This is a genomic window from Streptomyces sp. NPDC096176, from assembly GCF_044763255.1.
GTDB lineage: Bacteria > Actinomycetota > Actinomycetes > Streptomycetales > Streptomycetaceae > Streptomyces.
This window is the reverse complement of the sequence record NZ_JBIWFV010000017.1, coordinates 55,394-104,562: the sequence shown is the minus strand read 5'-3', so window position 1 is coordinate 104,562 and position 49,169 is coordinate 55,394. Positions and strand designations below refer to the sequence as shown.

Here is a 49,169-nt window from a genome sequence, read left to right as displayed (position 1 = left end):
GACGTCAGACATCTCGATCAACAGCCCGGGGGCCTCGCTCGTTGCGCTTCACGGCCATCACCCGATCGGTGGCCAACTCGAAGAAGCTCAGTGGCAGAGCTTCGCCTCGTGCGCTGCGTGGCCGACGGGCTCCAACTGGAACGTGCAGTGTTCCACGTCGAAGTGCGTACCGAGGCAGCCCTGGAGGGCGTGCAGCATCTTCTCGTGACCCACGGAGTCCAGCGCGTCCTGGCTCACCACCACATGCGCGGAGAGCACGGGCATTCCGGAGGTGATCGTCCACGCGTGCAGGTCGTGGACGTCCTCCACGCCGGGCAGGGCCAGTATGTGCGCGCGCACCTCGCCCATGTCGACCCCCTTCGGAGCGGCCTCCAGCAGCACGTTCAGCGTCTCCCGGAGCAGCCGCACCGTGCGCGGAACGATCATCAGGCCGATCACCAGCGACGCGATCGGGTCGGCGTACTGCCAGCCCGTCGCGAGGATGATCCCCGCGGACACGAGCACGGTCATGGAGCCGAGCGCGTCCGCCAGTACCTCCAGATACGCGCCCCGGACGTTGAGACTCTCCTTCTGGCCGCGCATCAACAGCGTCAGCGAGACCATGTTGGCCGCCAGGCCGATCAGCGCGAAAACGACGGTCAGACCGCCCCGGGTCTCCGTGGGCTCGACGAAACGCTCCACCGCCTCGAAAAGCAGGAAACCTCCGACACCCAGCAGAAGCAGACAGTTGGCGAGCGCCGCGAGGATCTCGGCACGGGCGAACCCGAACGTGCGGTTCTGCCCGGCCGGCCGGTTGGCGAAATGGATCGCCAGCAGAGCCAGCCCGAGTCCCACCGCGTCCGTCGCCATGTGGGCGGCATCGGCGATGAGGGCGAGCGAACCGGACAGCACGCCGCCGACGATTTCCAGCACCATCACGCCGAGCGTGATGGAGAGCGCTATGCGCAGCCGTCCCCTGTAGGCCGCGGCCGCAGTACCCGTCGGCGGTGGCCCGCCGTGCGTATGCCCGTGGTCGTGCCCAGCCCCCATGTCGGTGCCCTTCCGTCTGCTGCGCATGGTCGGTCGAGCCCCAGTCAACTACGGGCGGGGGGTATCGGGCAACACGACGCTGAACACCGTTGTCATATGCTCTGACCTGCGGAAATGCTCGCAGGTCAGAGCGTCGTGACGATCAGCGGGCGGCGGCTTCCGGGTGCAGGGCGAGCCAGCCCTCCCAGGCGGAGGCGACCATCTCCTCCACCCCGTGCGACGCCGACCAGCCCAGTTCCTTGGCGATCAGTTCGACCGAGGCGACCGCCTTCGCGGCGTCACCGGGCCGACGCGGCCCGACCACCGGCGTGAGCCGCCGCCCGCTGACCTCGCCCACCAGATCGGCGAGCTCGCGCACCGAGACACCGACGCCGCGGCCGATGTTGACGGTGAGGTCGCCGGCCTCCTCGGCCTCGGCCAGCCGGCGCGCCACCGCGAGATGGGCGTCCGCGAGATCGGCGACATGGATGTAGTCGCGGATACAGGTCCCGTCCGGGGTCGGGTAGTCCGCCCCGAAGATCCGCGGGGCCTCGCCGTGCGTGATCCGGTCGAAGAACATCGGGATGATGTTGAACACCCCGGTGTCCGCCAGCTCGGGGGCGCCCGCACCGGCGACATTGAAGTAGCGAAGGCACGCAGTCGACAGTCCGTGCGCCCGCCCGGCCGCCCGGACCAGCCGCTCGCCCGTGAGCTTTGTCTCCCCGTACGGGTTGATCGGCTCGCAGACCACCGACTCGGAGATGAGATCGGTCTCCGGCACCCCGTACACGGCGGCCGACGAGGAGAAGAGGAACCGCCGCACACCGGCCGCGACCACCGCCTCCAGCAGCACCGTCAGCCCGTGCACGTTCTCCCGGTAGTACAGCAGCGGCTGCTCGACCGACTCGCCGACCTGCTTCTTCGCCGCGAGGTGGACGACACCGGTGACGGCATGGTCGGCGAGTGTGCGTTCCACCACGTCGCGGTCGAGCACCGATCCGCGCACCAGCGGAACGTCGGCGGGCAGCCGCTCGGGAATCCCCGACGACAGGTCGTCGAGCACGACGACCCGTTCGCCGGCCGCAGCCATGGCGTGCGCCACATGCGCCCCGATGTATCCAGCTCCACCTGTGATCAGCCAAGTCATGACGGCCACCCTATGGGGTGCTCATCGGCGTTCCGTCCGGTCCCGGGCGGTCCGGCCGGTGCTCCGCGGGGGCCCGTCGTACCGGCGGTTTGGAGGGCGGGGTGCTGATCGACGATGATGATCTCGGCGGGCCGCCAGGGCGTAAACGGCCGGTGAACTCCCGCTTCCGTTCATCCGATAGCCTCTGCCGACGTGCCGCCGCCCGTGCACCGGGCCGAGCCGCCGTGCACCAGCACCGTCAGCTCCAAGGAGTGAATTCGTCTGTCGACCGCCATCCTCACCGGTCCGCCGGTACCCGGATCGTCGCTCGAGGGCGATCTGCGGTCGCTGGGCTTCGACGTGCGGGTCGCGAACGGCCCCGAGCACACCGCCGCTCTGATCGCGGCGGCGCCCGGTGCCGATCGGGTCGCCCTGATCGACCCCCGGTTCGTGGGGCACGTCCACGCTCTGCGACTGGCACTGACCGATCCGCGTTTCCAGACCACCGCCGTCATCGGGGCGCTCAGTGCGCAGCCGGCCGGCCGTGCGGCGCTGACCGGCGCCGTGCGTGAAGTCTCCGCCACGGTCCCCGCCGGAGCGGGCGCCGTCGCCGGTGACGGAGTCGTCGACAGCGTCGCCGCGGAGCTCGAGGCCCAGGGCGTGCCCGTGCACCGCCCCGAGCTCGGCTCGCTGGTCGCCGCCGTGCCCTCGGAGGCGCAGGAGCGCCACCGGGCACGCGCCGCCGTGGAGGCGGTCGACGACGAGGCCGTTCGGCTGCGCTCCGCGGTCAAGGCCCACGACGGGTTCTTCACGACGTTCTGCATCAGCCCGTACTCCCGCTATCTCGCTCGCTGGTGCGCCCGGCGCGGACTGACCCCGAACCAGGTCACCACCGCGTCCCTGCTCACCGCGCTGATCGCGGCAGGCTGCGCGGCCACCGGTACCCGCGTCGGATTCGTCGCCGCGGGTCTGCTGCTGCTCTTCTCCTTCGTCCTGGACTGCACGGACGGGCAGCTCGCCCGTTACTCGCTGCAGTACTCGACGATGGGCGCCTGGCTCGACGCCACGTTCGACCGCGCCAAGGAGTACGCCTACTACGCGGGCCTGGCCCTCGGGGCGGCACGCGGCGGGGACGACGTATGGGCGCTCGCGCTCGGTGCGATGGTGCTGCAGATCTGCCGGCACGTCGTCGACTTCTCGTTCAACGAGGCGAACCACGACGCGACCGCCAACACCAGTCCTACGGCCGCCCTGTCCAGCAAGCTCGACAGCGTCGGCTGGACGGTCTGGCTGCGCCGGATGATAGTGCTGCCGATCGGCGAGCGCTGGGCGATGATCGCCGTGCTCACCGCCGTGACCACACCGCGCATCGTCTTCTACGCGCTGCTGATCGGCTGCTCGCTCGCTGCCTGCTACACCACCGCCGGCCGTGTGCTGCGCTCGCTGACCCGCAAGGCGCACCGCACCGACCGTGCCGCCCTGGCGCTGGCCGACCTCGCCGACTCCGGACCGCTCGCGGAGACCGCCTCGCGCGTCGCCGCCAAGGGCGTGCGCACGCTGCCCGGTCCGATCCCGCTCGTGGCGGCGGCCCTGGGCGGTGCCGCTGTGGTGGCGACCGCGGCCCTCACCGCCTTCGGAAGTGTCTGGACCGTCGTCGCGGCCGCGGTGTACGCACTCACCTCGGGCGTCGCCGTCGCCCGCCCCCTCAAGGGCGCCCTGGACTGGCTCGTTCCCCCCGTTTTCCGTGCCGCCGAGTACGGCACGATCCTGGTCCTCGCCGCTCACGCGGAGGTGAACGGTGCGCTACCGGCAGCTTTCTGTCTGGTGTCCGCCGTCGCCTACCATCACTACGACACGGTCTACCGCATCCGCGGTGGCACGGGCGCGCCCCCGCACTGGCTGGTGCGGACGATCGGCGGGCACGAGGGGCGGGTCCTGGCAGTCGCACTGCTCGCCTTCCTGCTGCCCAGCACGGACTTCACCATCGCGTCGGCGGCCCTCGCTGCGGCCGTGGCGCTCGTGGTGCTCGTCGAGAGCATCCGCTTCTGGGTGTCCTCGCAGGCACCCGCCGTACATGACGAAGGAGAACCAGCATGATCGGCCTCGTATTGGCAGCCGGTGCCGGACGGCGTCTGCGCCCCTACACCGACACGCTTCCCAAGGCCCTCGTGCCCGTCGACGGCGACATCACGGTTCTCGACCTGACGCTGGGCAACTTCGCTGAGATCGGGCTCACCGAGGCCGCGATCGTCGTCGGCTACCGCAAGGAGGCCGTCTACGAGCGCAAGGCCGCGCTCGAGGCGAAGTACGGCCTGAAGCTCACCCTCGTCGACAACGACAAGGCTGAGGAGTGGAACAACGCCTACTCCCTGTGGTGCGCCCGTGACGTCATCGCCGAGGGCGTGATCCTCGCCAACGGCGACACCGTGCACCCGGTCTCCGTCGAGAAGACCCTGCTCGCCGCCCGCGGCAACGGCCAGAAGATCATCCTCGCCCTCGACACGGTGAAGAACCTCGCCGACGAGGAGATGAAGGTGATCACCGAGGGCGTCAAGGGTGTCCAGCGGATCACCAAGCTGATGGACCCCGCTTCCGCCACCGGCGAGTACATCGGCGTGACCCTGATCGAGCCGGAGGCGGCCGCCGACCTCGCCGACGCCCTGAAGGCCACCTTCGAGCGCGACACCGACCTCTACTACGAGGACGGCTACCAGGAGCTCGTGAACCGCGGCTTCAAGGTCGACGTCGCCCCCATCGGCGACGTCAGCTGGGTCGAGATCGACAACCACGACGACCTCGCGAAGGGCCGTGAGATCGCGTGCCAGTACTGACCCGGCTCATCCCGTCCCCGGTTGTCGTCGACATCCGGGCGGGAGCCCTGGACGACCTGGCCGGCATCCTCGCCGACCAGCGGATCTCCGCCTCCGGCAAGCTCGCCTTCGCGATCAGCGGCGGCTCCGGCCAGAAGCTGCGCGAGAAGCTCGCGTCGGCGCTGCCCGGCGCCGACTGGTACGAGGTGTGCGACGGCACGATCGACTCCGCCGTCAAGCTCGCCGACGACATGAAGGGCAACCGGTACGACGCGGTCGTCGGCCTCGGCGGCGGCAAGATCATCGACGTGGCGAAGTACGCCGCCGCCCGGGTGGGCCTGCCGCTCGCCGCCGTGGCGACCAACCTCGCGCACGACGGCCTGTGTTCGCCGATCTCCATCCTGGACAACGACAACGGCCGCGGTTCCTACGGCGTCCCCTCGCCCATCGCCATGGTCATCGACCTCGACGTGGTACGCGACGCCCCGGTGCGTTTCGTCCGCTCCGGCATCGGCGACGCGATCTCCAACATCTCGGCGATCGCCGACTGGGAGCTGTCGCACCAGGTCAACGGCGAGAACGTCGACGGACTGGCGGCCGCCATGGCCCGCACCGCCGGCGAGTCGGTGCTGCGCCACCCCGGCGGTGTCGGCGACGACGAGTTCCTCACCGTCCTCGCCGAGGCACTGGTGCTCTCCGGTATCGCCATGTCCATCAGCGGCGACTCCCGGCCGTCCTCCGGAGCCTGCCACGAGATCAGCCACGCCTTCGACCTGCTGTACCCCAAGCGGGCCGCCAGCCACGGCGAACAGGTCGGCCTCGGAGCGGCGTTCGCCATGCACCTGCGCGGCGCGACCGAGGAGGCGGGCCTGTTCGCCGAGGTGCTGCGCCGCCACGGGCTGCCCGTGCTGCCCGAGGAGATCGGATTCTCACCGGACGAGTTCGTGCGCGCTGTCGAGTACGCGCCGCAGACCCGCCCGGGCCGTTTCACCGTCCTCGAGCATCTCGACCTCACCAACGACCAGATCAGGGACGCGTACGCCGACTATGCCAAGACCATCAGTAGCTGAACTCCGCCCGGTCGTTCACCCCGCGGGTGTGAAGGACCGGCGCAGCGGTGAGCACTGGGGCGGCCGCCTGTACATGCGCGAGATCTCGCTGCGTATCACCCGCCTCCTGGTCACCACCAAGGTCACGCCGAACCAGTTGACCTACGTGATGACCCTCGCCGGTGTGCTGGCCGCTCCCGCCCTGCTCGTTCCGGGCGTCTGGGGTGCCGTCCTCGGTGTAGTGGCGGTCCAGCTCTATCTCCTGCTCGACTGCGTCGACGGCGAGGTGGCCCGCTGGAAGCAGCAGTTCTCGCTCTCCGGGGTGTACCTGGACCGGGTCGGCGCCTATCTGTGCGACGCGGCCGTCCTCGTCGGCTTCGGCCTGCGCGCCGCCGACCTGTGGGGCAGCGGCCGCATCGACTGGCTGTGGGCCTTCCTCGGCACGCTCGCCGCGCTCGGTGCGATCCTGATCAAGGCCGAGACCGACCTGGTCGGTGTCGCCCGTCACCAGGGTGGGCTGCCGCCGGTCAAGGAAGCGGCGGCCGAGCCGCGCTCGTCCGGCATGGCGCTCGCCCGCCGGGCCGCCGCCGCGCTGAAGTTCCACCGGCTGGTCCTCGGTATCGAGGCGTCCCTGCTCATCCTGGTGCTGGCCGTCCTGGACGAGGTGAGGGGCGACCTGTTCTTCTCCCGCCTCGGCGTCGCCGTGCTGGCCGGTATCGCGCTGCTCCAGACACTGCTGCACCTGGTGTCCGTCCTCGCGTCGAGCAGGCTGAAATGACCGCTCCATTGAAGCTGGGCGCCGTCGTCATCACGATGGGCACCAGGCCCGACGAGCTGCGGGCCCTCCTCGACTCGGTCGCCAAGCAGGACGGCGACCGGATCGAGGTCGTCGTCGTCGGCAACGGCGCGTCCGTCGTGGACGTGCCCGACGGCGTGCACACCGTGGATCTGCCCGAGAACCTCGGCATCCCGGGTGGCCGCAACGTCGGCATCGAGGCCTTCGGACCCGGCGGCCGCGACGTCGACGTCCTGCTCTTCCTCGACGACGACGGACTGCTGCCCCACACCGACACCGCTCAGCTGGTCCGTGAGGCCTTCGACGCCGATCCGGGGCTCGGCATCATCAGCTTCCGTATCGCCGACCCGGAGACCGGCCTGACCCAGCGCCGCCACGTCCCCCGGCTGCGTGCCGCCGATCCCATGCGCTCCTCGCGGGTCACGACCTTCCTCGGCGGCGCCAACGCGGTGCGCACCAAGGTCCTGGGACAGGTCGGCGGCCTGCCCGACGAGTTCTTCTACGCCCACGAGGAGACGGACCTCGCCTGGCGTGCGCTGGATGCCGGCTGGTCGATCGACTATCGCGCCGACATGGTGCTGTTCCACCCGACGATGCCGCCGTCCCGGCACGCGGTTTACCACCGGATGGTGGCCCGTAACCGGGTGTGGGTCGCCCGTCGCAATCTGCCCGTGCCGCTGGTGCCGGTCTACGTCGGGGTGTGGCTGCTGATCACGCTTCTGCGACGTCCGTCCTTGCCGGCGCTCAAGGCCTGGTTCGGCGGCTTCATGGAAGGATGGCGGACGTCCTGCGGCCCGCGCCGTCCGATGAAGTGGCGTACTGTGTGGCGACTCACCAGGCTGGGCCGACCTCCTGTCATCTGACAAGCTCGGTTCTGAGAGCATCTGGGCGACAGGCCGCGGATGGCCGCGCCCCGAATTGCCGCGCATCTTGAACACGAAAGTTTCAACTTGTGAGTGACACAACCCATGACGGTGCCATCGCGATGAGCCCCGCACCATCGCCCGACGACGGCCTGTCTCCGGCGCAGCTCGCCGCCAAGTACGGCCTGTCGGTGAGCGGTGCCCGACCGGGCCTGGTCTCGTACGTCAGGCAGCTGTGGGGGCGGCGCCACTTCATCCTGGCCTTCTCGCAGGCCAAGCTGACGGCCCAGTACAGTCAGGCGAAGCTGGGCCAGCTCTGGCAGGTGGCGACGCCGCTGCTCAACGCGGTCGTCTACCTGCTGATCTTCGGAGTGATCCTGAAGGCCAGCAGGGGCATGGCGATGGACATCTACATCCCGTTCCTGGTGACGGGTGTGTTCGCGTTCACCTTCACCCAGAGCTCGGTGATGGCGGGTGTGCGGGCGATCTCGGGCAACCTGGGGCTGGTGCGCGCGCTGCACTTCCCCCGGGCGTCGCTGCCGATCTCGTTCGCGCTGCAGCAGCTCCAGCAACTGCTGTTCTCCATGATCGTGCTGGTGGCGATCGTGGTGGGCTTCGGCAGCTACCCCTCGCTGTCCTGGCTGCTGGTGCTGCCGGCCCTCGCTCTGCAGTTCGTGTTCAACACCGGCCTCGCCATGATCATGGCCAGGCTGGGCTCGAAGACCCCTGACCTGGCGCAGCTGATGCCCTTCATCATGCGCACCTGGCTGTACGCGTCGGGCGTGATGTTCTCCATCCCGGTGATGCTCGCCGACAAGCCGGCCTGGATCGCGGACGTACTCATGTACAACCCGGCTGCCATCTACATGGACCTCATCCGGTTCGCGCTGATCGACGGCTACGGCTCCGAGAACCTGCCCTCGCACGTCTGGGCCGCGGGCCTGGGCTGGGCGGTCCTGATCGGCTTCGCGGGCTTCGTGTACTTCTGGAAGGCTGAGGAGCGGTACGGCCGTGGCTGATGAAAAGAACGAGCACCGCGTGGACACCGCCAAGGCGCGCATCCCCACGGTCATCGCCGACGACGTGCACATCGTCTACCGGGTCAACGCCGGCGGCGGCGGCAAGGGCAGCGCGACGGCCGCGCTCAGCCGGATCCTCCGCCGCGACAAGGGCGAGTCCCGCGGTGTGCGCAAGGTCCACGCCGTGCGCGGCGTCTCCTTCACCGCCTACCGCGGCGAGGCAATCGGCCTGATCGGCACCAACGGCTCGGGCAAGTCGACCCTGCTGCGTGCCATCGCCGGCCTGCTGCCGGCCGAGAGCGGCAAGGTCTACACGGACGGACAGCCCTCGCTGCTCGGCGTCAATGCCGCACTGATGAACGACCTCACCGGTGAGCGCAATGTCATACTCGGCGGTCTGGCCATGGGCATGACGCGCGAGGAGATCCGCGAGCGCTACCAGGGCATCGTCGACTTCTCCGGCATCAACGAGAAGGGCGACTTCATCACCCTGCCGATGCGCACCTACTCCTCCGGCATGGCGGCCAGGCTCCGCTTCTCGATCGCCGCGGCCAAGGACCACGACGTACTGATGATCGACGAGGCGCTCGCCACCGGTGACCGCCGCTTCCAGATCCGCTCCGAGGAGCGGATCAGGGAGCTCCGCAAGGAGGCCGGCACGGTGTTCCTGGTCAGCCACAGCAACAAGTCGATCAGGGACACGTGCGACCGTGTGCTGTGGCTGGAGAAGGGGGAGCTGCTGATGGACGGCCCCACCGACGAGGTCATCAAGGCGTACGAGAAGGAGACCGGCAAGTAGCCCGGTCCCGCTCGGCACGCTGGGCGCAGGCCCCCGTCGTCTTCGACCGGCGGGGGCCGCGTCATGCCGGTGCCCGGGGCGGCGCGCCACTTCTCGAACAGGCGTCAACTTCCGTGTGCTGGAGGAAAGTTGCACCGGTAACCGGTGTTGTTCCGACGGGTGCGACACCCGGCGGCGCTCCGGGGCGTTGTGCAACGTAAGCTGTACCGGTACCGAAACGCGGCAAGTGGGGTTAAAAGCCGTCGTCCGACCGGCCGATTCCGGCACCGCCGGGTGGCGGATGTGCGGCGCAGTTATGCGGCGGCGTGTCCGAAATGGGATGTATTGGGTCGGCAGTGTAGAACGGGAGACGTGACGGCCATGACGGGAAATCTCCAGCTCCGCCACTCTCCCGCCGTCCCCGCGCAGGACAGCGAGCGGCTCCCCGTGTCGGGCAGCGCGCAGTGACGGGCATCCCGCGGACGCGCGCGCGGGTCCCCGCCCGCGCCACCCTCGACAAGGCCGCCGACGAGAACTTCCCCGTCGCCCCCTTCTTCCTGCCTCGCGCCTGGCGCGAGGACCTCATGGCGGTCTACGGATACGCCCGCCTCGTCGACGACATCGGCGACGGCGATCTCGCGCCCGGCGGCGCGGACGCCCGCCACCTCGGGGTCGAGCCGGACAAGGCCGGCGACCGGCTCGCCGTGCTGGACGCCTTCGAGACCGATCTCCGCCGCGTCTTCGACGAGGCCGGCGACACCCCCCGCCATCCGCTGCTGCGCGCCCTGCGGCCCACGGTCCGACATGCTTCGCTCACGCCCGAGCCGTTCCTCGACCTGATCGCGGCCAACCGGCAGGACCAGCTCGTCCGCCGCTATGAGACGTACGACGACCTCCTCACCTACTGCGAGCTGTCAGCGAACCCCGTCGGCAGGCTGGTCCTCGGCATCACCGGCACCGCCGGTCCTGAACGCGTGCGCCGATCGGACGCCGTGTGCACGGCCCTCCAGATCGTGGAGCACCTCCAGGACGTCGCCGAGGACCTGGCGCGCGACCGCATCTACCTGCCCGCACAGGACATGAAACGTTTCTACGTGGACGAGGCGGACCTCGCCGCACCGACCGCCAACGCGTCGGTGCGTGCCCTGATCGCCTTCGAGGCACAGCGCGCCCGCGCACTGCTGGACGAGGGCACGCCGCTCGTCGGAAGCGTCGACGGCAGACTGCGGCTGCTGCTCGCCGGATTCGTCGCCGGTGGGCGTGCCGCCCTCGCCGCGATCGCCTCGGCCGGACATGATGTGCTGCCCGGGCCGCCCAGAGCCACCAAGGCGAACCTGCTGCGTCACGTGGGAGCAGTCTTGCGAGAAGCGCGTAGAGAGGGATGAGCCGGACGATGGAGGGACCGATCCAGGTGCCCGCGCCGGTGCAGGCCGCGTACAGCTACTGCGAGGCCGTCACCGGACAGCAGGCCCGCAACTTCGCGTACGGCATCAGGCTGCTGCCGCCGGAGAAGCGCCAGGCCATGTCGGCGCTGTACGCGTTCTCCCGGCGCGTCGACGACATCGGTGACGGCACGCTGAAGCCCGAGGCAAAGCACGACCGTCTCGAGGGCACCCGCGAGCTGCTGCAGCGCATCAGGAAGGGCGCCGTCGACGAGGACGACACCGACCCCGTCGCCGTCGCCCTCTCGGACGCCGCGCGCCGCTTCCCCCTCCCGCTCGGCGGCCTCGACGAACTCATCGACGGCGTGCTGATGGACGTCCGGGGCGAGAGCTACGAGACGTGGGACGACCTCAAGGCGTACTGCCGGTGCGTGGCGGGAGCGATCGGGCGGCTCTCGCTCGGCGTGTTCGGCACCCAGCCCGGCGCGCGCGGCGCCGACCGCGCCTTCGAGTACGCCGACACACTGGGCCTCGCCCTTCAACTGACCAACATTCTCAGGGACGTTCGGGAGGACGCGGCCAACGGCCGCACCTACCTGCCCGCGGACGACCTGGCCAAGTTCGGCTGCTCCGACGGCTTCCACAGCAGCACGCCGCCGCCCGGCTCCGACTTCGCGGGTCTGGTCCACTTCGAAGTACGCCGCGCCCGCGCCCTGTTCGTGGAGGGCTACCGGCTGCTGCCCATGCTCGACCGGCGCAGCGGCGCATGCGTCGCCGCGATGGCCGGCATCTACCGCCGGCTGCTCGACCGCATCGAGCGCGACCCCGAGGCCGTGCTGCGCAGACGGGTGTCCCTGCCGGGTCGGGAGAAGGCCTACGTCGCCGTCCGAGGCCTGTCCGGCCTGGACGCCCGCCACATCGTCCGCCGGACCCACGGGGGTCGCCGATGACACCCACGACACCCCCACCGGCCACCTGCCGGGCTCACCCGCACGAGGCCACGCCCGGAGCCGGCGTGCGCCGGCGTGCGGCGTCTGCGCCCGCCGCCCGCACTCTGAGGGCAACCCGGCCGACCTTCGCCGCGTCCCTGCCTGTGGTGGCAGGGACGCGGCCGGAGCCGGGTTCCGCGGGGTCGCGTCGCCACTGCCGGGAGAGCCCAACGGCGGCAACCCTGTCGCTGCCCGGGCCCGGCCCCGCGGTGCCGCGTCCCGGCCAGGACCGATGCCGGGAGGGCATGACCATGGCAGCCCCGTCGCGCCAGCAGGGCGGGACACCGGGTGTCCCCGCGAGGGAGGCGAGCGCATGACGGACGTCGACATCACCCGCTCCCGGCATGCCGTCGTGATCGGCGGCGGCCTCGCCGGTGTCACGGCGGCACTCCAGATCGCCGACGCCGGGGTGCGGGTCACCCTGCTCGAAAGCCGTCCGCGGCTCGGCGGGCTCGCCTTCTCGTTCCGCCGCGGCGACCTCACCGTCGACAACGGCCAGCACGTGTACCTGCGGTGCTGCACCGCCTATCGCTGGTTCCTCGACCGCGTCGACGGCGCCCGTCTCGCTCCGGTCCAGGACCGCCTCGACGTCCCCGTGCTCGACGTCGCAGCCAAGGGGGGGCCACGGCTCGGCCGGCTGCGGCGCACAGCGCTGCCCGTGCCGCTGCACCTCGCGGCGAGCCTGGCCGGCTATGCGCACCTTTCCCTCAGGGAGCGCGCCGGCGTCGCCCGCGCCGCTCTCGCGCTCAACCGGCTCGACCCCGCCGACCCGGCCCTGGACGGAATCGACTTCGCCACCTGGCTCGGCCGCCACGGCCAGTCGCGGCGGGCCGTCGCCGCACTGTGGGACCTCGTCGGAGTGGCGACGCTCAACGCCAGGGCCCCCGAGGCATCCATGGGCCTGGCCGCGATGGTCTTCAAGACCGGGCTGCTCTCCGAGCCGGGGGCCGCCGACATCGGCTGGTCCCATGTCCCTCTCGGCGAACTGCATGACACGCTCGCCCGGAAGGCCCTCGACGCGGCGGGGGTGCGCACCGAACTGTCCACGCGGGTAAGGGAGATCAGCCGGTCGGAGGACGGCCGCTGGCAGGTCGATGCGGACGGCGAGCAGCTCGAGGCCGACTCCGTCGTACTCGCCGTGGCGCAGCGCGAGGCCCACGCCCTGCTCCCCGACGGCGCACTGGTGGACCGCGACCGGCTGCTCGACATCGACACGGCGCCGATCCTCAACGTCCATGTCGTGTACGACCGCAAGGTGTTGCGCCGCCCGTTCTTCGCCGCGCTCGGCACGCCGGTCCAGTGGGTATTCGACCGCACGGAGGCCTCCGGGCTGAAGGACGGCCAGTATCTGGCTCTCTCGCAGTCGGCCGCGCAGGACGAGATCGACGAACCTGTCGCCGCCCTGCGAAGCCGCTATCTGCCGGAGCTGGAAAGGCTGTTGCCCGCCGCGCGCGGGGCCGGGGTGCGCGATTTCTTCGTCACCCGGGAGCGGACGGCGACGTTCGCGCCGGCCCCCGGCGTCGGCCGTCTGCGGCCGGATGCGCACACACGTGCCCCCGGGCTGTACCTTGCTGGCGCGTGGACTGCCACCGGCTGGCCCGCGACCATGGAGAGCGCCGTGCGCAGCGGGTTCAGTGCCGCTGGTGCTGCGCTTCTTGCTCTCGGCCGCCGCCTTGAACATCCGCTCAAGGAGGCGGCGTGAGCACCAGTACTGGAACCAGAGGAGAAAGCGTGCCGACAGTGCACTCGGCGTACCCGGCTGACGACACCGCACACAGCGCGGAGAGCGTCGACATCTCCGCGCTGCTGGAGCGCGGACGGACCATGTCCACGCCGGTGCTGCGCGACGCCGTGAAGCGGCTTGCGCCGCCCATGGACACGGTCGCCGCCTACCACTTCGGGTGGATCGACGCGCAGGGACAGCCGTCCGAGGGCGATGGCGGCAAGGCCGTCCGCCCCGCGCTCGCGCTGCTGTCCGCCGAGGCGGCGGGAGTCGCACCGGAGGTCGGCATTCCCGGAGCGGTCGCCGTCGAGCTGGTGCACAACTTCTCGCTCCTGCACGACGACCTGATGGACGGCGACGAACAGCGCCGCCACCGCGACACGGTGTGGAAGGTGCACGGCCCCGCGCAGGCGATCCTCGTCGGCGACGCGCTGTTCGCGCTGGCGAACGAGGTGCTGCTGGAGATCGGCACGGTGGAGGCGGGGCGGGCGACCCGCCGGCTGACGACCGCCACCAGAAAGCTGATCGACGGCCAGGCGCAGGACATCTCCTACGAGCACCGCGAGCGGGTCACCGTCGAGGAGTGCCTCGAGATGGAGGGCAACAAGACCGGCGCGCTGCTGGCATGCGCCGTCTCCATCGGCGCGGTGCTCGGCGGCGCCGACGACAGGACGGCCGACACCCTTGAGGCGTACGGCTACCACCTCGGCCTCGCCTTCCAGGCCGTCGACGACCTGCTCGGCATCTGGGGCGACCCGGTGGCCACGGGCAAGCAGACCTGGAGCGACCTGCGTCAGCGCAAGAAGTCCCTCCCGGTCGTGGCGGCGCTGGCCGCAGGCGGCCCGGCCTCGGAGCGGCTCGGCGAACTGCTCGCCGCCGACGCCAAGAGCAACGACTTCGACAGCTTCTCCGAGGAGGAGTTCGCCACCCGGGCGGCTCTGATCGAGGAGGCCGGCGGCCGCGAGTGGACCTCCCAGGAGGCCCGCCGCCAGCACGCCGTCGCGATCGAGGCCCTCGACGCTGTCGACATGCCGGAGCAGGTCCGCGCGCAGCTCGTCGCGCTCGCGGACTTCGTCGTCGTACGAAAGAGATGATCCCCATCAGCATCGCCATGACCCCCCGGAGCAACAGCCGCACCATATGAAGCGCGTCGCCGGCCGGTGACGCACCCTGTCACCGGCCGACGTCAGACCCCAGCACAGCAGAGACCACTGCCACGAAGGGGAAACCATGACAGCGACGACCGACGGAAGCAGCGGGCCCGTGCGGGCCGGTGCTGCCGCTGCCGGCGACACGACCTCGACCACCGCTGCCAGGACCACCGCCGCGGGTACGGACGCACGGGAGGCGGCCGGGAGGGCCGCCGAACGGGCCGTGGAGCACCTGCTTGCACGGCAGGACGCCCAGGGCTGGTGGAAGGGCGACCTCGAGACCAATGTGACGATGGACGCGGAGGACCTGCTGCTGCGGCAGTTCATCGGCATCCAGGACGCGAAGACCGTCGAGGCCTCCGCCCGCTTCATCCGCGGGCAGCAGCGCGACGACGGCACCTGGGCGACGTTCTACGGCGGACCGGGCGAACTGTCCACGACCGTCGAGGCCTACGTCGCCCTGCGCCTGGCCGGGGACCGGCCGGACGACCCGCACATGCAGCGCGCCGCCTCCTGGGTGCGCAGCCGGGGCGGCATCGCCGCGACCCGGGTCTTCACCCGGATCTGGCTGGCACTGTTCGGCTGGTGGAAGTGGGACGACCTGCCGGAACTCCCGCCCGAACTGGTCTTCCTGCCGAAGTGGTTCCCGCTGAACATCTACGACTTCGGCTGCTGGGCGCGGCAGACCATCGTGCCGCTCACCGTGGTCTCCGCGAAGCGGCCCGTCCGCCCCGCGCCGTTCGCGCTCGACGAGCTGCACACCGACCCGGTGATGCCCAACCCGCAGCGGCGGCTCGCTCCCGTGGTCGGCTGGGACGGATTCTTCCAGCGCGTCGACAAGGCACTGCACCTCTACCACAAGGTCGCCCCCCGCAGACTGCGTCGTGCGGCCACGCACGCCGCCGCCCGCTGGATCATCGAGCGGCAGGAGAACGACGGCTGCTGGGGCGGCATCCAGCCGCCTGCCGTGTACTCGGTGATCGCTCTGTACCTGCTGGGGTACGACCTCGAGCACCCCGTCATGCGGGCAGGGCTCGAGTCCCTCGACCGCTTCGCCGTCCAGTACGAGGAGGACGGCCTCCCCGTACGGATGATCGAGGCCTGTCAGTCCCCGGTCTGGGACACCTGTCTGGCCACCATCGCCCTCGCCGACGCCGGTCTGCCCGCCGACCACCCCGCGCTGGTGAAGGCGGCCGACTGGATGCTGAGCGAGCAGGTCGTGCGACCGGGCGACTGGTCCGTGCGCAAGCCGCAACTGGGCCCCGGGGGCTGGGCGTTCGAGTTCCACAACGACAACTACCCGGACATCGACGACACGGCCGAGGTCGTGCTCGCCCTGCGGAAGGTCCGGCATCCCGACCCGGAGCGCGTCGACGCGGCCGTCGCCCGCGGCATGCGATGGACCCTCGGGATGCAGTCCCGCAACGGAGCCTGGGGGGCGTTCGACGCGGACAACACCAGCCCGTTCCCCAACCGGCTCCCGTTCTGCGACTTCGGCGAGGTCATCGACCCGCCGTCGGCCGACGTCACCGCGCACGTCGTCGAGATGCTCGCCCTCGAGGGCATGACACACGATCCCCGCACCCGGCGGGGAATCGACTGGCTGCTCGCGGAACAGGAGCCGAGCGGCGCCTGGTTCGGCCGCTGGGGCGTCAACTACGTCTACGGGACAGGCGCCGTGGTGCCGGCCCTGACGGCCGCCGGGCTCCCCGCCTCCCACCCGGCGATCCGGCGGGCCGTCGCCTGGCTGGAGTCGGTCCAGAACGACGACGGCGGCTGGGGCGAGGACCTGCGCTCCTACCGGGAGGAGAAGTCGATCGGCCGCGGTGCCTCCACTGCCTCGCAGACCGGCTGGGCGCTGCTCGCCCTGCTGGCGGCGGGGGAGCGGGAGAGCAAGGCAGTCGAAAGGGGCGTCGGCTGGCTCGCTCGGACGCAGCGGCCGGACGGCTCCTGGGACGAGCCGTACTTCACCGGCACCGGCTTCCCCTGGGACTTCTCCATCAACTACCACCTCTACCGGCAGGTCTTCCCGCTCACCGCGCTCGGCCGCTATCTGCACGGCGAACCGTTCGCCGACCGTGCGGACGTCCGCGAGGGGGGCTGATGGGGGACTCGGAGGCGCCGCCGGCCGGCTCCGTCGTGCCGCTGCTGATCGCCTGTGCGCTCGGGATCGAGAAGTTCGCCCTGCGCGCCGGCGACAGCGGCGATGTGACCGTCCTGCGCACGGGCATGGGGCCGGTCAACGCCGGTCGCGCCGTGCACGACGCATGTGCGGCCGGGGCGCTGCGGGACGCGGCCGTCGTCGCCTCGGGCTTCTGTGCCGGGTTCGCCCCCGGCATGCACCCGGGGGACCTGGTGGTCGCGAAAGAGACCCGGCTCGGCGGCATGTCCACCGTCTGCACCAACACCGACTTCCTGGTGCGGGCCGTGGCCAGGGCCGTGCCCGGCCGCACGGTGCACAAAGGGCCGCTGACCGGCCTGGACCATGTCGTTCGTGGTCATGAACGTGCCGAACTGCTGGCCACAGGAGCGATCGCCGGGGACATGGAGTCCGCGGCCACGGTGGGCAGCGCCCTTCAGGCCGGGCCGCGCCCGGTTGCGGCCGTCCGGGTGGTCGTCGACGCCCCGGAGCACGAACTGGTTCGCATCGGAACATTCCGCGGTGGAATATCAGCCTTCCGCGTTCTTCGTGCCGTTATGCCCGCTTTTCTTGAATGGCACCGTTCTTTGCTGCTCCCCAGGAGGTGAGCCAGATGGCCATGCCGCTCCGCCAGACCATCAGGGTCGGGACGTATCTCTTCGAACAGAAGCTTCGCAAGCGTGACAAGTTCCCTCTGATCGTCGAACTCGAGCCGCTCTACGCCTGCAATCTCGCCTGCGAGGGCTGCGGGAAGATCCAGCACCCGGCCGGAGTGCTCAAGCAGCGGATGCCGGTGGCGCAGGCAGTCGGAGCGGTGCTGGAGTCCGGTGCCCCGATGGTCTCCATCGCCGGCGGCGAACCGCTGATGCATCCTCAGATCGACGAGATCGTGCGCCAGTTGGTCGCCCGAAGGAAGTACGTCTTCCTCTGCACCAACGCCCTCCTGCTGCGCAAGAAGATCGAGAAGTTCAAACCCTCCCCGTACTTCGCCTTCGCCGTTCACATCGACGGCCTGCGGGAGCGGCACGACGAATCGGTCGCGAAGGAAGGCGTGTTCGACGAGGCCGTCGAGGCGATCAAGGAGGCCAAGAGCCGGGGCTTCAGGGTCACCACCAACTCGACCTTCTTCAACACGGACACCCCGCAGACCGTCATCGAGGTGCTCAACTACCTCAACGACGACCTCCGGGTGGACGAGATGATGATCTCGCCCGCATACGCCTACGAGAAGGCGCCCGATCAGGAGCACTTCCTCGGCGTCGAACAGACGAGGGAACTGTTCAGGAAGTCCTTCGCCGGCGGCAACCGGCGCCGCTGGCGGCTCAACCACTCGCCGCTCTTCCTGGACTTCCTGGAGGGAAAGGCCGACTTCCCCTGCACGGCGTGGGCGATCCCCAACTACTCCCTCTTTGGCTGGCAGCGCCCCTGCTACCTGATGAGCGACGGCTACGTCCCGACCTACCGCGAACTCGTCGAGGACACCGACTGGGGGAAGTACGGCCGCGGCAAGGACCCGCGCTGCGCCAACTGCATGGCCCACTGCGGCTACGAGCCCACCGCCGTGCTCGCCACCATGGGCTCGCTCAAGGAGTCCCTCCGGGCCGCCCGGGAGACGCTGTCGAGCGGTCGATGACCGTCGGCGTGTGACCTTCACCCACTCCTCCTGCGCCCCGAGCGCGGGAGGCGTCCCTGTCGAGGAGGGCCGAGGAATGACCGAGGTCGAGGAGGGCCGAGGAATGACGGAGGTCGAGGAGGGCCGAGGAATGACGGAGGTCGAGGAGGGCCGAGGAATGACGGAGCAGCGCAAGGGCTTCGACCTGGCGGAACTCCTGGCGAGCCGCGGTGCCGAGCGGTACGAGCTGCACACCCGGCACCTCAACCACCAGCTGCCGCGCATGCTCCACACCATCGGATTCGACAAGGTCTACCAGCGGGCCGAGGGCGCCTACTTCTACGACGTGGAAGGCAACGAGTACCTCGACATGCTCGCGGGCTTCGGGGTGATGGGGCTCGGCAGGCACCACCCCGTCGTGCGCAAGGCGCTGCACGACGTGCTGGACGCCCAGCTCGCCGATCTGACCCGCTTCGACTGCCAGCCACTGCCGGGGCTGCTGGCGGAGAAGCTGCTCACCCACACCCCGCACCTGGAGCGGGTCTACTTCGGCAACAGCGGCACGGAGGCCGTGGAGGCGGCGCTGAAGTTCGCCCGGTACGCGACGGGCCGACCGAGGATCCTGTACTGCACGCACGCCTTCCACGGGCTGACCACCGGCTCGCTCTCGGTCAACGGGGAGCCCGGATTCCGCGACGGCTTCGCCCCGCTGCTGCCCGACACCGCGATCGCGATGGGCGACCTCGCCGCACTCGAGCGTGAGCTGGTGCGCGGCGATGTGGCGGCCTTCGTCGTGGAACCGGTCCAGGGCAAGGGGGTGCACCCGACCCCACCGGGGTTCCTGCGCGCGGCCCAGGAACTGCTGCACAAGTACAAGGCCCTGCTCATCGTGGACGAGGTGCAGACGGGGCTCGGGCGCACGGGCGACTTCTACGCCTTCCAGTACGAGGCGGGAGTCGAGCCGGACCTCGTCTGTGTGGCCAAGACCCTGTCGGGCGGCTATGTGCCCGTCGGCGCCACCCTGGGCAGGGACTGGATCTTCAAGAAAGTCTACTCGTCGATGGACCGGGTGCTGGTCCACTCGGCGAGCTTCGGCTCCAACGCCCAGGCGATGGCCGCCGGGCTCGCCGTGCTCTCCGTGCTGGAGGACGAGCATGTGGTGGCGAACGCGCGGGTGACCGGGGAGCTGCTGCGCGCACGGCTGGCGGCGCTCGTCGACCGCTACGAGCTGCTGCACGCCGTACGCGGACGCGGCCTGATGATCGGCATCGAGTTCGGTCGCCCGGAGTCGATCAAGCTGCGCAGCCGCTGGACCGTGCTGCAGGCCGCTCGCAAGGGGCTCTTCGCGCAGATGGTGGTGGTGCCGCTGATGCAGCGGCACCGGATCCTCACGCAGGTTTCCGGGGACCACATGGAAGTGATCAAACTGATTCCGCCCCTGATCATCGGCGAACGCGAGGTCGACCGCTTCGTGACGGCGTTCGAAGCCGTGATGGAAGACGCCCATGGGGGCGGCGGGCTGATGTGGGACTTCGGCAAGACACTGGTGAGGCAGGCGGTCGCGAACCGCTGAGCCGGGCCCGGGGCGTCGGGCTGCCGCGATCGGCGTCAACGGCGCGGGTGAGGGGTTTTGCCTCTGGGGCAAGGAATTTGCCTCAGAGGCAGGATTCTGGCGCAATGGAGGCATGACCACCCCCGTCGAGCCGGCGCGTGACGAGCTGCCCGAGATGGCGCCCCGGCTGCGTGAACTGCGCCGCCGCCGCGGACTCACCCTCGAGTCGGCCGCCCAGCGGGCGGGACTGTCACCCGCCCACCTCTCCCGACTGGAGACGGGCCGGCGACAGCCCTCGCTGCCGATGCTGCTCGCCCTTGCCCGGATCTACGGTACGACGGTGGCGGAGCTTCTCGGCGAGCAGCCGCTGGAGAAGGACCCGGTCGTCCGCGCCCGCCGGGAACCCGCGGCGGCCGACGGCTGGCACTACCGACGGGCCGGAGCCCCCGGCCGGGCGATGCAGGCCCTCCGTGTGACGGTCCCGTACGGTGTCCAGGGAGATCTGGAGCGCGTGCACCCGGGCGAGGAGTGGCTCCATGTCGTGGAGGGACGGCTCCGTCTCACCCTCGGCGACACGGTGTACGACCTGGCTCCCGGAGACAGCGCGCACTTCGATTCGCTCACCCCGCACCGCATCGCCGCCTCCGGCCCCGAGGGGGCCGAGCTGCTGTTCGTGCACACACTGCTGCAGAGTTCGGAACTGCACCCCACCTCTGACCGGTAAGGAAGGCGATCGAAGGCATGTCCCACGACCCCTTGGACCGACGCGCCACGGGCGGCGAGAGCTCCAGTGAGGAGCGGTTTCCCCGCGGGCTGGTGATCCGGCTCTTCCTCTATCTGATCGCGGGCCACGTCATCGCCGGATTCCTCTACCTGCTGTTCCTGGTGGGTGGCCAGAACCAGTGACCCGGTGCCTCAGCCCTCTTCGAGAAGTCGTGTGCGCAGCCGCTCGCGGGTTTCGCGGGAGAGCTTGAGGCCCTCGGTGAGGTACCGCTCCGGTGTGCCCCAGTTCTCCTCGATCGCGTCGAAGGCCGCGGCCAGGTACTCGGCGCGGGCGTCGAAGAGCGGGCTGAGCAGTTCCATCACCTCGGGGGACATTCCGGTGGGGGAGCTGTCGGTGCGCCGGACCTTGTAACGGCGGTGCGGGTCGTTGGACTTGAGGTAGTCCGCCTCGATCGCGTCCCGCTCCACGCCGACGGCCAGCAGTGACACGGCGATCGACAGCCCGGCGCGGTCCTTGCCGGCGGCGCAGTGCATCAGGGCCGGGACGCTGTCCTCGGCCAGTGCGTGCAGAACCTGGCTGTGCTCGGCCGTCCGCTCCTTGACGATCATGCGGTACGAGGCGATCATCCGCCCTGCGCCCTTGCCGTCGTCGAGGATGGCCTTGAGCTGATCGAGATTGCCGTCCCGGACCATCTTCCAGAACTCGGCGCCGTCGGCCGGGTCGCTCAGCGGCAGATTCACATTGCGCACGCCGGGCAGCTCGACGTCCGGGCCCTCCAGCCGCTGGTCGGCGGCGTTGCGGAAGTCGAAGATCGTGTGCAGTCCCAGGGTCGTGAGGAACGCCGCGTCGCTCGCCGTCGCGTGCGCCAGGTGTCCGCTGCGGAAAAGCCGGCCGTGCCGCACCCGCCGCCCGTCCACGGTCGGCAGTCCGCCCACGTCCCGGAAGTTGCGGACACCGGTCAGCTCCGGCTCTGTCGAGGGGGCCTGCGGCAGCTGCTGCGTCACGAGGACTCCTTCAGGTACTGCCGTCGGCGCTGGTCGCCGACGATGGCGCGGCTTCGACCATACGACACTCGTTCATGAGGCACTCATCTCGGCCATGAACCAACGGTGTTGACGGACGCGTGCCGATTTCCTCGGGTGCGCAGCCCCGACGGTCCGCACGGCGGGTGATGTACGGGGACCTGTCCGGTCCTGCGAAGGGGTGCCCCTCACCGGTGGGGGCGAAATGGTGCATCTGTATCGAGTGCGTTCATTACGGGCGACGGTGGCAGGGAGCGGTATCGCCCCCTCGTGGCCGTGACCGGCGGCCACATTCTTGCTCCTTCGGTGGAGGTGGAAAGCGAGGGGCCGTAGCGCGCTGCGGTAAGTGCGGGAGTAGATGGCTAAATGTATGTTCTGTCCGAATTAGCTGTTTAGGCATAACGTGCCCCGTAAGCAGGGGGGATGGGCTGCGGTCCGTGAGCAGCGTCATATCCGTGACGTTCTGTGGCCGCGTCGGTGACACGAATTCCCTCCTCGGCAAGGGAATTGATGCTCCGTTGTCCACGGAGGGTGACCGGGAAATCCCTGTTGATATCACCCCCGTCATTGATCGGGGAAAATCGTGGCTTGTCCGGGACTGCCCGACTCGCCTACGGTCACGCTCAATCCGGACGGACCGCCTAATCCTGCCGCCGACCGGAATTCGAACCCACCCACGTGTGGCAGGAGCGGGGGACCCAGGTAGTACGCCGATTCCGGTTAATTCGGACGGCTTGGGGTGAAGTCGTGCACGTTCACGACCGGGCATCTCCAGCCCGAACCCGACAGCTCACCTCGCAGGCGCCGGAGAGGAAAGCGCCATGCCCGCAAAGGGTAAGCACCGCCGTCCCAAGACCAACCCGATCACCCGTGGCTTCGTTGTCGCCGGTACGGGTGGCGCCGCCATCGCGCTGCCCCTGTTCGGCGCCACCTCCGCCAACGCCGCACCCGCGGCGGCACCGGCCACAGCTCCGGAGCAGGCCGCCACCGCGGCCCCCGGCGCCGTCGAGGCTGCCGCCCTTCAGGGCGCCAAGAAGGCCCCGAAGACGTACACCGTCGTCGCCGGCGACTACCTGTCGAAGATCGCGGAAGAGCAGAACGTCCGCGGCGGCTGGAAGCAGCTCTTCAACGACAACCGCCGCGCCATAGGCGCCGACCCCGCGCTGATCCACCCGGGTCTCGAGCTGACGATCGGCGCCAAGTCCAAGGTCAAGAACGACCCCGAGCCCCGCTCCGAGTCGCAGACCCGTCCCTCGCGCGACGACTCGCGGCCCGCCGCGCCGCAGGCCGAGGCTCCGGCGAAGGAGGCTCCCGCGAAGGAGGCATCCACCCCGGCGTCCGGCTTCTCCGCCCCGGTCGACGCGGGCGTCACCACGCCGTACCGCGCCTCCGGCGCCATGTGGTCCAGCGGTTACCACACCGGTGTCGACTTCGCCGCCTCCTCCGGCACCTCCGTGAAGGCCGTCGGAGCCGGCACCGTCGTCTCTGCCGGCTGGAGCGGCTCGTACGGCAACGAGGTCGTCATCCAGCACACGGACGGCACCTACTCCCAGTACGCCCACCTCTCCTCGCTGGGCGTCTCCAGCGGTCAGTCCGTGTCCGGTGGTCAGCAGATCGGCCTCTCCGGCTCCACGGGCAACTCCTCCGGCCCGCACCTGCACTTCGAGATCCGGACCGGCCCGAGCTACGGCTCCGACATCGACCCGCTGGCCTACCTCCGGGAGCACGGCGTCTCCCTCTGACCCCTCCGAACCGTCCGATCGCCCTGGGTCCCAGGTGATCTGACATGGTGTTCGCCTCCGGTGCGGCAAGCACCGGCCGGCGGTCCACGTCGGCAAGCCCCCGCCCCGCACAACGCGGAGCGGGGGCTTCCGCGTATTCCGGGTTGGCCGAATCTTGACCGGTGGCAAAGATCACCCCGCGTCAACCCCTCCTTACGGTCGCGTAGGTCACATCCGTAAAGGAAAGATGTGCTCTCGTGGCAGACGATTCGAGAACAGAGATCAGTAACGCATTCGGGTCGTACGCGGCGATCGGTGACAGCTTCACCGAGGGCGTGGGGGACCCGGGGCCCGACGGGAGATACGTCGGCTGGGCGGACCGTTTCGCGGTCCTGCTCGCCGACCGTAGGCCGGAACACACCTTCAGGTACGCCAACCTCGCCGTACGCGGGCGTCTCCTCGACCAGATCGTCGAGGAGCAGGTGCCCAGGGCCAAGGAACTCGCGCCCGACCTGGTGACCTTCTGCGCCGGTGGCAACGACATCATCAGGCCCGGCTCCGACCCGGACGCCGTCGCCGAGCGCTTCGAACGGGCCGTCGCCGACCTCACGCGCTCGGTGGGCACCGTCATGGTGACCACCGGCTTCGACACCCGCGACGTGCCGGTCCTGCGGCATCTGCGCGGCAGGATCGCCACGTACACGGCCCATGTGCGGGCCATCGCGGACCGCTACGGCTGCCCGGTGCTCGACCTGTGGTCGCTCAAGTCCGTCCAGGACCGGCGTGCTTGGGACGCGGACCGGCTGCACCTGTCACCCGAAGGCCACACCCGGGTGGCCCTGCGCGCCGCGCAGGTGCTCGGACTCGAGGTCCCCGCGGACCCCGACCAGCCCTGGCCGCCGCTGCCCCCGCGAGGGGCGTTCGAAGTGCGCCGTGACGACATCCAATGGGCGCGCGAACACCTCGCCCCCTGGATCGGACGGCGGCTGCGCGGCGAGAGCTCCGGCGATCACGTGGAGGCCAAGCGCCCCGACCTGCTCCCGCTCTGAGGCAGGGCGCGCCCCTGCGCGGGGAGATCCTGCGCGGGGAGCTCCGCCACGGGGAGCGCCGAGGGGATGCGTTCGAGGACGCCGCCCGCGAACACGTCGTACAGCGGGAGCGTCTCCAAGTGGACATAGCCGATGTGGCAGTCGCAGGCGGCGAGCGGGCAGGCGCGGGGGCGCAACGCCCGGCGGTACGAGCGGTCGTACAGATTGCCGAGCTCGGCCCGCACGAAGTGGCATCGGCGAACGGTCCCCTCGCCGTCCACGGAGATCACCGACTCGCCCGTACGGCACCGCAGGCCCGCCGAGCGGTGCGGATGGCGGCTGTAGGGGAACAGCGGGTCGAGCTCGGTCCAGGCGTCCGCCTCAGCGTCTGAGAGCTGGTGCCCCTCGGGCGCGTTCACCCACAAGTAGACGTGCTCGGGCAGGTCCGCGCGCAGCCGGCGCCCCTGCTCCAGTTGGCCGGGGAAGCCGACGATCCCCACACTGAACCGGATCTCCCTCCGGCTCAAATCCCGGCATTTAGTGAGGAAGCGGTCATACGGCGTCTGCTCCGGGTGATACGTGCACCACAGGGCGAGCTTCGCCGGATCCGCGGCGGACAGCCAGTCGGTGCGGCAGCTCAGGTTCGTCTGGATCGCGACCCGTCGGACGTGCGGCAGGTGCGACAGCTCGATCATGGCCTGCCGGTACCAGGATCGGACGAGCCCTTCGCCCCACGGGGTGAACAGCACCGACAGACGGTCGTCGCTCTGCGCCGCCGCCCACGCCGTGAAACGCTCCAGCGCCGTTCGGTCGGCGCGCAGTTGCTCTCGGCTGTCGCGGCGCTTGGCGAACGGGCAGTAGGGACAGTCGTAGTCGCAGGACGCGAGGGGCCCGCGGTAAAGGATCGTCAGGTCCATGGACGGGCTCACTTCAGCTCGTACGTGGCCATGGCGGCGCGCACCGCGGGTGAGAACAGCTCGGGGCCCAGCGCGTCCGAGTGGGCGAGCCCCTCGGGCGTGAGCCGCAGCCGGTCGGGCGCCGCCGCGCTGTCGAGCCAGCCGCGGGCGGCGAACCGCTCCAGCTCCGTACGGAAATGGTCGGCCGGGTCCGCGCCGAATCGTTCGCGGTAGCCGGCCACCTCCATCCCCTGCGCCTGCAGCAGGGACTGGAGCAGATGCCGGCGCCGTGCCTCGTCCGCGTCGACGTACCGGCCCACCTCGGCCCGCGAGAAATCCTCGCTGCGGGTGTAGCCGTCGATGATGCCGCGTATCTCCCGCATGTCGACGGCGTAGTCGAACGAGTAGTGAAGAGCCGAGGTGTAGGAGCGGGCGCCGCAGCCAAGGCCGATCATGCCGTCCGTCTGGCATGCGTCGGCGGCGGCCGGCGGGGCGCCCGCGCGGCGGAACATGCGCATCGACACCTGCTCGTACTCGTGAGCGAGAAGATGGTCGCGGCCCGCGCGGTACAGACGCAGCCGCTGCTCGTCCCAGGCCGCGTCACCGGCCGTGACCCTCGCCGAGTCACCCACCGAGCCCCCGGCTGCCTCGCCCAGCCTGCCGAGACCGGTCAGTGGACGCACGTACAGCGGATACAGGTACAGCTCCTCCGGACGCCACGCGAGGGCTGCGTCGAGCGAGGAGAGCCAGGTCCGCTCGGTCTGGCCGTCGATGCCGTAGATCAGATCGATGTTGAGAACGGGTATGCGGGAGTCCCGGATGCGACCGAGGGCGGACTCGACCTCGGCTCGACGCTGCGGGCGCACGGCGGCCCTCGCCTCCGCGTCGACGAAACTCTGCACGCCGATGCTGATCCGGGTCGTGCCGCGCCCGGCGAGGACCGCGAGCCGGTCGGCGGTCGCCGTCGCGGGAGACGTCTCGACGGAGAGCGGCACCGCCCCGAGGTCCGCACCCATCCGCTTCTCGGCGATGTCGCAGAGCCGCTCGAGCTCTTGGGCGGTCAGGAAGGTCGGCGTTCCGCCGCCGAACGCGGCCGCCGCGAAATGCACCGGAGCGTCGTCCCCCAGGGCGTCGCGCACGGCGACGGCCTGGCGGTCGAGGGCATCCAGATAGCGCCCGGTCAGCTCGTCAGGAGCGCCGATCCGGGTGAAGAGGTTGCAGAAGCCGCACCGGACCTCGCAGAACGGGATGTGCGCATAGAGCGAGAGCGCGTCCTTGCGCTCGTGCGCCCACAACCTGCGCAGCGTCGGCCGGTCCCCGTCGAGCGGGCGGTAGGCGGTCTTGTGCGGGTAGGCGTAGACATAGCTCTGGTACGGGCGCGGACTGGGGTGCGCGGCGGGGGTGCTCATGCGGCGGCCTCGAGGAAGAAGTGGGCATAGGGGACGGTCCATACGGCCTCGTGACCGAGGCGATGGCCGGTGAACCCGCCGTCTCCGTACGCGGTTCCGTGGTCGGAGCAGACGATCGCGAAGCACCGGCGGCGACTGCTCGCGGCGGCGAAGAGCCGGCCGATGTGACGGTCCACGTACTCGAGCGCCGCCGCGTGCGTCTCGCGGGAGTCTCCGGCGGCGCGGGTCGCGCCGGGCTGATGGAACCAGTTGGGCTGGTGCAGCGAAGGGACGTTGACGAACAGGAACAGCTTGCGGTCGCGCGGAAGAGTGGCCACGACCCGCTCGGCGCGCGCCACCTGCGCCTCGAAGGACGTGGCTGAGGCAACACCGAACTCCGGCTCCCAGTGGCTCTCCTGGAACAGGCCGGGCAGCACGGAACCGAGCGGCCCCTGCTTGTTGAAGAACCCGACACCGCCGATGCACACCGTGCGGTAGCCGGCGTCCGCCAGCGCGGAGACAAGATCAGGGGTGTCGAACACGAACGTCCGGCCGGCGGTGGTCTCGCTGCCCGCGAACCTGGCGGCGAACAGGCGTGCATGCGGCCCCTGTTCCGCCGGTGTGGGCAGGAAGCCGGCGAACATCGCCTGATGGGAGGCGTAGGTGAAACTGCCGGGCGCATGCCGCTTCTCCCAGACGCCGCCGGGCAGATGACGGGCCAGATGCGGGATCCGGCCGGCGGCCGCGAGCTCGGCGGCGACGTCGAAACGCAAGGTGTCGAGCGTGACGAGCAGCAGATCGTCCCGCCCCACCACCTCGTTCATGTCGGGGGTGACGGCTGTCTGCCGGTCGGGCACGGTGTGGTGGTCATGCGCTTGCACGGTGGTGGTTCCTCGTCCTGCGTAGTACGGCGGCGACCTGCGCCGCATAAGTGTCCAGGCCCTCTGCGCCGCTGCCCGCGAGGCCGGTCAGCCGCGGCAGCAGATCCCCGAAGGCATTGACCTCGCCGACGGCGAAGCGCCGCCAGCCTGTCGAGGGCAGCAGATCGACCCCGACGCGGGAGACCCCCGGGAAGCGGGCCGCTGCTCGCTCGCACAGCGCGAGCGTGCCGGCCCAACTCCCGCCCGCCGCCTCTGTCGCCGCCCGGACGGCCGCAAGGTCGCCGCGTCCACCGCCCAGGTGGAGATTGGTCATGGGGAAGCGGCTGGTGCGCACCACCGCGTGCGTGGCACGGCCGGCGACGACCACGACCCGCAGATCGGCGACCTTCCCCTGCTGTGAGGCTTTGGGCAGCCAGCGCTCGATGTGCAGACCGTCGGGCGCCAGGGCGTCGACCAGCGCGGCGACCTCACGCTCGGTGCTGTACCGCCGCACGCGGAGGGAGTTGAAGAGGCTCCCGTCCGGTGCCCGCTCCACCGACGTGGTGGCCTGCACCCGTCCGCGGCTCGCCGTTTCCACGGCCAGCACGCCGGAAGCGGACGAGCCATGGGCAAGCTTGACGAACACCCGCCGGAGCCCGTCCGCCGCCAGCATCCCCCGTACATCGTCCCAGCCGCGCAGCGGCGGCGAGGCGGCACCCGACGTCGGAGACGTCGGTACCGGCACACCCGCCGCCAGCAGGGCGGCATGGCACAGCCGCTTGTCGAACAGCACGGTCAGGTCGGCCGGATGGTCGAGCAGTTCCGCTCCTCCGGCGGCCGCGAGGGTCTCGATCTCCCGTACGGCGGCCGTGAAGCGCTTGTACCAGAGTGCTGTGCCCTCCACACGAGTCGGGTCGTCTGTGCCGCGCAACGCGCGCTCCACCAAGGGGTCCTCGCCCGGCGAGTCGATCCGCACCAGCTCACCCGGGCGGAACTCCGCCCGGCCGAGCAGCACATCGAGCCAGGGCACCACCCGCGCCGCGGGCAGGCCGGCGGCGCCCAGCGCGTCCTGGAAGAACGCGACGCGGCGGTTGTCCGGGTTGCCGACGACCGCGAGACGGGGACCGGGACCGGCATGGGCGACGGCGGAGCCGGTCACTCCGCCACGGCCGTGTAGCGGTCTTCCCTGTCGTTGGTACCGGAGCGCTCGCTCTCGGACACGTCGAGCTCCACCCCCGCGGGTATCAGGGCATCGGACAGCCGCTGCACCATCGTCTCGCTCATGAAGTGGTGGTGCAGGTCCAGTTTCCTGAGGTGGGTGAGCGGCTGGCCGGTCAGCAACGCCTCCGCGCCGTCGTCGCCGAGGGTGCCCATCGACAGGTCCAGCGTCTTCAGACGGGCGACGACCGGGGCGCCCGCGACCGCGACGGCGATCTCGTCCTGGATCTCACTGTTGCGCAGTGCCAGATGCGTGAGGCTCGGCAGCCGCGTCCCGGACAGGAACGCCTCGAGGTCCGACACGTCCGCGTTCGCCCCGTACCAGGACGTGCCCAGCCAGATGTCCAGATGCTCCAGCGCGGGCAGCTCGCTCGCGGCGATACCGCGCACCACCTCCACGTCCAGGCCGCCCGTCTCGACGACCAGCGACCGCAACCGCTCGTGCTTCACCGCGGGGAACGACAGGTCCTGACCGCCGCGCACGCCGAACTGCTCCAACTCCGGGAAGCCGTCGAGGAGTGGCGTCACCTCGCCCTGGTTGATCCAGGAGATCTCGCACTCCTCGAACGTGATGTCGGCGAGGAACAGTCCGCGGAGCCGCGGCAGCCGTTCCTTCGCGGCGAGCAGCGCGGCTACGACCTCCCCAGGCCCCGAGTCGTAGGCATCGCTCCACGAACCGACGATCAGCGCACGCACCTGCGTGGTGTCCACCGCCGCGGCGAAGCGGGCGAACGCGTCCGGCCAGTCCTCGCCGCTCTCGTACGAGTCGACGGAGATCCGCCAGGCGACGCCCGACGGCGCCGGCAGCTCCACCTTCCCGGCAGACTGCGCCTCGGCATCGGGAAAGTCGAACGCGGGCAGGCCGTACCACTCCTGCAGATGGTTCGAGATGGTCATGACGGGCTCCAGACACCGGACGGGGCTTGATCACTGACGTGCGAGCAGTTCTACCAAGCGGCACTGACATCGACGCTTGCGGGGCGGCCGCCGGGCAGCGTCGGACGCCGTTGATGCTCCTATTGGCAGTCAAGCGGTGTGGTGTGCCTGAACGTCCCCGGTGTGCCCGCGAGGTCGTCGTCGCGGCGTGTGCCGCGTGCGATGCAGGAGATCACCGCCGGCCAGACGCCGAAGTGCTCGGCGACGGTGGGCGACGGTGGGGGGATGTTCTTGGCCCGGCGGGCAGCCCGGACGGTCAGCGTGCCGTGGCCGTCAACGCGGCGTGGTCGATGCCGAGTTCGCGGGCGAGGGCCTCGTCGGTCCACTGGAGCATCGCCGCGCGGGTCAGGGTCCCGGCGTACGACGTCATCTGCACGGCCAGCCCGTCCAGGAACGCCGTCAGCCGCCAGGCCGCCGCCGCGGGATCCGGGCACGGGAACTCACCGGCGGCCGCGCCCTCCGCTATGACCTCCGTCAGGGCCGACTTCCACTGCTGGTCGAGGGCTCGGGAGACATCACGCAGCGCCGGTTCGCGCAGCGAGACGGCCCAGGCGTCGATCCACAGCCGCCACCCCTTGGCCTGCCCCGTCGGCGCGTACCAGCGCACCGCAGCGCGCAGGCGGCGCAGGGCGGAGGTGCGCCGGCCCAGCAGCTTGCGCAGATGGGCCAGGTCCGCGTCGGCGGCATGGGTGAAGGCGGCTGCGACGAGCCTCTCCTTCGTGGAGAAGTGGTAGAGCACCAGGGCGCTGCTCACCCCCAATGCTGCGGCGACGTCCGCGATCCTGACCGCCGCCACGCCCCGCTCTTCGATCTGTTCGACCGCGGCGCCGAGCAGTTCCTCGCGCCTCTCCGCCACGCTCAACCGAACTCTGGCCACGGCGTCACAGTACACAGCCGATCTTGAACGAAGTCCAGGCCCTTTACGGGGGCGATCACGACCGGGCCGGACCCCTCATTCCGCGGTGGCCGAAGCCTTTGCCTGCCCCCGGGCGGGCACCTCGCAGTGGTCCTTGAACCCCTGGCTGGTCAAGCCCAGAGCGGTGTTCATCCTCGAGCGCAGGTTCTCCACCGCCACCATCGCGGTCAGCTCGACGAATGCCGCCTCGCCGAGCGTGGTGACCAGCCGCTGCGCGACCTCGTCGTCGATCTCCGGCGGGTTCGCCGTCACGGCCTCCGCGAAGTGCATGACGTCGCGCTCCAGCGGCGTGTACGCGTCACTTTCCCGCCAGGCAGGCACGTCGTGCACTTTGCGGGCGTCCATTCCTCGCTGCCGGTTCGCCCAGTACCCGAAGTCCATGCACCAACTGCAGCCGATCGACGCGGCGGAGGCCATCACCGCAAGCGCCTTGAGATCCGGGTCCAGCGTGTTCCACTTGCCGACCGCCAACTCGAAGCGCAGATCCGCCCGCAGCACCCGGGGGTTGTGCCCCAACGCGCGGACCGGGTCGGGAACCTTGCCGTACGTGCGCTTGGCGTACCACTCCGTGACCCGGAGGAAGGGCGAGCGGCGCGGGTTGAGGGAAACACGGGCCATGACGTGCTCCTTGTTCGTGAAGCCGGGTGCTTTCCCGGATACGCGGGTGCTTTCCCGGATACGACGGAACGGCCGCGCAGGAATGTGACATCGGTGTGGGGGAATTTCAGGAACACCCGGGTGCGGGCGGGCGTTGCCCGATCAGGGACCCCCGACCGGTACGACCGTGCGGTGCGGTCCTTCCGCGCTGTCGTCCCGGCGGAGTCCGTCGCGCGGTGGTCCTGCGTCACGGCCCGGTCACGTGACCGGGTCGCGGCCCATCGTGGACGGGCTGCGACCCGTGCACAACCGCACGTACTCATGACCGCACATAATGGAGAACCCCGAGCATCAGGAGGTGCCGTGTCCGGCGCTGGTTCCACCCCCTCGCTGAGTTCCCGGCTGCGCTCGCTCCGGCCGGCCGCCTTCGGGGCCGATCCGACCGGCGAGCGCATGGCACGCATCCGCCGCTCGCCGAATTTCTCCGACGGCGTCTTCCAGAACCCGGTGGGGGCGAGGACCAGGCCGTCAGGCGCCTCCATGGTCGAATTCGCCAAGATCTACTTCGCCAAGGAGGCCAGGGCCCGCCGCGTGCCCGTCGGGCCTGTGCCCGTCCACTCCGCGACCCTCGCCGATCTGGCCAGGCCCGCCGCCTCCGGGCTGCGGCTCACCTGGATGGGGCATTCGAGTGTCCTCGCTGAGATCGACGGGTGCCGTGTGCTGTTCGACCCCGTCTGGGGAGAGCGGTGTTCTCCGTTCGCCTTCGCGGGGCCCAAGCGGCTGCACGCCGTCCCGGCACCGCTCGCGGCCCTTGGCACCGTCGACGTCGTCGTGATCTCCCACGACCACTACGACCACCTCGACCTGCCCACCATCCGTGCCCTCGCCTCCACGGACACCGTCTTCGCCGTCCCGCTCGGCGTGGGCGCGCACCTCGAGCGGTGGGGCGTGTCCCCGGACCGCCTGCGCGAACTGGACTGGAACGAGTCCACGGAGATCAACGGCATCCGACTGACCGCGACCCCCGCGCGCCACTTCTGCGGACGCGGACTGCGTAACCAGCAGCACACCCTGTGGGCCTCGTGGGTCGTCGCCGGCCCCGAGCACCGGATCTACCACAGCGGCGACACCGGGTACTTCCCCGGCTTCCGGGACATCGGTGCGGAGCACGGCCCGTTCGATGCAACGATGATCCAGATCGGCGCGTACTCCGAGTACTGGCCCGACATCCACATGACTCCGGCGGAGGGCATGCGCGCCCACCTCGATCTGCAGGGCGGCCGCCCGGCCGGTGTGATGCTGCCGATCCACTGGGGCACGTTCAACCTCGCACCGCACCCCTGGGCGGAGCCGGGGGAGTGGACGCGAGACGCGGGCGAAGAGGTCGGTCAGGTGGTCGCGTCGCCCCAGCCCGGCGAGCCGTTCGAGCCTGCGGGCCCCGTCCCTGCCGACCCCTGGTGGCGGGGGGTGGCGCAAGCGATCGCACGGCCGTGGCGCAAGCCGGAACCAGCACTCGACCTGGTGCCCGAGGAGAGAACCACTTCTGACGCCGTGGCCGAAGGCTGAGACAGCGACAGGTAATGACGTGAAGGCACAGGGGACCTCTGTTCGGCGATGAACGAGGCCGAGCGGAGGCAGCTCGAGGTCTGACCCGGTGCGAGATGCTGTGGGCGATCCGCGGATCACGGCCGCCATGGAGAACGCGGTCGAGAAGATCAAGGTCTGGTTCCGGTTCGTTTCCCGCGAGGGCTGGTTCCCGCAGGACACGGAGGGCCTGTGGGCGACGAGACTCGGCGCCGACACGGCCACCGTGCGGAACGCCCCGTTCCTTCAGAACGGAGTGGCCGAGGGTGACCTTGTGCGGTTTCGGACCGACCCCGACGGGCTGCCCTGGGCCGTCGGGCGGGTCGGTTCCGCCGGCAACTGCACGGATTCGCTTGGTGCCCCTCCCTGCCGGCCCCAAGGCAGTGCATCAGCGCCTTTCAGCGTTCGTTCTCGGCGGTGAAGTCTTCAGCGAGGACTTCCCCATGGTGGCGTTCACCGCACCGGCCGGGGCGGATTTCGCGGGGATCAAGGCACTCCAGAACCAAGGGCAGGAAGAGGGCCTCTGGCACGACGAAGTCGGCTGCGGCACCGACGAGTGGGGGAACGCCTGACGCGTACAGGTACGGAAGCCCTCGCGACCAACTTCGATGGCACGCGCTCACAACGAGTCAAGCCGTAAGGGTCGCGCGGAGCGCGGCATCCGGCCCGGGGCGTGCCCGGTTCGGTGAGCGGAGGCCAACGTTCGCCGGCCGACACAGGCGGGGGAGGGCGGCCCCGTCCACCCCGCCCCCCACCATTTCGTGCTGTCGTGCGACCCCTCATACCAGAGCGGGACGAATGGCGGGCAACTTTGGCAACTGCCCATCGCACGTGTGCGTCACCCGACTACCGTGTGTGGCCGGTGATCGACGGTGGGCTCTCGTTCGCGTGCCCGGGCTCCGCCGTGGAGTCATGCCGACCACACGCACTACGCCGATTCCTGGGGCCCCACGTACCAAGGACGCTGATGTCTCAACTACGCGCACCAGCCGCGCGGTCCGACCGCCGAGAGGGCGGGCGTCACGGCCGGCCAGGCGCCCGCTCCCTGACGTCCGCGGGCAGGACGCCGTCCGCGGCCGCACAGCCGGAAGCCCGCATACGACCCCAACTCCTGCGCACCGCCGTCCTGCCCACCGTGGTCGCCGCCCTGAGCGGCGCCACCGGGGTGGTCATCACGCTGCGCGCCACCACTCCCGAACCGTCAGCCGGCCTGTGGGCCGTGCTGACCGCCATGGCCGTCTTGGCCATAGCCGCCGTCGCCGTCGCCGCGCGCGGCGCCGACCGCACGGCCAAGTCCGTGCTCGACCGATGTTCCGAGCTCCGCCGCTCCACCGCCCGCGGCCACGCGGAGCTGCGCACGGTCGTCGACATGCTCCGGCGCGGTGAAGGCCCGCCGCCCAGCCGCGCGTCGTCCCCGCAGCCGCCCGCGCGAGGGGACGAGTTCGACCTGCTGGCGCAGGAGTTGTCACGCTCGCACGACGCCGCCGTGACGGCGGTCGTGCAGGCGTCCCGGCTCTCCAGCAGCGTGGGCAACGAGCAGAAGGTCGAGGTCTTCGTCAACCTCGCCCGTAGGCTTCAGTCCCTCGTGCAACGCGAGATCCAGCTGCTCGACGAGCTGGAGAACGAGGTCGAGGACCCCGAGCTGCTCAAGGGCCTCTTCCACGTCGACCACCTCGCCACGCGTATCCGCAGGCACGCCGAGAATCTCGCCGTCCTCGGCGGCGCCGTCTCCCGCCGGCAGTGGTCCAACCCGGTCACCATGACCGAGGTGCTCAGGTCGGCGATCGCCGAGGTGGAGCAGTACCCAAGAGTCAAGCTGGTGCCTCCGATCGACGGCACGCTGCGCGGCCACGCGGTCGCCGACGTGATCCACCTGCTGGCGGAACTGGTGGAGAACGCCACGCTGTTCTCCGCCCCGCACACCCAGGTGCTGTTGCGCGCCCAGCACGTGACGGCCGGACTGGCCGTAGAGGTGGAGGACCGCGGCCTCGGCATGCCGTTGCAGGAGCAGGACAAGATGAACGCCCTGCTCACGGACCCCGACCAGGTCAATGTGGCCCATCTGCTGCAGGACGGCCGGATCGGTCTCTTCGTCGTCTCCGCGTTGGCCCGCCGCCACGGCATCGCAGTACGGCTCCAGTCGAACATCTACGGCGGCGTCCAGGCCGTGCTCGTACTGCCGCAAGGTCTGCTGGGCGCCGAGCGGGAGACGTCGGACAGGCCGGAGGCGCTCGCCGCGCCCGCCGCCCATTCCGCCGACCATGTCGGCGGGCATGCAAGCGACAGCAGTGGACAGGTTGTCGGATACTCCGGCGGACATACGGGCGCACCCCATATCGCGGCGATGTCACCGCCCTCCCTGCCCCAGTCGGCACTGCCTGCTCAGCCAGGACCACTGCCGGCGCAGCGCGAGCCGGTCCCTGCCGCCGCCATGGCACATGAGCCCCTGCCCGTCAGGGGGGAGCACGCCGTCCGCCCGAACCCGGCAGCCGCCCGCCCGGGCGTCGGCCACACCGCACCACCGCACGGCGGCGCGCCCCCGCACGGCCCGGCGACGGCCGAACCGCCGTCCGGCCCGGTCGTGCGGGGCACCATGGGCCGTCCGCAACTGCCCAAGCGCCGTAGCCAGGAACACCTGGTCCCGCAGTTGCGGGACGCCCCGGCGCCGCGCAAGGACGACGAGCCGGCCCTGCACGACCCGGGCCTGATGGCCGCCTTCCAGCGGGGTATCGGGCTTGCGGAGATCCAGCCGACGCGGGAGACACACCACTCCGAACAACCGCCGCACTCCGGTCACCAGTCCCACTCCGAACACGAATCCCACTCCGGACAGCAGCCCTTGGCCGGACAGCAGTCCTACTCCGGGCAACAGCACCACTCCGCACCCCAGCCCCACCACCTTCGACCCCACGACCCCCTGCGCCACGACCCCACCACCAAGGAGTAGATGCACCATGGCGAGCGATGTGCCGACCGGCCATGTCTCGGACCTCGACTGGCTGTTGAGCGGTCTGGTCCAGCGTGTGCCGTACACACGAAATGCGGTACTGCTCTCCTCCGACGGCCTGGTGAAATCGGTGCACGGCCTGGACAACGACAGCGCGGACCACATGGCCGCCCTTGCCTCCGGCCTGTACTCACTGGGCCGCAGCGCCGGAGCGCGCTTCGGCGACGGTGGTGAGGTGCGGCAGGTCGTGGTCGAACTCGACTCCACACTGCTGTTCGTCTCCACGGCCGGCTCCGGTACCTGTCTCGCCGTGCTCGCCGGACGGGAGGCCGACGCCGCCGTGCTCGGATACGAGATGGCGATGCTGGTCAAGAGCGTGCGTCCGTACCTGGTCACGCCGGTGAGACAGTCCGCCGCAGCACCGGGCGCCGCGGGCCAATGACCATGCCCTCGCCGAAGGACGGGCCGCTTCTCGACGACGCGGCGGGCCGGCTGATCCGTCCGTACACGGTGAGCGGCGGCCGCACCCGTCCGACGGCCGCCCTCGACCTGCTCTCCATGGTGATGGCCACCGGGACCGCGCCGCAGGTGCATCTCGGTCCGGAGCACACCGTGGCGCTGAGGCTGTGCCACGGCCCCACGTCCGTCGCCGAGATCTCCGCCCACTTACGGCTCCCGGCCGTTGTCACCAAGGTGCTCCTCTCCGACCTCGTGGACTGCGGCGCCCTCACCGCGCGGGCGCCGCGCAGCCACGACACATCCACGGACCGTTCATTGCTGGAGGCGGTGCTCGATGGCTTACGACGACGGCTCTGATTTCCAGGGCGCCGGCGACGGTTCTCATGCACGCGGCGCCGACGACGGCGACCAGTTCCCCACGGCGCTCAAGATTCTGATCGCCGGCGGGTTCGGGGTCGGCAAGACCACTCTCGTGGGAGCGGTCAGCGAGATCGACCCGCTCAGTACCGAGGAACTGCTCACCCAGGTCAGTGTGGCCACGGACAGTCTGGACGGCATCGAGTCCAAGACGACCACCACGGTCGCCATGGACTTCGGCCGCATCACTCTGGACGCCCGCCATGTGCTCTATCTCTTCGGCACACCCGGACAGGAGCGCTTCTGGTTCATGTGGGACGAGCTCTCGGAGGGCGCCCTGGGGGCCGTCGTGCTCGCCGACACCCGCAGGCTGGAGGACTCGTTCTCGGCCGTCGACTTCTTTGAGCGGCGCGGCATCGGATTTGTCGTGGCCGTCAACGAGTTCGACGGCGCCTACCGCTATGAGCCGGACGAGGTGCGCGCGGCGATCGATCTCAGGCCGGAGGTGCCGGTCGTCCTCTGCGACGCGCGCATCGCCGGCTCGGGCATCAGGACGCTGGTCACCCTCGTCCAGCACCTGCTCACCACCACCGTCGTGCCGGGCCCGGCACCGAGCTATGGAGCACCGACATGACGTACGACCCCACCGGCCATCTCCTGCTGACACCCGTGGACCGAGAGGCCCCCGCCCGCGTGCAGCGGCTGCGCCAGCTGGGATTCGGCGACCGGCCGGACGCGGCCTTCGACGACTTCGCCCGCAAGCTCGCCGAAGTGACCGGCGCACCGTTCTCCATGGTCAACTTCATCGACGAGAACCGGCAGTTCTTCGCGGGGCTGCACACCCCCTCGGGCAGCCACAGCGGTACCGACCTCGGTGCCGCTGCCACGGGCGGCACCGAGGTCAGCCGGTTCATGGCACGCGACCACGGCTACTGCCCCCATGTGGTCGTGCGCCGCAAGGCGCTCGTCCTGGAGGACGTCTGCGACTACCCCCGTTTCGCGGGCAATCCCGTCGTCGACGAGATCGGCATCCGTTCCTATCTGGGGGCGCCGCTGATCGACCGCACGGGGATGGCGCTGGGCACGATCTGCGTCGTCGACACGGAGCCCCGGCCGTGGGGGCGGGCGGGCCTCGAGACGATCAAGTCATTGGCCGCGGAACTCATCGAGCAGATCCACCGCCGGGAGGACCGCGGTATCTGAGTCGGCGCCCCACGGAGCGCGGCCGCCCGGGCCGCCTCCGGGGCCCGCCGCCCCCCAGGCGCGGGGCGGAATGTCAACTCGCGTCGCCCCCAGGTTTGCCGCCGGGCCCCGCCGCCCGGCACCCACAGGCACGCGGTCAGCTCGCCGAAACCATCCGCACCTCCTCCGACAGCCGCTGCGACCACTGGCCCTTCGCCGTGTCCAGCGCCACCTCCGCCAGCCTCAGCAGTTGGACGTCCGACGTGCCGGCGGGCGCGAACATGTGGTGCGCGTCGCGCAGATAGCGCTCGATGGGGCGGTTCGTGAACAGGCCCGCGGCGGCATGGACCTCCATGGCGTTGCGGGCCGAGTCGATCGCCGATTCCACGTTCACCAGTTTGGCGTTCATCAGCTCCGCGTCGCACGGCATGCCCGCGTCCAGCAGATGCACGGCATGGTATGCGGCGAGCCGCGACGTCATCAGCCGCGACTGCATCATGCCGAGCTTCAGTTTCACGGACGGCAGTTCGTGCAGCGGCTTGCCGTAACGGTGCCGCTCCTCGCAGAAACGGGTGGTCTCCTCCAGGATCGCCTGGTGGATGCCGAGCGACACGGCTGTCAGGTTGGCCCGTCCGTACAGCACGCTCGAGGAGTACGCCACGGCCAACCCGTCGCCTTCGTCGCCGAGCCGGTTGGCTGCCGGGACCCTGCAGTTGTCGAAGTACAGCTCGCCGAAGCTGAATCCGTGCAGCCCCATCGTCGACTCTTCGTCGCCCACCCGGAATCCGGGGCGGTCCGACTCGACGAGGAACGCCGTCAGCCCTTTCGACCCCGGTCCGGTCCTGACCACCACGCCGTGCAGATCTCCGACGTGGCTGTTCCCGACAAACACCTTTCGGCCATTGAGGACGTAGTCGTCGCCGTCCCTCACCGCGGTGGCGCTCATCCCGAGTACGTGTCCGCCCGACTCCGGCTCGGTGACGGCGATGGTAGGCAGGCACTCACCGGCCGCGATGGCGGGCAGCCACGTCTTCTTCTGCTCGTCGCTGCCGAAATGGACAATCTTGGCCACACCCAGCTGCGATGCCTGCACCATGGCGCCCATGGCGCCGCTGACCCGGGAGAGCTCCTCGATGATGATGGTCTTGGCGAGGTGCCCCAGAGCCATACCACCGTACTCGCTGCTGATGGTGGCGCCGATCCAGCCCTGCCGCGCGATGAGGGCGGACAGTTCCCGGTGGACCGTGCGGGCGGCTTCCATGGCCGGGATCCGCGGGCGCACCTCCCTTTCGGCGAACTCCCTGACAACGGCCCGAAGTTGGTGATGCAGCCGACTGGCGAAGTATCCGTCCATCACGAGCTCCCCTCCCGAAACGCCTGCTCGCGCGGGTTGTTCGAGCAGGTGGTGCATCGGCAGTGCTACCGCCCCGAACAGGCCGACCCCCTCAGCCTGTTTGACCCGTTCGTGGGGTAACAAGGTCGATGTCAACTTTGGCTGAAATTAAGGCCGTTGACGTTTGATTGACCATGGGAAGCGTGTGGTACTCGACCGGATCTGTTCATCCGTACGGCATTCCCACGAATCGGCCTCCTGCCACATGCCAACGGCAATGGTTTCGTGGGTACCTGGTCCGGCCGATGGTCAGAGCTCCGGCGCACACCGAGGTGGCGACCGGCGCGCGTGGCGCGTATCGGTCGCAGCCACGTCAGTGCGCGCCCCCGTCGGCCCGAGCCGGCCGTAGCGGCGGGGGAGCGACGCTGGCGCGCAGGACGACCTCACCGCCCACCCGCAGCACCCGTGACCGGGATCCGCGCGGCTCTCGCAGCGCGAGTGCCATCACCTCCTGTCCCATGGCGGCGAGCGGCAGCGCGACCGTCGTGAGAGGCGGGGAGAGTTCCCGTACGAGGGGGATGTCGTCGAAGCCCGCCAGCGAGATGTCGTCCGGCACGCGTACGCCCTGCTCCCGGAAGGCGGCGAGCGCGCCGACCGCCATCACGTCGGTCACCGCGAACACGCAGGTGGGCAGTGTGCCGCGGGCGACCAACTCCCGTGCCGCCGCGTACCCGCCTTCGCGGGTGAAGGGTCCGCGCACGATCCGCTCCCGGGGCAGGGCGACGCCGGCCCGTGCCAGCTCGTCCCGGAAGCCGGCGAGCCGGTCGGAGACCGTGGTCAGCGAGGGCGGCCCGGTGAGTACCGCGAAGTCCCGGTGCCCCAGGTCGAGGAGAGCCCTGGCCAAGGCCGCGGCGCCGCCCCGGTTCTCCGGCAGTACGGCGTCGACCCGCAGGCTGCGGTGCCGGCTGACGACCGCCACGCGTCCGCCCGCCCGCACATAGGGCTCCAGCTCCGCGGCGAGCGCCCGCTCCCAGGTCCGGTCCTGGAAGCCGGAGCCGATCAGCAGGATGGCGCGGGCCCGCTGGGCGCGCAGCGTGGACACATAGGCGATCTCGCGCGCCGGTTCGCGGAACGTGCTCGCCAGCATCACCAGCAGGTCCTTCTCCGCGGCTGCGCGCATCACGCCGGCGGCGATCGCCGCGAAGTAGGGGTCGCCCACGTCGTGGCATATGAGGCCCACGGTGTTGTTCGACGCGCTGGCGAGCGCCTGGGCATGGGCGTTGGGGATGTAGCCCAGCTGGTCGGCGGCCGTGCGTACCCGGCTGCGCAGCTCCTCGCGGACCCGGGTGGTGCCGTTCAGGGCTCGTGACGCCGTGGCGAGGGACACGCCCGCTCTGCGGGCGACGGCGTCCAGCGTCACATGAGCCTGTGGTTCTTGTTCACTCACTTGACCCCCCGAAACTTCGGGACGGCCTATTGACCGTGCGGACCGGCAGTCATTAGCGTGGCCGCACCATACCAGAAAGCGCTTTCTGAAAGCGTTTTCTCGGTGGGAGATCGAAGAACCCGGCCGATCCGGACGGCTCTTGCCGACCGCTCCGGAGACCCAGGAGTTGACCGTGAGTCAGAGCGTCATCAAGTCACCACCCGCGCAGGTGGCAGGAGTCGACAGGCGGAACGGCCCGAGCGCGGGGGAGCGGGCGTCACGGTTGCTCGAGCAGAGCTGGCGCCCCGTCGCCCTGCTGCTCGCGTGCTTCGCCGCCTGGTGGGTGATCGCCGCCGCCGAACTCGTCGAGCCCTACCTCGTCCCCTCGCCGGGCGCGACACTCGACGTACTCACCGGCAAGGCCGACTACATCTGGCAGCACACATGGGTGACCACCTACGAGACGCTGCTCGGCTTCCTGATCGCCGTTGTCGTCGGAGTGTTCGCCGCCGTGGTGATGGTCTACTCGGCAACCGTCGAGAAGACCCTCTACCCGATCCTGCTCTTCGCCCAGGTCGTGCCGAAGATCGCCATCGCCCCGCTGTTCGTCGTATGGCTGGGCTTCGGCATCGCGCCGAAGATCCTCATCGCGGTGCTGATCGCCTTCTTCCCGGTCGTCATCTCCATGGTGACGGGACTCAAGGCGGTCGATCCGGAGATGCTCCAGCTCTCCTCGACCATGGGCGCGAGCCCCTGGCAGACCTTTGTGAAGATCCGTATGCCCGCCTCGCTGCCGCACCTGTTCTCCGGACTCAAGGTCGCGGTGACGCTCGCCGTGACGGGCGCGGTCGTCGGCGAGTTCGTCGGCGCGAACGAGGGGCTCGGCTATGTGATCCTCCAGGCCAACGGCAACCTCGACACCCCGATGCTCTTCGCCGGCCTGCTGGTGATGTCCCTGATCGGCGTCGTCCTCTTCGTCCTCGTCGAGGTCGCGGAGAAGCTGCTGCTCCCGTGGCACGCCAGCCGCCGCGAGACCGGCGTCACCACTACGTACTGACCTGATCACCGGCCATATGTCCCACGTTGACGAGAAGGACCAGCCATGACTGCGCGCAGACTGCTTATGACCGGCCTCGTACCGCTGCTTCTGGTCGCCACGGCCTGCGGGGAGGACGGCTCGGACACATCGACCAGCTCCTCCGGCAAGGAGCTGGACAAGGTGACGCTGACGCTCAACTGGTACCCGTACGGCGAACACGCGCCGTTCTACTACGGCAAGCAGCAGAAGATCTTCGAGAAGCACGGCATCGACATAGAGATCCGCGCCGGCCAGGGCTCCCAGAAGACGGTGCAGGCGACCGGAGCCGGACAGACCGACTTCGGCTGGGCCGACACACCCGCCGTCCTCTCCGGTGTCGACGCCGGCGTCAAGGTCAGGAGCCTCGGCGTCTTTCTGCAGACCACTCCGTCGTCGGTGCAGTTCTTCGATTCGCAGGGCATCAAGAGCCCCGCCGACCTCAAGGGCAAGACCATCGCGGGCACCGCGGGCGACGCGCTCTCCAAGACGTTCCCGATCTTCCTGAAGAAGAACGGCCTCGCTGAGTCCGACGTGAAGGTTCAGAACACGGACCCGGCCGGCAAGATCGCCGCCGTGATCTCCGGCAAGACCGACGGACTGCTCGGTTACGCCAGCGACCAGGGGCCCACCATGCAGAACAAGGCCAAGAAGCCGGTCTCGTACCTGCGCTTCTCGGAGAACGGGCTCAACTTCTACTCCAACGGCCTGATCGCCGGCCAGAAGGTCCTCACCGGCAAGAAGGATCTCGCCCAGCGCATGGCGAAGGCGGTCAGCGAGTCGTTCGCCGCAGCGGAGAAGGCACCGGACCCGGCCGTGGCCTCGATGGCAGGCGCGAGCGAGCAGCTCCCGCCGAAGGAGGTCCTGTCCGAGCAGTTCGCCACGACGCTCACCCTCCTGCACACCGAGGCGACGCAGGGCAAGGCGCCGGGCGTCAACACCGAAGCCGACTGGCAGCAGACCATCGACGTCTTCGCCGAGGCCGGCCTGGTGAGCAGCCCCAAGGCCGTGGCCGAGTACTGGGACAGCGCCACCGCGATGAAGGGATGACGATGCCCAGAAACACCATTGTGCGGGAGCCGGAAGTGACGAACGACGGACGAAGCAGCGGGCCCGGCAGCACAGCGGCGGTCGGCATCAAGGACGTCGCCGTCCGCTTCCGCACCAAGAACCGCGACGTGACCGCGCTGACCGGCATCGATCTCGAGGTGCCCATGGGGCAGTTCGTCGCGATCGTCGGCCCGTCCGGATGCGGCAAGTCGACGCTGCTCAAGCTGGTCGCGGGGCTGCTGAAGCCGTCCACGGGCGATGTGCTGCTGAACGGCGAGCGGGTGCAGGGGCCGCGCCACGACATCGGCTACGCCTTCCAGCGCGCGGCCCTGCTGGAGTGGCGCTCGGCGCGCCGCAACATCCTGCTGCAGGCGGAGATGCGGAAGATGCCGGCGGAGCTGGGGCGCCGGCGCGCCGACGGACTCATCGCGATGACCGGCCTGAGCGGCTTCGAGGACGCGCTGCCGCACGAGCTGTCCGGCGGTATGCAACAGCGCGTCGCCCTGTGCCGCGCCCTGCTGCACGAGCCGCCCGTCCTGCTCATGGACGAGCCGTTCGGCGCGCTCGACGCGCTCACCCGCGAGCAGATGAACACCGAACTCAACCGCATCTGGCGGGAGACCGGCACCACGGTGCTCCTGGTCACGCACTCCATCTCCGAGGCCTGCTACCTCGCCGACCGGGTGGTGGTGATGAGCCCCAGGCCCGGCACCATCACCGAGATCATCGACGTGGGGCTGCCCCCGGAGCGCGACTACACGGAGACGATGGGGCGGCCCGAGTTCCGGGAGGCCACCACCCATATCCGCGGCCTGCTCGGCGCGGTCTCCGCGCAGGACTGAGTCGGGCGCGGTCTTCGCGCAAGGACGTGAGCAGGGCCGGGCCTTCACACAGGACCGGCCCTGCTGTTCGTGTACGACCGGGCCGGCCCTGGCCCTTCGCGCAGTGGGCGTCGGCCGCGTCGGCCCGCTCCTGGGGCGTGGCCCGGGCCCCCGTCCGGGCCTTCGCCTGTCGGCTGCCGCGCTCGCGCGACCGGGCGGGACGGAGGCCGGCTACCGCCTTTCCCGGCGTACGACCCGCCGGCCCCCTCCGGACCCCCTTCGCGTACGACCGGGCCGGCCCAGCCTTCGTGCAGGACCGGGCCCGGCGCGGTGTCCGCTCAGGGCTGAGCCGACGCCGTCTTCGCGCGGACCCGTTGACACGGAAGGAGCCCTGCACCACCCGCCAGGGGTGGTGCAGGGCTCTTTCGTGTACCCCGGTCAGTACCTGAGGTTCGCCAGATACGTGTAGCTGTTCTGCGCCGAGGCGAACGGATCCGCCGGCGCGTCGTGCTCCACCAGCCACTGCTTCACGCCGCCGCTGCGCGCCGTGTCGAACATCGCGGCGAAGTCCAGGACACCGGAGCCGACGTCGGCGAAACCGCCGCTTGGGGCCATGTCCTTCACGTGCAGTGCGGGGAACCGGCGGCGATGCTCCACGAACAGGTCCTGCGGGTCGCTGCCGCCGCCCTTCGCCGCCCAGTAGACATCCAGCTCGAAGCCCACCAGCTCGGGGTCGGTCTCCCGCAGCAGGATGTCGTACAGGTTCTCGCCGTCCACGACCTGGTGGTCCGCGCCGTGGTTGTGGAACAGCAGCGGGCCGAGTCCCGCGTTGCGCGCGGCGAGACCGGCCTTGTTGAACTCCCGGGCGGCCTCGCGGAATCCGGCCGGGGTGTGCATGGCCCCGGGCAGGCTGGGCACCACGACCCATCGGGCGCCGAGGGTGCGAATGTCCTCGAGAGCCTGCGGCAGACCGCTGCCCCGCACCACGTCGTAGCCGACGTGCTCCAAGACGGCTCGCAGGTGCATCTCGTCGAGCATGGAGCGGATGGCGGCTGCGCTGTTGCCGTGCCGGCCGCTCACACCGACGGTCGCGTAGCCGATCTGTGCGAGGCGGGCGAGCGTCCCCTTGAAGTCCGTCGCCAAGGGCGCGCGCATGGTGTAAAGGTGCATGCCGATCCCGGCCGGCGGGATGCGACGGCAGCGCCGTGCCGTCTCCGCGGCCGTCTCCGCGACGTTCGAGGCGTCCGCGTCCGAGGCGTACGCGTGCGAGCCCGTCGCCTTGACGGTCGTGGCCGCCGCGGCGACGCCGAGAGCCTTGCCGAGGAACGCCCGTCTGGTGCCGTTCATCGGAACTCCTTTCTCAACTGACGTTGATGCGAGCGAAGTTGGTGGTCGTGTCACCCTTGTCGTCGGTGACTGTGAGGTGTGCGGTGTACGTGCCGGCGCGGGCGTAGGTGTGGGTGGCGGTCGCCTGCTCGTCACCGGCCGGCGTGCTGTTGTCGCCGACGTCCCAGTGGTACGAGGCGGCTGTCCGGCCCTCGGGCAGTGTGACCTGCCCGGCCAGCTGCACGGTGAGCGGCGCGGTGCCGGTCGCCGGCGTGGCCGTGATCTCGACCCGGGCCCCCTGGCGTTTCTCCACACCTGCGCCGTTGAAGTGCAGCCAGTCCACGGCGAACAGGTCGGGCTTGTCGGCCGACCACTCGGGGTTGGTGAAGACCGCGTACAGCTTCGTCGTCCCGCCCGGATCCACCAGCGGTGTCGTCGGGGAGACGACGTTGCCCCAGCCGCCGGTACTCGGGACGGTCACCTTGCCGAGCAGAGTGCCCGTGGGTGATCCCGCGCGGAACTCGACGGTTCCGCCGATACCGCCGGAGGCCGCGCCCACGGTCACGGAGTCGATTCCCTTGAGAGCGACCGGGTCGAAGCTGATCCAGTCGCCGTCCTCGATCTCGGTGAGCCGCTTGCCGCCGGAGGCGTCGCTGCGGCCGGCCACCACCACTCCGTCATGCGCACCGCCCGTCGACGTCATGTGCTCGGCCTCGCGATACGTCGTGCGCAGTGTCAGCGAGCTGGAACCGGTCAGCGCGGGTACGCCCGGTGCCGCCTTGTCCTCGTACTGCGCCGTGATGCCGTAGTAGAGGTTCTGGCCGGGCCCGTGGCTGTCACCGGCGTCGGTCGCGATCTCGCCCGTGCAGCCGGTGTGGTTGTCCAGCGGGTGCAGATGGGAGTCGTGCCCGAGCTGCGACTGGACGACGACGCGTGAGCAGTCGATTCTACGTCCGTCCTCCTTGTCCTTGACCTTCACCGTGAAGGGGATGGTGTCGCCGAAGCTGAACATGCCGCCCTTGGGCGGCCGCTGGATGGTGACCTGCGGCCGTGTGTTGCCGACGGTGATGTCCTGGACGGCGAGTCCTGTCAGTCCTCCGGGTCCCGTGACGGTGAGCCGCGCAGTGAAGCGGCCCTTCTCCCGGTACACATGCGTCGGGTTCGCCTCCGTCGAGTCGGTGGTGCCGTTGCCGTCGAAGTCCCAGGCGTAGGTGACCGGCTTGTCGCCGGGAAGCCCGGAACCTGCACTGGAGAACGAGACGGTCAGCGGCACGGAACCGCTGTCCGGTGTGACCGTGGCCTTGGCGTCGGGCAGCCGGTCGTCGCCGACGTAGTCGATCCGGTAGATCCCGGAGCCTTCGTTGCTGCCGCCGCGGCCGGTGCCGCTGCCGAGACCGAAGTCGATGACGTACATCGCGCCGTCAGGGCCGAAGTCGGCGTCGAAGGGCTGGTTCCACGCCATGTCGCCGAAGACGGTGTTGATCGAGTGCAGGTCGCCCGCCTTCGCCGGCTGGAAGCGCGGGTCGGTGAAGGTCTGGTCCTGCTGCTGGAAGGAGAAGGTCTTGAACCACTTGCGGGTCAGCTCGTAGTTGAACCACTCCCCCTCGAAGGCCTTGGGGAACTTGCCCTGGTAGGCGTTGTCCGGGTCGAAGTCGTAGACGGGGCCGCCCATCGGGCCGCCACCGCCGGTGCCGAGCTCCGGGAACTGCTCGGACGCCGAGTAGGCGTACCAGACCGTCGCCGGCTGGGCCGGCGGCAGCTCGGTCAGACCCGTGTTGTTCGGCGAGTCGTTGGCGAGCTTCGCGCAGTCGAACTTGGGACCGGAGGTCTTCGTCTGGAAGTTGTAGTCGTTGAACGGGATGTTGTTGCCCACGCAGTAGGGCCAGCCGAAGTTTCCCGCTTCGGTGATCCGCATGTACTCGACCGTGCCTTCGGGGCCGCGGTCCGGCTTGGCCGCTCGGGCGTCGGGGCCGTAGTCGGCGACCATCAGGGCGCCGCTGACCGGGTCGGTGGTGACACGGAACGGGTTGCGCATGCCCATCGCGTAGATCTCGGCACGTGTCTTCTCGGTGCCGGGCGCGAAGAGGTTCCCCTCGGGCACGGAGTACGTGCCGTCGTCCTGGGGCGTGATACGCAGGATCTTTCCGCGCAGATCGTTGGTGTTGCCCGAGGTGCCCTGGGCGTCCCAGGCGCGGCGCCCCTCGCCCTCGTCGATGGGCGCGAAACCGTCGGACGCGAACGGGTCGGTGTTGTCGCCGGTCGCGGCATACAGGTTGCCGTCCTTGTCGAACGCGAGCGAGCCGGCCATGTGCGAGTTGGCCCTGCCCTCGCCGCGCAGGGTCGGGATCGTCAGCAGCCGCTTCTCGGACGCGGGGTCGATGGTGTTGCCGGTGACCGTGAACCGGGAAAGGTTCAGACGCTTCTCGGTCTTGTCGGAGTTCAGCAGATAGAGCCAGTTGTTCTCGGCGAAGCCGGGATCGAGCGCGAGCCCGAGCAGGCCGTCGGACTGGCTCGTCATCTCCGGGGTGTACGCGAAGTCGAGCGCGGTCGTGACCTTCAGCGTCTGCTGGTCGATGACCTTGACCTTGCCGGTGCGCTGGATGAAGAAGACCCGTCGGTCGGGCGCGACGGCCAGCTCGAAGGGGTCGGCGAGATCGCTGGTGGCCAGCGGGGTGCGCTGGAAGGCGCCGGTCTTGGTCGCTGTGCAGTCACCCGGCTTGTTGCCGGCGGCCCACTGGATGCCGCCGAGCAGATGCTCGAGGAAGTCCGGCTCCTGGAAGGCGGACTTGGCGTGGCCGCCCGCCGTGAACCAGGAGCGCCCGCCGTCGTAGTTCTGGCACCAGGACCACGGATGGTCGACGCCCTCGTCGAGCCCGGTGATGCCGTCCCGCACCTTGATCTGGGCGAGGGTGTGCACCTTGCCGGTCGGGTTGGTGCGCCAGTTGTACCACTCCTCGGTGCGCTCCCAGAGCTCGGGGAGGCCTTCGGTGGAGGGGTGGGACCGGTCGAGCACCTTGATCCGGCCGGTCTGCACGGCCGGGTGTTTGTCGAAGATGGCGCCGACCAGGCCTTCGTACCAGGACCAGTCCCGCTCGCTGGCCGACGCGGCGTGCAGACCGACCCAGCCGCCGCCGCCCTGGATGTACTTCTGCAGGGCGGCTCGCTGCGCCGCGTCGAGCAGATCGCCGCTCTCCGGGGTGGAGTTGGTGTTGTTGAAGACGATCGCCTGGAAGCGGGCGAGGTTCTCGTCGGTGAACGTCGAGGCGTCGTCGGTCGCCTCGACCTCGAAGCCGTTCTCGCTGCCGAGCTTCTTGATGGCCTCGATGCCGGCGGGGATCGAGTCGTGGGTGAAGTTGGTGACCTTGGAGAAGACCAGTACGCGATAGGGCGCTGCTTCGGCGCGGGGTGACAGGGTCACCCCGAGGCCGAGGAGCAGCGCCAGCAGTGCGGTGATGACGGAGACGGGTGAGAGTGCGGTGCGAAGGGCTCTGGGCCGTCGTTGCCGTCCGAGGTGATGACCACTCATGGCGCTCCCGGGTGCTGGTAGGGCCTGCGGGGTTAGAAAGCGCTTTCTAAATACGCCGCACAGCGTAGGTTCCGCCGTCGCGGGGGGTCAATGGGTCGGAAGCGCGCAGTGTGGCGCGGCAGTTGAGGCCCTGTCGGCGCCTGGTCGTACGGTTGCGACATGGCCACTGCCGACGACGTACGCAGGATCGCGCTCGGGCTGCCCGGAGCGATCGAGAAGCTCGCGTGGGGCATGCCCACCTTCCGGCTGGAAGGGGGCGGGCGGATCTTCGCGTCGCTGGACGACGACGACCGCGTCATGGGGGTGAAGTGCCCGCAGGAGGACCGGGAGGAGCTGATCGCGGCCGAGCCCGACAAGTTCTTCCTGCGTGAGGGGCACGACGACAACTACGCATGGATGCGGGTGCGGCTCTCGGCTCTGGAGGACGACGACGAGCTGTACGCCATCCTGCTCGACTCGTGGCGCCAGGCGGCCCCTCGGAAACTGCTGGATGCCCATCCGGATCTGGCTCCTCCGAAGCGGTGAGGCGTCGGCCTGACGGGCGGTCGGACAGTGCGGCCGGATGGTCGGGGCGGTGCCACGCCAGGGGCGAGGCGCTGCGGTCGGGGCGACCCGGCCGGTGTGCGGGTGCGCGCCCGGATCTCCGCGGGGCGCACCCCGGTCGCCTCCGGGCGCATCCCGGTCGCCTCCGGGGGCGGACGGGCCGTCTGCGGGAAGCGGCCGGGCCGGATGGACGCGCGGCTCATGCCTCGGTCGGGTGAGTGAGGCCCTGGGGCAAC

43 protein-coding genes, 1 pseudogene and 1 riboswitch are annotated in these 49,169 nt (G+C 70.1%); of the genes and pseudogenes, 30 read left to right on the top strand and 14 right to left on the bottom strand.

Annotated features, from left to right (window positions below):
• Nucleotides 1-87 precede the first annotated feature (87 nt).
• Nucleotides 88-1,029, bottom strand: a complete 942-nt coding sequence (locus tag ACIQ7Q_RS32265; protein WP_403870055.1) for a cation diffusion facilitator family transporter — start codon at nt 1,027-1,029, stop codon at nt 88-90.
• Nucleotides 1,030-1,171: 142 nt separating this feature from the next.
• Nucleotides 1,172-2,155 carry a UDP-glucose 4-epimerase GalE gene (galE, locus tag ACIQ7Q_RS32260; protein WP_403870052.1) on the bottom strand — a complete coding sequence of 328 codons (984 nt, stop codon included), beginning with the start codon at nt 2,153-2,155 and terminating at the stop codon, nt 1,172-1,174.
• Nucleotides 2,156-2,416: 261 nt separating this feature from the next.
• On the opposite strand from galE, the gene ACIQ7Q_RS32255 reads away from it, so the two are divergent.
• The 17 genes from ACIQ7Q_RS32255 (at nt 2,417) to ACIQ7Q_RS32175 (ending at nt 20,904) form a co-directional block, all read left to right on the top strand.
• Complete coding sequence (locus ACIQ7Q_RS32255) at nt 2,417-4,231, top strand: DUF5941 domain-containing protein (RefSeq protein ID WP_403870088.1); 1,815 nt, start codon at nt 2,417-2,419, stop codon at nt 4,229-4,231.
• Nucleotides 4,228-4,965 (top strand): sugar phosphate nucleotidyltransferase, encoded by a 738-nt coding sequence (locus ACIQ7Q_RS32250; RefSeq protein ID WP_403870049.1) that lies wholly within the window; start codon nt 4,228-4,230, stop codon nt 4,963-4,965. Before ACIQ7Q_RS32255 ends, ACIQ7Q_RS32250 begins: the two co-directional genes overlap by 4 nt.
• Entirely contained in the window at nt 4,953-6,014 is a 1,062-nt protein-coding gene (locus ACIQ7Q_RS32245) for an iron-containing alcohol dehydrogenase family protein (protein WP_403870046.1), read from the top strand. The genes ACIQ7Q_RS32250 and ACIQ7Q_RS32245 overlap by 13 nt, the downstream gene beginning before the upstream one ends.
• Entirely contained in the window at nt 5,992-6,771 is a 780-nt protein-coding gene (locus ACIQ7Q_RS32240) for a CDP-alcohol phosphatidyltransferase family protein (protein WP_403870044.1), read from the top strand. Before ACIQ7Q_RS32245 ends, ACIQ7Q_RS32240 begins: the two co-directional genes overlap by 23 nt.
• Nucleotides 6,768-7,652: a glycosyltransferase family 2 protein gene (locus ACIQ7Q_RS32235; RefSeq protein ID WP_403870041.1), complete on the top strand. Its 885-nt coding sequence runs from the start codon at nt 6,768-6,770 to the stop codon at nt 7,650-7,652. Before ACIQ7Q_RS32240 ends, ACIQ7Q_RS32235 begins: the two co-directional genes overlap by 4 nt.
• Before the next feature lie 89 nt (nt 7,653-7,741).
• A complete protein-coding gene (locus tag ACIQ7Q_RS32230; RefSeq protein WP_403870038.1) occupies nt 7,742-8,671 on the top strand; it encodes an ABC transporter permease in 930 nt (309 codons plus the stop codon).
• Complete coding sequence (locus tag ACIQ7Q_RS32225; protein ID WP_356632842.1) at nt 8,664-9,470, top strand: ABC transporter ATP-binding protein; 807 nt, start codon at nt 8,664-8,666, stop codon at nt 9,468-9,470. Before ACIQ7Q_RS32230 ends, ACIQ7Q_RS32225 begins: the two co-directional genes overlap by 8 nt.
• Before the next feature lie 443 nt (nt 9,471-9,913).
• Nucleotides 9,914-10,834 carry a squalene synthase HpnC gene (gene hpnC, locus ACIQ7Q_RS32220; protein WP_403870035.1) on the top strand — a complete coding sequence of 307 codons (921 nt, stop codon included), beginning with the start codon at nt 9,914-9,916 and terminating at the stop codon, nt 10,832-10,834.
• Nucleotides 10,831-11,781 carry a presqualene diphosphate synthase HpnD gene (gene hpnD / locus ACIQ7Q_RS32215; protein WP_403870032.1) on the top strand — a complete coding sequence of 317 codons (951 nt, stop codon included), beginning with the start codon at nt 10,831-10,833 and terminating at the stop codon, nt 11,779-11,781. Before hpnC ends, hpnD begins: the two co-directional genes overlap by 4 nt.
• Before the next feature lie 352 nt (nt 11,782-12,133).
• Entirely contained in the window at nt 12,134-13,522 is a 1,389-nt protein-coding gene (hpnE, locus tag ACIQ7Q_RS32210; RefSeq protein WP_403870029.1) for a hydroxysqualene dehydroxylase HpnE, read from the top strand.
• Complete coding sequence (locus ACIQ7Q_RS32205) at nt 13,519-14,637, top strand: polyprenyl synthetase family protein (RefSeq protein ID WP_403870026.1); 1,119 nt, start codon at nt 13,519-13,521, stop codon at nt 14,635-14,637. Before hpnE ends, ACIQ7Q_RS32205 begins: the two co-directional genes overlap by 4 nt.
• 136 nt (nt 14,638-14,773) lie before the next feature.
• Nucleotides 14,774-16,798: a squalene--hopene cyclase gene (gene shc / locus ACIQ7Q_RS32200; RefSeq protein WP_403870023.1), complete on the top strand. Its 2,025-nt coding sequence runs from the start codon at nt 14,774-14,776 to the stop codon at nt 16,796-16,798.
• On the top strand, nt 16,798-17,442 hold the full coding sequence (locus tag ACIQ7Q_RS32195; RefSeq protein ID WP_403870020.1) for a 1-hydroxy-2-methyl-2-butenyl 4-diphosphate reductase: 645 nt from the start codon (nt 16,798-16,800) through the stop codon (nt 17,440-17,442). Before shc ends, ACIQ7Q_RS32195 begins: the two co-directional genes overlap by 1 nt.
• A gap of 5 nt (nt 17,443-17,447) precedes the next feature.
• The gene (gene hpnH, locus ACIQ7Q_RS32190) at nt 17,448-18,467 is read left to right on the top strand and encodes an adenosyl-hopene transferase HpnH (protein WP_403870018.1); all 1,020 of its coding nucleotides are present in this window, start codon (nt 17,448-17,450) and stop codon (nt 18,465-18,467) included.
• A 157-nt stretch (nt 18,468-18,624) separates the two neighbouring features.
• On the top strand, nt 18,625-20,019 hold the full coding sequence (locus ACIQ7Q_RS32185) for an aspartate aminotransferase family protein (protein ID WP_403870086.1): 1,395 nt from the start codon (nt 18,625-18,627) through the stop codon (nt 20,017-20,019).
• A gap of 112 nt (nt 20,020-20,131) precedes the next feature.
• Complete coding sequence (locus ACIQ7Q_RS32180; protein ID WP_403870015.1) at nt 20,132-20,722, top strand: helix-turn-helix domain-containing protein; 591 nt, start codon at nt 20,132-20,134, stop codon at nt 20,720-20,722.
• A gap of 17 nt (nt 20,723-20,739) precedes the next feature.
• On the top strand, nt 20,740-20,904 hold the full coding sequence (locus ACIQ7Q_RS32175; protein WP_403870012.1) for a DUF6126 family protein: 165 nt from the start codon (nt 20,740-20,742) through the stop codon (nt 20,902-20,904).
• Between the two features lie 9 nt (nt 20,905-20,913).
• Here ACIQ7Q_RS32175 and ACIQ7Q_RS32170 read toward each other — a convergent pair whose 3' ends face one another.
• Nucleotides 20,914-21,726 (bottom strand): tyrosine-protein phosphatase, encoded by an 813-nt coding sequence (locus ACIQ7Q_RS32170; protein ID WP_403870009.1) that lies wholly within the window; start codon nt 21,724-21,726, stop codon nt 20,914-20,916.
• Between the two features lie 679 nt (nt 21,727-22,405).
• A riboswitch (cyclic di-AMP (ydaO/yuaA leader) is annotated at nt 22,406-22,563 on the top strand.
• A 2-nt stretch (nt 22,564-22,565) separates the two neighbouring features.
• On the opposite strand from ACIQ7Q_RS32170, the gene ACIQ7Q_RS32165 reads away from it, so the two are divergent.
• The gene (locus ACIQ7Q_RS32165) at nt 22,566-23,486 is read left to right on the top strand and encodes a peptidoglycan DD-metalloendopeptidase family protein (protein WP_403870006.1); all 921 of its coding nucleotides are present in this window, start codon (nt 22,566-22,568) and stop codon (nt 23,484-23,486) included.
• Between the two features lie 236 nt (nt 23,487-23,722).
• Nucleotides 23,723-24,514, top strand: a complete 792-nt coding sequence (locus tag ACIQ7Q_RS32160) for an SGNH/GDSL hydrolase family protein (RefSeq protein ID WP_403870003.1) — start codon at nt 23,723-23,725, stop codon at nt 24,512-24,514.
• Here the strand turns inward: ACIQ7Q_RS32160 and ACIQ7Q_RS32155 are convergent.
• From ACIQ7Q_RS32155 to ACIQ7Q_RS32125, 7 genes are all read right to left on the bottom strand, one after another.
• On the bottom strand, nt 24,475-25,410 hold the full coding sequence (locus ACIQ7Q_RS32155; RefSeq protein WP_403870000.1) for an STM4011 family radical SAM protein: 936 nt from the start codon (nt 25,408-25,410) through the stop codon (nt 24,475-24,477). The two genes, ACIQ7Q_RS32160 and ACIQ7Q_RS32155, sit on opposite strands and share 40 nt — an antisense overlap.
• 8 nt (nt 25,411-25,418) lie before the next feature.
• On the bottom strand, nt 25,419-26,798 hold the full coding sequence (locus tag ACIQ7Q_RS32150) for an STM4012 family radical SAM protein (RefSeq protein WP_403869997.1): 1,380 nt from the start codon (nt 26,796-26,798) through the stop codon (nt 25,419-25,421).
• Nucleotides 26,795-27,601 carry an STM4013/SEN3800 family hydrolase gene (locus ACIQ7Q_RS32145; RefSeq protein WP_403870083.1) on the bottom strand — a complete coding sequence of 269 codons (807 nt, stop codon included), beginning with the start codon at nt 27,599-27,601 and terminating at the stop codon, nt 26,795-26,797. Before ACIQ7Q_RS32145 ends, ACIQ7Q_RS32150 begins: the two co-directional genes overlap by 4 nt.
• A gap of 43 nt (nt 27,602-27,644) precedes the next feature.
• Nucleotides 27,645-28,796 (bottom strand): STM4014 family protein, encoded by a 1,152-nt coding sequence (locus tag ACIQ7Q_RS32140; RefSeq protein WP_403869994.1) that lies wholly within the window; start codon nt 28,794-28,796, stop codon nt 27,645-27,647.
• Entirely contained in the window at nt 28,793-29,752 is a 960-nt protein-coding gene (locus ACIQ7Q_RS32135; protein WP_403869990.1) for an STM4015 family protein, read from the bottom strand. Before ACIQ7Q_RS32135 ends, ACIQ7Q_RS32140 begins: the two co-directional genes overlap by 4 nt.
• A 295-nt stretch (nt 29,753-30,047) precedes the next feature.
• Nucleotides 30,048-30,668: a TetR/AcrR family transcriptional regulator gene (locus ACIQ7Q_RS32130; RefSeq protein WP_403869987.1), complete on the bottom strand. Its 621-nt coding sequence runs from the start codon at nt 30,666-30,668 to the stop codon at nt 30,048-30,050.
• Between the two features lie 75 nt (nt 30,669-30,743).
• Nucleotides 30,744-31,325 (bottom strand): carboxymuconolactone decarboxylase family protein, encoded by a 582-nt coding sequence (locus ACIQ7Q_RS32125; RefSeq protein WP_403869984.1) that lies wholly within the window; start codon nt 31,323-31,325, stop codon nt 30,744-30,746.
• 342 nt (nt 31,326-31,667) lie between these two features.
• Between ACIQ7Q_RS32125 and ACIQ7Q_RS32120 the strand changes: the two genes are divergently transcribed.
• From ACIQ7Q_RS32120 to ACIQ7Q_RS32090, 7 genes and pseudogenes are all read left to right on the top strand, one after another.
• On the top strand, nt 31,668-32,870 hold the full coding sequence (locus tag ACIQ7Q_RS32120) for an MBL fold metallo-hydrolase (RefSeq protein WP_403869981.1): 1,203 nt from the start codon (nt 31,668-31,670) through the stop codon (nt 32,868-32,870).
• A 127-nt stretch (nt 32,871-32,997) separates the two neighbouring features.
• A pseudogene (locus ACIQ7Q_RS32115) lies at nt 32,998-33,460 on the top strand (DUF4265 domain-containing protein).
• Between the two features lie 395 nt (nt 33,461-33,855).
• Nucleotides 33,856-35,835 (top strand): ATP-binding protein, encoded by a 1,980-nt coding sequence (locus tag ACIQ7Q_RS32110; protein WP_403869979.1) that lies wholly within the window; start codon nt 33,856-33,858, stop codon nt 35,833-35,835.
• Nucleotides 35,836-35,842: 7 nt separating this feature from the next.
• Nucleotides 35,843-36,277, top strand: coding sequence for a roadblock/LC7 domain-containing protein (locus ACIQ7Q_RS32105; protein ID WP_403869977.1), 435 nt, complete (start codon nt 35,843-35,845; stop codon nt 36,275-36,277).
• A 2-nt stretch (nt 36,278-36,279) separates the two neighbouring features.
• On the top strand, nt 36,280-36,651 hold the full coding sequence (locus tag ACIQ7Q_RS32100; RefSeq protein WP_403870080.1) for a DUF742 domain-containing protein: 372 nt from the start codon (nt 36,280-36,282) through the stop codon (nt 36,649-36,651).
• A complete protein-coding gene (locus ACIQ7Q_RS32095; RefSeq protein ID WP_403869975.1) occupies nt 36,629-37,285 on the top strand; it encodes a GTP-binding protein in 657 nt (218 codons plus the stop codon). The genes ACIQ7Q_RS32100 and ACIQ7Q_RS32095 overlap by 23 nt, the downstream gene beginning before the upstream one ends.
• Entirely contained in the window at nt 37,282-37,854 is a 573-nt protein-coding gene (locus ACIQ7Q_RS32090) for a GAF domain-containing protein (RefSeq protein ID WP_403869972.1), read from the top strand. The genes ACIQ7Q_RS32095 and ACIQ7Q_RS32090 overlap by 4 nt, the downstream gene beginning before the upstream one ends.
• Before the next feature lie 136 nt (nt 37,855-37,990).
• Here ACIQ7Q_RS32090 and ACIQ7Q_RS32085 read toward each other — a convergent pair whose 3' ends face one another.
• A complete protein-coding gene (locus ACIQ7Q_RS32085; protein ID WP_403869969.1) occupies nt 37,991-39,187 on the bottom strand; it encodes an acyl-CoA dehydrogenase family protein in 1,197 nt (398 codons plus the stop codon).
• Nucleotides 39,188-39,539: 352 nt separating this feature from the next.
• Nucleotides 39,540-40,586 (bottom strand): LacI family DNA-binding transcriptional regulator, encoded by a 1,047-nt coding sequence (locus ACIQ7Q_RS32080; protein WP_403870078.1) that lies wholly within the window; start codon nt 40,584-40,586, stop codon nt 39,540-39,542.
• 193 nt (nt 40,587-40,779) lie between these two features.
• Between ACIQ7Q_RS32080 and ACIQ7Q_RS32075 the strand changes: the two genes are divergently transcribed.
• From ACIQ7Q_RS32075 to ACIQ7Q_RS32065, 3 genes are read left to right on the top strand one after another with little or no spacing between them, the layout of a single operon-like run.
• Complete coding sequence (locus ACIQ7Q_RS32075; protein ID WP_403870075.1) at nt 40,780-41,649, top strand: ABC transporter permease; 870 nt, start codon at nt 40,780-40,782, stop codon at nt 41,647-41,649.
• A 45-nt stretch (nt 41,650-41,694) separates the two neighbouring features.
• Nucleotides 41,695-42,717: an ABC transporter substrate-binding protein gene (locus ACIQ7Q_RS32070; protein WP_403869966.1), complete on the top strand. Its 1,023-nt coding sequence runs from the start codon at nt 41,695-41,697 to the stop codon at nt 42,715-42,717.
• Nucleotides 42,714-43,559: an ABC transporter ATP-binding protein gene (locus tag ACIQ7Q_RS32065; protein WP_403869963.1), complete on the top strand. Its 846-nt coding sequence runs from the start codon at nt 42,714-42,716 to the stop codon at nt 43,557-43,559. The genes ACIQ7Q_RS32070 and ACIQ7Q_RS32065 overlap by 4 nt, the downstream gene beginning before the upstream one ends.
• Nucleotides 43,560-43,976: 417 nt before the next feature.
• On the opposite strand, the gene ACIQ7Q_RS32060 is transcribed toward ACIQ7Q_RS32065, so the two are convergent.
• Nucleotides 43,977-44,885 (bottom strand): sugar phosphate isomerase/epimerase family protein, encoded by a 909-nt coding sequence (locus ACIQ7Q_RS32060; RefSeq protein WP_403869960.1) that lies wholly within the window; start codon nt 44,883-44,885, stop codon nt 43,977-43,979.
• A 13-nt stretch (nt 44,886-44,898) separates the two neighbouring features.
• Nucleotides 44,899-48,390 (bottom strand): ThuA domain-containing protein, encoded by a 3,492-nt coding sequence (locus ACIQ7Q_RS32055; protein WP_403869957.1) that lies wholly within the window; start codon nt 48,388-48,390, stop codon nt 44,899-44,901.
• Nucleotides 48,391-48,549: 159 nt separating this feature from the next.
• Here ACIQ7Q_RS32055 and ACIQ7Q_RS32050 point away from each other — a divergent pair, with 159 nt between their 5' ends.
• Entirely contained in the window at nt 48,550-48,915 is a 366-nt protein-coding gene (locus ACIQ7Q_RS32050; protein ID WP_403869954.1) for an MmcQ/YjbR family DNA-binding protein, read from the top strand.
• Nucleotides 48,916-49,169: the final 254 nt, after the last annotated feature.

What these genes read in the sequence shown, in the direction of transcription:
- ACIQ7Q_RS32265 (WP_403870055.1), bottom strand. Translation starts at nt 1,029, where the DNA reads ATGGGGGCTGGGCACGACCACGGGCATACGCACGGCGGGCCACCGCCG.
- galE (WP_403870052.1), bottom strand. Translation starts at nt 2,155, where the DNA reads ATGACTTGGCTGATCACAGGTGGAGCTGGATACATCGGGGCGCATGTG.
- ACIQ7Q_RS32250 (WP_403870049.1), top strand. Translation starts at nt 4,228, where the DNA reads ATGATCGGCCTCGTATTGGCAGCCGGTGCCGGACGGCGTCTGCGCCCC.
- ACIQ7Q_RS32240 (WP_403870044.1), top strand. Translation starts at nt 5,992, where the DNA reads ATGCCAAGACCATCAGTAGCTGAACTCCGCCCGGTCGTTCACCCCGCG.
- ACIQ7Q_RS32235 (WP_403870041.1), top strand. Translation starts at nt 6,768, where the DNA reads ATGACCGCTCCATTGAAGCTGGGCGCCGTCGTCATCACGATGGGCACC.
- hpnD (WP_403870032.1), top strand. Translation starts at nt 10,831, where the DNA reads ATGAGCCGGACGATGGAGGGACCGATCCAGGTGCCCGCGCCGGTGCAG.
- hpnE (WP_403870029.1), top strand. Translation starts at nt 12,134, where the DNA reads ATGACGGACGTCGACATCACCCGCTCCCGGCATGCCGTCGTGATCGGC.
- shc (WP_403870023.1), top strand. Translation starts at nt 14,774, where the DNA reads ATGACAGCGACGACCGACGGAAGCAGCGGGCCCGTGCGGGCCGGTGCT.
- ACIQ7Q_RS32195 (WP_403870020.1), top strand. Translation starts at nt 16,798, where the DNA reads ATGGGGGACTCGGAGGCGCCGCCGGCCGGCTCCGTCGTGCCGCTGCTG.
- hpnH (WP_403870018.1), top strand. Translation starts at nt 17,448, where the DNA reads ATGGCCATGCCGCTCCGCCAGACCATCAGGGTCGGGACGTATCTCTTC.
- ACIQ7Q_RS32185 (WP_403870086.1), top strand. Translation starts at nt 18,625, where the DNA reads ATGACGGAGCAGCGCAAGGGCTTCGACCTGGCGGAACTCCTGGCGAGC.
- ACIQ7Q_RS32180 (WP_403870015.1), top strand. Translation starts at nt 20,132, where the DNA reads ATGACCACCCCCGTCGAGCCGGCGCGTGACGAGCTGCCCGAGATGGCG.
- ACIQ7Q_RS32175 (WP_403870012.1), top strand. Translation starts at nt 20,740, where the DNA reads ATGTCCCACGACCCCTTGGACCGACGCGCCACGGGCGGCGAGAGCTCC.
- ACIQ7Q_RS32165 (WP_403870006.1), top strand. Translation starts at nt 22,566, where the DNA reads ATGCCCGCAAAGGGTAAGCACCGCCGTCCCAAGACCAACCCGATCACC.
- ACIQ7Q_RS32155 (WP_403870000.1), bottom strand. Translation starts at nt 25,410, where the DNA reads ATGGACCTGACGATCCTTTACCGCGGGCCCCTCGCGTCCTGCGACTAC.
- ACIQ7Q_RS32150 (WP_403869997.1), bottom strand. Translation starts at nt 26,798, where the DNA reads ATGAGCACCCCCGCCGCGCACCCCAGTCCGCGCCCGTACCAGAGCTAT.
- ACIQ7Q_RS32145 (WP_403870083.1), bottom strand. Translation starts at nt 27,601, where the DNA reads ATGAACGAGGTGGTGGGGCGGGACGATCTGCTGCTCGTCACGCTCGAC.
- ACIQ7Q_RS32135 (WP_403869990.1), bottom strand. Translation starts at nt 29,752, where the DNA reads ATGACCATCTCGAACCATCTGCAGGAGTGGTACGGCCTGCCCGCGTTC.
- ACIQ7Q_RS32125 (WP_403869984.1), bottom strand. Translation starts at nt 31,325, where the DNA reads ATGGCCCGTGTTTCCCTCAACCCGCGCCGCTCGCCCTTCCTCCGGGTC.
- ACIQ7Q_RS32110 (WP_403869979.1), top strand. Translation starts at nt 33,856, where the DNA reads ATGTCTCAACTACGCGCACCAGCCGCGCGGTCCGACCGCCGAGAGGGC.
- ACIQ7Q_RS32105 (WP_403869977.1), top strand. Translation starts at nt 35,843, where the DNA reads ATGGCGAGCGATGTGCCGACCGGCCATGTCTCGGACCTCGACTGGCTG.
- ACIQ7Q_RS32100 (WP_403870080.1), top strand. Translation starts at nt 36,280, where the DNA reads ATGCCCTCGCCGAAGGACGGGCCGCTTCTCGACGACGCGGCGGGCCGG.
- ACIQ7Q_RS32095 (WP_403869975.1), top strand. Translation starts at nt 36,629, where the DNA reads ATGGCTTACGACGACGGCTCTGATTTCCAGGGCGCCGGCGACGGTTCT.
- ACIQ7Q_RS32090 (WP_403869972.1), top strand. Translation starts at nt 37,282, where the DNA reads ATGACGTACGACCCCACCGGCCATCTCCTGCTGACACCCGTGGACCGA.
- ACIQ7Q_RS32085 (WP_403869969.1), bottom strand. Translation starts at nt 39,187, where the DNA reads ATGGACGGATACTTCGCCAGTCGGCTGCATCACCAACTTCGGGCCGTT.
- ACIQ7Q_RS32070 (WP_403869966.1), top strand. Translation starts at nt 41,695, where the DNA reads ATGACTGCGCGCAGACTGCTTATGACCGGCCTCGTACCGCTGCTTCTG.
- ACIQ7Q_RS32065 (WP_403869963.1), top strand. Translation starts at nt 42,714, where the DNA reads ATGACGATGCCCAGAAACACCATTGTGCGGGAGCCGGAAGTGACGAAC.
- ACIQ7Q_RS32060 (WP_403869960.1), bottom strand. Translation starts at nt 44,885, where the DNA reads ATGAACGGCACCAGACGGGCGTTCCTCGGCAAGGCTCTCGGCGTCGCC.
- ACIQ7Q_RS32055 (WP_403869957.1), bottom strand. Translation starts at nt 48,390, where the DNA reads ATGAGTGGTCATCACCTCGGACGGCAACGACGGCCCAGAGCCCTTCGC.
- ACIQ7Q_RS32050 (WP_403869954.1), top strand. Translation starts at nt 48,550, where the DNA reads ATGGCCACTGCCGACGACGTACGCAGGATCGCGCTCGGGCTGCCCGGA.